The organism is uncultured Microbacterium sp. (genome assembly GCF_900078385.1).
GTDB lineage: Bacteria > Actinomycetota > Actinomycetes > Actinomycetales > Microbacteriaceae > Microbacterium.
This window is the reverse complement of record NZ_FLQR01000009.1, coordinates 54,888-111,889: the sequence shown is the minus strand read 5'-3', so window position 1 is coordinate 111,889 and position 57,002 is coordinate 54,888. Positions and strand designations below refer to the sequence as shown.

57 protein-coding genes (2 of these 57 cut by a window edge) are annotated in these 57,002 nt (G+C 70.6%); 36 read left to right on the top strand and 21 right to left on the bottom strand.

What is annotated here, in order from left to right; all coding sequences use genetic code 11:
* On the bottom strand, positions 1-169 hold the start of the coding sequence (locus QZL85_RS11935; protein WP_295576966.1) for a hypothetical protein. It extends 365 nt beyond the left edge of the window; the window shows 169 of its 534 coding nt (coding positions 1-169); its start codon is at positions 167-169; its stop codon lies off the left edge, out of view.
* A 77-nt stretch (positions 170-246) separates the two neighbouring features.
* Here QZL85_RS11935 and QZL85_RS15195 point away from each other — a divergent pair, with 77 nt between their 5' ends.
* Complete coding sequence (locus QZL85_RS15195) at positions 247-972, top strand: YchJ family metal-binding protein (protein WP_366208653.1); 726 nt, start codon at positions 247-249, stop codon at positions 970-972.
* Here QZL85_RS15195 and QZL85_RS11925 read toward each other — a convergent pair.
* Positions 969-1,190 carry a DUF1653 domain-containing protein gene (locus QZL85_RS11925; protein ID WP_295576961.1) on the bottom strand — a complete coding sequence of 74 codons (222 nt, stop codon included), beginning with the start codon at positions 1,188-1,190 and terminating at the stop codon, positions 969-971. The two genes, QZL85_RS15195 and QZL85_RS11925, sit on opposite strands and share 4 nt — an antisense overlap.
* 223 nt (positions 1,191-1,413) lie before the next feature.
* Here QZL85_RS11925 and rpsA point away from each other — a divergent pair, with 223 nt between their 5' ends.
* The 3 genes from rpsA (at position 1,414) to QZL85_RS11910 (ending at position 5,798) form a co-directional block, all read left to right on the top strand.
* Entirely contained in the window at positions 1,414-2,874 is a 1,461-nt protein-coding gene (gene rpsA / locus QZL85_RS11920; protein ID WP_295576959.1) for a 30S ribosomal protein S1, read from the top strand.
* A 111-nt stretch (positions 2,875-2,985) separates the two neighbouring features.
* Positions 2,986-4,629: an ATP-binding protein gene (locus QZL85_RS11915; protein WP_295576957.1), complete on the top strand. Its 1,644-nt coding sequence runs from the start codon at positions 2,986-2,988 to the stop codon at positions 4,627-4,629.
* A complete protein-coding gene (locus QZL85_RS11910; RefSeq protein WP_295576956.1) occupies positions 4,629-5,798 on the top strand; it encodes a hypothetical protein in 1,170 nt (389 codons plus the stop codon). Before QZL85_RS11915 ends, QZL85_RS11910 begins: the two co-directional genes overlap by 1 nt.
* Here the strand turns inward: QZL85_RS11910 and QZL85_RS11905 are convergent.
* Positions 5,776-6,177 carry a response regulator transcription factor gene (locus QZL85_RS11905; RefSeq protein ID WP_295576954.1) on the bottom strand — a complete coding sequence of 134 codons (402 nt, stop codon included), beginning with the start codon at positions 6,175-6,177 and terminating at the stop codon, positions 5,776-5,778. The two genes, QZL85_RS11910 and QZL85_RS11905, sit on opposite strands and share 23 nt — an antisense overlap.
* Positions 6,178-6,326: 149 nt before the next feature.
* On the opposite strand from QZL85_RS11905, the gene coaE reads away from it, so the two are divergent.
* Entirely contained in the window at positions 6,327-6,956 is a 630-nt protein-coding gene (gene coaE / locus QZL85_RS11900; protein ID WP_295576951.1) for a dephospho-CoA kinase, read from the top strand.
* Here coaE and QZL85_RS11895 read toward each other — a convergent pair.
* The gene (locus tag QZL85_RS11895) at positions 6,923-7,522 is read right to left on the bottom strand and encodes a DUF4126 domain-containing protein (RefSeq protein WP_295576948.1); all 600 of its coding nucleotides are present in this window, start codon (positions 7,520-7,522) and stop codon (positions 6,923-6,925) included. The genes coaE and QZL85_RS11895 overlap by 34 nt on opposite strands.
* Positions 7,523-7,612: 90 nt before the next feature.
* Between QZL85_RS11895 and uvrB the strand changes: the two genes are divergently transcribed.
* Positions 7,613-9,682 carry an excinuclease ABC subunit UvrB gene (uvrB, locus tag QZL85_RS11890; RefSeq protein WP_295576945.1) on the top strand — a complete coding sequence of 690 codons (2,070 nt, stop codon included), beginning with the start codon at positions 7,613-7,615 and terminating at the stop codon, positions 9,680-9,682.
* Between the two features lie 15 nt (positions 9,683-9,697).
* Here uvrB and QZL85_RS11885 read toward each other — a convergent pair whose 3' ends face one another.
* Positions 9,698-9,934 (bottom strand): hypothetical protein, encoded by a 237-nt coding sequence (locus tag QZL85_RS11885; protein WP_295576942.1) that lies wholly within the window; start codon positions 9,932-9,934, stop codon positions 9,698-9,700.
* A gap of 38 nt (positions 9,935-9,972) precedes the next feature.
* Between QZL85_RS11885 and QZL85_RS11880 the strand changes: the two genes are divergently transcribed.
* The 11 genes from QZL85_RS11880 (at position 9,973) to QZL85_RS11830 (ending at position 21,761) form a co-directional block, all read left to right on the top strand.
* Entirely contained in the window at positions 9,973-10,410 is a 438-nt protein-coding gene (locus QZL85_RS11880; protein ID WP_295576939.1) for a MarR family winged helix-turn-helix transcriptional regulator, read from the top strand.
* A gap of 70 nt (positions 10,411-10,480) precedes the next feature.
* On the top strand, positions 10,481-13,366 hold the full coding sequence (gene uvrA / locus QZL85_RS11875; protein WP_295576937.1) for an excinuclease ABC subunit UvrA: 2,886 nt from the start codon (positions 10,481-10,483) through the stop codon (positions 13,364-13,366).
* Between the two features lies 1 nt (position 13,367).
* Positions 13,368-15,269 (top strand): excinuclease ABC subunit UvrC, encoded by a 1,902-nt coding sequence (uvrC, locus tag QZL85_RS11870; RefSeq protein WP_295576936.1) that lies wholly within the window; start codon positions 13,368-13,370, stop codon positions 15,267-15,269.
* Positions 15,270-15,293: 24 nt separating this feature from the next.
* The gene (rapZ, locus tag QZL85_RS11865) at positions 15,294-16,175 is read left to right on the top strand and encodes an RNase adapter RapZ (protein ID WP_295576934.1); all 882 of its coding nucleotides are present in this window, start codon (positions 15,294-15,296) and stop codon (positions 16,173-16,175) included.
* Positions 16,176-16,216: 41 nt separating this feature from the next.
* The gene (gene whiA / locus QZL85_RS11860; RefSeq protein WP_295576932.1) at positions 16,217-17,194 is read left to right on the top strand and encodes a DNA-binding protein WhiA; all 978 of its coding nucleotides are present in this window, start codon (positions 16,217-16,219) and stop codon (positions 17,192-17,194) included.
* Positions 17,195-17,322: 128 nt separating this feature from the next.
* Entirely contained in the window at positions 17,323-17,949 is a 627-nt protein-coding gene (locus QZL85_RS11855) for a superoxide dismutase (protein WP_295576931.1), read from the top strand.
* Between the two features lie 103 nt (positions 17,950-18,052).
* The gene (gene gap, locus QZL85_RS11850) at positions 18,053-19,057 is read left to right on the top strand and encodes a type I glyceraldehyde-3-phosphate dehydrogenase (RefSeq protein ID WP_295576929.1); all 1,005 of its coding nucleotides are present in this window, start codon (positions 18,053-18,055) and stop codon (positions 19,055-19,057) included.
* A 5-nt stretch (positions 19,058-19,062) separates the two neighbouring features.
* On the top strand, positions 19,063-20,277 hold the full coding sequence (locus QZL85_RS11845) for a phosphoglycerate kinase (protein WP_295576926.1): 1,215 nt from the start codon (positions 19,063-19,065) through the stop codon (positions 20,275-20,277).
* Positions 20,268-21,056, top strand: a complete 789-nt coding sequence (gene tpiA / locus QZL85_RS11840) for a triose-phosphate isomerase (RefSeq protein ID WP_295576923.1) — start codon at positions 20,268-20,270, stop codon at positions 21,054-21,056. The genes QZL85_RS11845 and tpiA overlap by 10 nt, the downstream gene beginning before the upstream one ends.
* A 100-nt stretch (positions 21,057-21,156) precedes the next feature.
* Positions 21,157-21,405 (top strand): preprotein translocase subunit SecG, encoded by a 249-nt coding sequence (gene secG / locus QZL85_RS11835; RefSeq protein ID WP_295576920.1) that lies wholly within the window; start codon positions 21,157-21,159, stop codon positions 21,403-21,405.
* Positions 21,405-21,761 carry an RNA polymerase-binding protein RbpA gene (locus QZL85_RS11830; RefSeq protein WP_295576918.1) on the top strand — a complete coding sequence of 119 codons (357 nt, stop codon included), beginning with the start codon at positions 21,405-21,407 and terminating at the stop codon, positions 21,759-21,761. Before secG ends, QZL85_RS11830 begins: the two co-directional genes overlap by 1 nt.
* A 32-nt stretch (positions 21,762-21,793) precedes the next feature.
* Here the strand turns inward: QZL85_RS11830 and pgl are convergent, their stop codons facing one another.
* From pgl to tkt, 6 genes are read right to left on the bottom strand one after another with little or no spacing between them, the layout of a single operon-like run.
* On the bottom strand, positions 21,794-22,570 hold the full coding sequence (pgl, locus tag QZL85_RS11825) for a 6-phosphogluconolactonase (RefSeq protein WP_295576916.1): 777 nt from the start codon (positions 22,568-22,570) through the stop codon (positions 21,794-21,796).
* A gap of 7 nt (positions 22,571-22,577) precedes the next feature.
* The gene (locus QZL85_RS11820) at positions 22,578-23,510 is read right to left on the bottom strand and encodes a glucose-6-phosphate dehydrogenase assembly protein OpcA (protein ID WP_295576914.1); all 933 of its coding nucleotides are present in this window, start codon (positions 23,508-23,510) and stop codon (positions 22,578-22,580) included.
* Entirely contained in the window at positions 23,507-25,057 is a 1,551-nt protein-coding gene (gene zwf / locus QZL85_RS11815) for a glucose-6-phosphate dehydrogenase (protein WP_295576912.1), read from the bottom strand. The genes QZL85_RS11820 and zwf overlap by 4 nt, the downstream gene beginning before the upstream one ends.
* An 11-nt stretch (positions 25,058-25,068) precedes the next feature.
* The gene (locus tag QZL85_RS11810) at positions 25,069-26,688 is read right to left on the bottom strand and encodes a glucose-6-phosphate isomerase (protein ID WP_295576910.1); all 1,620 of its coding nucleotides are present in this window, start codon (positions 26,686-26,688) and stop codon (positions 25,069-25,071) included.
* Positions 26,685-27,809 carry a transaldolase gene (tal, locus tag QZL85_RS11805; protein ID WP_295576908.1) on the bottom strand — a complete coding sequence of 375 codons (1,125 nt, stop codon included), beginning with the start codon at positions 27,807-27,809 and terminating at the stop codon, positions 26,685-26,687. The genes QZL85_RS11810 and tal overlap by 4 nt, the downstream gene beginning before the upstream one ends.
* Positions 27,806-29,902, bottom strand: a complete 2,097-nt coding sequence (gene tkt / locus QZL85_RS11800) for a transketolase (RefSeq protein ID WP_295576906.1) — start codon at positions 29,900-29,902, stop codon at positions 27,806-27,808. Before tkt ends, tal begins: the two co-directional genes overlap by 4 nt.
* A gap of 200 nt (positions 29,903-30,102) precedes the next feature.
* On the opposite strand from tkt, the gene QZL85_RS11795 reads away from it, so the two are divergent.
* Positions 30,103-31,029: a heme o synthase gene (locus tag QZL85_RS11795; protein WP_295576904.1), complete on the top strand. Its 927-nt coding sequence runs from the start codon at positions 30,103-30,105 to the stop codon at positions 31,027-31,029.
* A 365-nt stretch (positions 31,030-31,394) separates the two neighbouring features.
* Here the strand turns inward: QZL85_RS11795 and QZL85_RS11790 are convergent, their stop codons facing one another.
* Both QZL85_RS11790 and QZL85_RS11785 read right to left on the bottom strand, forming a co-directional pair.
* Complete coding sequence (locus tag QZL85_RS11790; protein WP_295576902.1) at positions 31,395-31,811, bottom strand: dinucleotide-utilizing enzyme; 417 nt, start codon at positions 31,809-31,811, stop codon at positions 31,395-31,397.
* Positions 31,812-31,924: 113 nt separating this feature from the next.
* Entirely contained in the window at positions 31,925-33,046 is a 1,122-nt protein-coding gene (locus QZL85_RS11785; protein WP_295576900.1) for a heme A synthase, read from the bottom strand.
* Between the two features lie 240 nt (positions 33,047-33,286).
* Between QZL85_RS11785 and sufB the strand changes: the two genes are divergently transcribed.
* The 16 genes from sufB (at position 33,287) to QZL85_RS11705 (ending at position 49,998) form a co-directional block, all read left to right on the top strand.
* A complete protein-coding gene (gene sufB / locus QZL85_RS11780) occupies positions 33,287-34,705 on the top strand; it encodes a Fe-S cluster assembly protein SufB (RefSeq protein WP_295576898.1) in 1,419 nt (472 codons plus the stop codon).
* The gene (gene sufD / locus QZL85_RS11775; protein WP_295576896.1) at positions 34,705-35,892 is read left to right on the top strand and encodes a Fe-S cluster assembly protein SufD; all 1,188 of its coding nucleotides are present in this window, start codon (positions 34,705-34,707) and stop codon (positions 35,890-35,892) included. Before sufB ends, sufD begins: the two co-directional genes overlap by 1 nt.
* Positions 35,889-36,218, top strand: a complete 330-nt coding sequence (locus QZL85_RS11770) for a non-heme iron oxygenase ferredoxin subunit (protein ID WP_295576894.1) — start codon at positions 35,889-35,891, stop codon at positions 36,216-36,218. Before sufD ends, QZL85_RS11770 begins: the two co-directional genes overlap by 4 nt.
* A 15-nt stretch (positions 36,219-36,233) precedes the next feature.
* Positions 36,234-37,013: a Fe-S cluster assembly ATPase SufC gene (gene sufC / locus QZL85_RS11765; RefSeq protein WP_295576891.1), complete on the top strand. Its 780-nt coding sequence runs from the start codon at positions 36,234-36,236 to the stop codon at positions 37,011-37,013.
* 9 nt (positions 37,014-37,022) lie between these two features.
* Entirely contained in the window at positions 37,023-37,352 is a 330-nt protein-coding gene (locus tag QZL85_RS11760) for a metal-sulfur cluster assembly factor (protein ID WP_295576890.1), read from the top strand.
* 89 nt (positions 37,353-37,441) lie between these two features.
* Entirely contained in the window at positions 37,442-38,035 is a 594-nt protein-coding gene (locus tag QZL85_RS11755; protein WP_295576888.1) for a hypothetical protein, read from the top strand.
* Between the two features lie 513 nt (positions 38,036-38,548).
* Positions 38,549-39,754 carry a hypothetical protein gene (locus tag QZL85_RS11750; RefSeq protein ID WP_295576886.1) on the top strand — a complete coding sequence of 402 codons (1,206 nt, stop codon included), beginning with the start codon at positions 38,549-38,551 and terminating at the stop codon, positions 39,752-39,754.
* On the top strand, positions 39,751-40,953 hold the full coding sequence (locus tag QZL85_RS11745) for a hypothetical protein (RefSeq protein WP_295576884.1): 1,203 nt from the start codon (positions 39,751-39,753) through the stop codon (positions 40,951-40,953). Before QZL85_RS11750 ends, QZL85_RS11745 begins: the two co-directional genes overlap by 4 nt.
* Positions 40,950-42,554: a hypothetical protein gene (locus QZL85_RS11740; protein ID WP_295576882.1), complete on the top strand. Its 1,605-nt coding sequence runs from the start codon at positions 40,950-40,952 to the stop codon at positions 42,552-42,554. The genes QZL85_RS11745 and QZL85_RS11740 overlap by 4 nt, the downstream gene beginning before the upstream one ends.
* Positions 42,551-43,711, top strand: coding sequence for a MalY/PatB family protein (locus QZL85_RS11735; protein WP_295576880.1), 1,161 nt, complete (start codon positions 42,551-42,553; stop codon positions 43,709-43,711). The genes QZL85_RS11740 and QZL85_RS11735 overlap by 4 nt, the downstream gene beginning before the upstream one ends.
* On the top strand, positions 43,708-45,093 hold the full coding sequence (locus QZL85_RS11730; RefSeq protein ID WP_295576877.1) for an MFS transporter: 1,386 nt from the start codon (positions 43,708-43,710) through the stop codon (positions 45,091-45,093). The genes QZL85_RS11735 and QZL85_RS11730 overlap by 4 nt, the downstream gene beginning before the upstream one ends.
* Before the next feature lie 58 nt (positions 45,094-45,151).
* Positions 45,152-46,096 carry a siderophore-interacting protein gene (locus QZL85_RS11725; RefSeq protein ID WP_295576875.1) on the top strand — a complete coding sequence of 315 codons (945 nt, stop codon included), beginning with the start codon at positions 45,152-45,154 and terminating at the stop codon, positions 46,094-46,096.
* Positions 46,093-47,103, top strand: a complete 1,011-nt coding sequence (locus tag QZL85_RS11720; RefSeq protein ID WP_295576874.1) for an iron ABC transporter permease — start codon at positions 46,093-46,095, stop codon at positions 47,101-47,103. The genes QZL85_RS11725 and QZL85_RS11720 overlap by 4 nt, the downstream gene beginning before the upstream one ends.
* Positions 47,100-48,119: an iron chelate uptake ABC transporter family permease subunit gene (locus QZL85_RS11715; protein ID WP_295576873.1), complete on the top strand. Its 1,020-nt coding sequence runs from the start codon at positions 47,100-47,102 to the stop codon at positions 48,117-48,119. Before QZL85_RS11720 ends, QZL85_RS11715 begins: the two co-directional genes overlap by 4 nt.
* Positions 48,116-48,940 (top strand): ABC transporter ATP-binding protein, encoded by an 825-nt coding sequence (locus QZL85_RS11710; protein WP_295576872.1) that lies wholly within the window; start codon positions 48,116-48,118, stop codon positions 48,938-48,940. Before QZL85_RS11715 ends, QZL85_RS11710 begins: the two co-directional genes overlap by 4 nt.
* Positions 48,941-48,963: 23 nt before the next feature.
* Entirely contained in the window at positions 48,964-49,998 is a 1,035-nt protein-coding gene (locus QZL85_RS11705) for an ABC transporter substrate-binding protein (RefSeq protein WP_295576870.1), read from the top strand.
* A gap of 99 nt (positions 49,999-50,097) precedes the next feature.
* On the opposite strand, the gene QZL85_RS11700 is transcribed toward QZL85_RS11705, so the two are convergent.
* Positions 50,098-50,733 (bottom strand): biotin transporter BioY, encoded by a 636-nt coding sequence (locus QZL85_RS11700; RefSeq protein ID WP_295576869.1) that lies wholly within the window; start codon positions 50,731-50,733, stop codon positions 50,098-50,100.
* Between the two features lie 122 nt (positions 50,734-50,855).
* On the opposite strand from QZL85_RS11700, the gene QZL85_RS11695 reads away from it, so the two are divergent.
* The gene (locus QZL85_RS11695; RefSeq protein WP_295576867.1) at positions 50,856-52,454 is read left to right on the top strand and encodes an ABC-F family ATP-binding cassette domain-containing protein; all 1,599 of its coding nucleotides are present in this window, start codon (positions 50,856-50,858) and stop codon (positions 52,452-52,454) included.
* A 35-nt stretch (positions 52,455-52,489) separates the two neighbouring features.
* Here QZL85_RS11695 and QZL85_RS11690 read toward each other — a convergent pair whose 3' ends face one another.
* Genes QZL85_RS11690 through QZL85_RS11675 form a run of 4 tightly spaced genes read right to left on the bottom strand, consistent with a single transcriptional unit; the run spans position 52,490 to position 54,350 of the window.
* Positions 52,490-53,308 (bottom strand): SURF1 family protein, encoded by an 819-nt coding sequence (locus tag QZL85_RS11690; protein ID WP_295576865.1) that lies wholly within the window; start codon positions 53,306-53,308, stop codon positions 52,490-52,492.
* Positions 53,305-53,508 carry a hypothetical protein gene (locus tag QZL85_RS11685; RefSeq protein WP_295576863.1) on the bottom strand — a complete coding sequence of 68 codons (204 nt, stop codon included), beginning with the start codon at positions 53,506-53,508 and terminating at the stop codon, positions 53,305-53,307. The genes QZL85_RS11690 and QZL85_RS11685 overlap by 4 nt, the downstream gene beginning before the upstream one ends.
* On the bottom strand, positions 53,505-53,852 hold the full coding sequence (locus tag QZL85_RS11680) for a DUF3099 domain-containing protein (RefSeq protein ID WP_295576860.1): 348 nt from the start codon (positions 53,850-53,852) through the stop codon (positions 53,505-53,507). Before QZL85_RS11680 ends, QZL85_RS11685 begins: the two co-directional genes overlap by 4 nt.
* A 60-nt stretch (positions 53,853-53,912) precedes the next feature.
* Entirely contained in the window at positions 53,913-54,350 is a 438-nt protein-coding gene (locus QZL85_RS11675; protein WP_295576858.1) for a DUF4190 domain-containing protein, read from the bottom strand.
* A gap of 108 nt (positions 54,351-54,458) precedes the next feature.
* On the opposite strand from QZL85_RS11675, the gene fabG reads away from it, so the two are divergent.
* Entirely contained in the window at positions 54,459-55,169 is a 711-nt protein-coding gene (gene fabG, locus QZL85_RS11670) for a 3-oxoacyl-ACP reductase FabG (RefSeq protein WP_295576856.1), read from the top strand.
* Positions 55,170-55,184: 15 nt separating this feature from the next.
* On the opposite strand, the gene QZL85_RS11665 is transcribed toward fabG, so the two are convergent.
* The 3 genes in view from QZL85_RS11665 to glgC are tightly spaced (at most 31 nt apart) and all read right to left on the bottom strand, a layout consistent with a single transcriptional unit that may run on beyond the window.
* Positions 55,185-55,892 (bottom strand): alpha/beta fold hydrolase, encoded by a 708-nt coding sequence (locus QZL85_RS11665; protein ID WP_295576855.1) that lies wholly within the window; start codon positions 55,890-55,892, stop codon positions 55,185-55,187.
* A 31-nt stretch (positions 55,893-55,923) separates the two neighbouring features.
* Positions 55,924-56,559, bottom strand: a complete 636-nt coding sequence (gene serB, locus QZL85_RS11660) for a phosphoserine phosphatase SerB (protein ID WP_295576853.1) — start codon at positions 56,557-56,559, stop codon at positions 55,924-55,926.
* A 25-nt stretch (positions 56,560-56,584) separates the two neighbouring features.
* On the bottom strand, positions 56,585-57,002 hold the 3' portion of the coding sequence (glgC, locus tag QZL85_RS11655; protein ID WP_295576851.1) for a glucose-1-phosphate adenylyltransferase. It continues 827 nt past the right edge of the window; only the last 418 of its 1,245 coding nucleotides appear in the window; the start codon falls outside the window, past its right edge — the gene reads right to left on this strand; its stop codon occupies positions 56,585-56,587.

Genomic DNA, 57,002 nt, shown 5'->3' with positions numbered 1-57,002 from the left:
CCACGTATGCGCGGTACGTCTCCTCGGCGGCGGCGAACGCCTCCTCCTCGGACGCGAAACCCGTCGGCGACGGAGTCGGCTCCGGCTCAGGCATGCACCCGGTCGTCAGCGCAAGCGCGAGGACCGCGATGGCCCACACGCCCGCCATTCGGCGACTTCGGACGAACATGTGCCCACGTTAGCCACCTCCGCTGACGCGTTCGAGGGTTCTCCACAGCCGCGGTTGCGCCATGCACGAACCGGCCGATGGGGAGGACACGCTGCGGATGTCGACGGGAAGTCGGCGCACGGCGCACTCGTCGCCCGGGCGGACACCGCCCCCTCAGCGTTCATCCGCGCCGAAATGCGGGTGCGGCGCCTCGGGACCCGCACCTTGGCACGGGTCAACGGCGGGCCGATGATTCATCCGCGCCGAAATGCGGGTGCGGCGCCTCGCCACCCGCACTTCGGCGCGGGTCAAGGGCGAACGACCAACGGCGCCGATGCATCACCCGTCGCCTCGACTACCGTCGGTGGGGGAGGTGCGCCATGTCGTTCGGAGCAGCTGCGTCACGCCGAGGCCGCCGGCCACGGGCGGCGTCGACATGCCCCTGCGGGCGCGCCGCCTTCGGCGACTGCTGCGGACCCGTCCTCGCCGGCACCCCCGCCGCGACGGCGGAGGCGCTCATGCGGTCGCGCTACACGGCGTTCGCGCTCGGCGACGTCGACCACCTCGCGGCGACGTGGCATCCGTCCACCCGGCCCACGGATCTCAGCCTCGACGACGCGACGCGCTGGGAGAGCCTCGAGATCCGTCGTACGGAGGCCGGGCAGGCGACGGACACGCGCGGCCTCGTCGAGTTCCGCGCCCACTGGGTCGGCCCCGACGGCGCCCGCGGCATCCTGCAGGAGACGAGCCGGTTCGTCTTCGAGCGCGAGCGCTGGTGGTATCTCGACGGCGAGGTCGACGAGTCCGAGGTCGTCGAGCGCTAGACCGACGCGTCCTCGCGCACGAAGCGCGGCCCCCGGTAGTCGTCGCGGCTCACATGCTCGTTCCACATGGCGAGCGGCCGCACCCACAGCGCCGGGTCTCCGACGAGCGGGCGGTAGAGGACCATGGTCTCCTCGGTCTCGCTGTGCCGCGCCAGGGCGATGACCTCGTAACGGGCGCCTTTGAAATGGCGGTACACGCCCGGCTGCAGTTCATCCACGGTGTCAGCGTAATGAGCGCGCCACGACCGTCGCCCCTCCCGATGGACGGGCCCGGATTCTGGTACCCTGGACTGTCACTCGTGTGGCTGTTTCGCCATGCTCTGTTGACATCGCAATCAAACTCCAACCGCTTCGGCTCGAGGCATCCGATCGCTCTTGCACGTCGGATGTCGCTGACAGCGTGAAGCCCGACACCCCAACCCAACAAGGACAACCCACTACATGACTACCGCAACGACCGCCCCGGCCATCAAGCAGGTCGCCATCAACGACATCGGATCTGCTGAGGACTTCCTGGCCGCGGTCGAAAAGACCCTGAAGTTCTTCAACGACGGAGACCTCATCGAAGGCACCGTCGTGAAGATCGACCGCGACGAGGTCCTCCTCGACGTCGGCTACAAGACCGAGGGTGTCATCCCCTCGCGTGAGCTTTCCATCAAGCACGACGTCGACCCCAACGAGGTCGTCAAGGTCGGCGACGAGGTCGAAGCCCTCGTTCTCCAGAAGGAGGACAAGGAAGGCCGCCTCATCCTCTCCAAGAAGCGCGCACAGTACGAGCGTGCCTGGGGAGACGTCGAGAAGATCAAGGAGAACGACGGCGTCGTCACCGGTTCGGTCATCGAGGTCGTCAAGGGCGGCCTCATCGTCGACATCGGCCTCCGTGGCTTCCTCCCGGCTTCGCTCATCGAGCTGCGCCGTGTCCGCGACCTCACGCCGTACCTCGGCCAGGAGATCGAGGCCAAGATCCTCGAGCTGGACAAGAACCGCAACAACGTCGTGCTCTCGCGCCGCGCCCTGCTCGAGCAGACGCAGTCCGAGTCGCGCACCACGTTCCTGAACAACCTGCACAAGGGTCAGGTCCGCAAGGGTGTCGTGTCGTCGATCGTCAACTTCGGCGCCTTCGTCGACCTGGGCGGCGTGGACGGCCTCGTGCACGTCTCCGAGCTGTCCTGGAAGCACATCGAGCACGCCTCCGAGGTCGTCGAGGTGGGCCAGGAAGTCACCGTCGAGATCCTCGAGGTCGACCTGGACCGCGAGCGCGTCTCCCTGTCGCTCAAGGCGACGCAGGAGGACCCGTGGCAGGTCTTCGCCCGCACCCACGCGATCGGTCAGGTCGCACCGGGCAAGGTCACCAAGCTCGTTCCGTTCGGTGCGTTCGTGCGCGTCGCGGACGGCATCGAGGGCCTCGTGCACATCTCGGAGCTCTCCGGCAAGCACGTCGAGCTCGCCGAGCAGGTCGTGTCGGTCGGCGAAGAGGTCTTCGTCAAGATCATCGACATCGACCTCGAGCGTCGCCGCATCTCGCTGTCGCTCAAGCAGGCCAACGAGTCCGTCGACCCGTTCGGCACCGAGTTCGACCCGGCCCTGTACGGCATGGTCACGGAGTACGACGAGAACGGCGAGTACAAGTACCCCGAGGGCTTCGACCCCGAGACCAACGCGTGGCTCGAGGGCTTCGACGCCCAGCGCGAGAAGTGGGAGCAGGAGTACGCCGCTGCCCAGGGTCGCTGGGAGGCGCACAAGGCTGCCGTCGCCAAGGCCCTCGAGGCCGAGGCCGCCGCTCCGGCCGAGTCCGCGTCGAGCTCCAGCTCGAGCTCGTTCTCCTCGGACAGCAGCGCCGGTGGCACCCTCGCCGACGACGAGGCTCTCGCGGCTCTCCGCGAGAAGCTCTCGGGTCGTTGATCCACGCTCGTCCCTGAGCACAGAAAGGGCCGGAACCTTCGGGTTCCGGCCCTTTCGGCATCCTCGGCGACGCTGGCGCGGATGGGCGCCGGACCGCGATAGCGTCGATGCATGACCGCTCGCGCACCGTGGACCCCGGGTGCAGGCGCAGATGACCGCACGCGCGAGCGCGTGACCGGCATCAACCAGCTCCTGATGGGGCTCGTCGCTCTCGTCGCGACGGTCGTGATGGCGCTCAGCAATGCGATCGTCGACGTCAACCTGCTTATCGCGGGCGTCGTGGTGGTCTTCCTGGCCACGGGCGTCGCGGTCGCGGTGCCGTGGAACAGACTTCCCACGATCGCCATCACGATCCTGCCCGCGATCGACATCGCCGCGATCGCGCTGCTCGAGATGTCGAGCCCCAGCTCGGGGTTCGCGCTGCTCTGGGTGTTCCCGGCGCTGTGGCTCGCCTCCTCCTTCGGGCTGTTCGGCACGATCCTCGGCATCGCCTTCGTCAGCGCCGCGTTCTGGATCTCCGGGGTCGTGGTGCCGAGCCCGGACTTCCGGCCCTCCATGGTCCTTCTGCCGCTCGCCATCGCCGCCATCGCCTTCGCCGGCTACCTCACATCGCGCCGCTCGGGTGCGCAGCGCCTCCTCCTCAGCAAGCAGGGCGAGGCGCTCAAGCGCACGCTGGATCGCGTACGACGCCAGGAGGTCCTCGTCACGGAGGTGCTGGATGCCGTCGACTTCGGCGTCGTCCGCATCGACGCCGACGGCACGACACCCGTCGCCAACGACGCCCACGCCCGTCTGCAGGGCGTCGCGGGCGGCGATCCGGCATCCGCGCGCAAGCTCTACGGGGCCGACGGCTCCACTCCGCTCGAGGAGGACGATGAGCCCATCGCCCGGGCGCGGCAGGGCGAGACGTTCGAGTCCGAACTGATCTGGTACGGCGCCCCCGGCACGCGGCGCCGCGCCCTGAGCGTGACGGCGCGACGCCTGCGCGGGACGAGCGAGTCCAGCGAGGGCGCCCTCGTCGTGTCCCGCGACGTCACCGCCGAGGTGACGGCGCTGCGCGCCCGCGAAGACCTCATCGCATCGGTTTCGCACGAACTGCGGACCCCGCTGACGTCGATCCTCGGCTACCTCGACCTGGCGCTGGACACCGACGACCTGCCGGACTCCACACGGTCGAGCCTCGAGGTCGTCGAGCGCAACGCGAACCGGCTGCTCACGATCGTCGCCGACATCCTCGCCGCCTCGGCCGACGCCCGCGGCGGTGTCGCGCTGTCCTTCCACCGCGAGGAGACCGACCTGACCGCCATCCTCCACGCCGCCGTGGAGGGGATCCAGGCGCAGGCGCGCGCCCGCGGCCTCACGATCGACACCACCGCGGTCGAGCAGGTCTCCGCATGGGTCGATCCGGTCCGCATCCGTCAGGTCGTGGACAACCTGCTGAGCAACGCCGTCAAGTACCACCGCGACGGCGGCAGCATCCACGTGAGCCTCACGGCCGACATCGACGACGGCTGGATCGTCGTCGGCGACGACGGTCCCGGCATCCCGGCGGACGAGCTCCCGATGCTGTTCGACCGGTTCTACCGTGCCGATGCCGTCCGCAACACCTCGACGCACGGCAGCGGCCTGGGGCTCGCGATCAGCCAGGAAATCGTCCGCAAGCAGGGCGGCGACATCACCGTGCGCAGCGCGGAGGGCGAGGGCAGCACGTTCACCGTCCGCATCCCGCTGCGCAAGAGAAGAAGGAGCGCCTGATGGGACTCGACGTCTTCACGGTCTCGGTCATGACGGCGGTCGTGGTCCTCGTGGCCGGCACGCTGTTCCTGCTCGAGACCTTCCTCCGCAAGGACGAGACGGTCGGCCGCATCTGGGCGCTCAGCTTCCTCGCCGGGATGCTGACCTCGGTCGCCTACATGATCTGGGCGCTCGACCCGAGCTCCATCTGGCCGACGGCCCTCGGCAATGCCGCCTTCGTCAGCTCCGCGGGGTGCATGTGGGTGGGATGCCGTCGCTTCAACGAGCGCGGCATCCTGATCGCTGCCTGCGCCGTGGCCGCCGGTGCCGTGGCGACCTTCGCGGCCGCGCTCATCGATGTCGCCCGCGGCGACTGGGCGGGGGCGTTCGTGATGTTCATCCTCATCGCCGCGTTCGCCGGTCTCGGGGCGGGCGAGTCGTTCAGCGGCGAGATGCGGCGCAATCGCAACGCGATCGGCCTCGCGGTCGTCCTCGCGGCGGAGAGCCTCTACTACGTCGCCCGCACGATCGTGTTCGTGACGCAGGGCACCGAGAGCGCCCTGTTCCGCACCTGGTTCAGCACGGAGTCCACGAGTCTCGTCACGGTCGTGCTCACGATCGTCGCGCTCTTGACGACCTCGATCCTCCGCGCGGGACTGGCGGGTGTCCGCGGCGTGAGCGTCACCTCCGATCTCCAGCGCACCGACGACGGCGTCCTGCGCGCCGACTCCTTCGCCCGGCTGTTCGGCGAGCTCGTCGTGCGGGCGGGCGTGCGGGGCGAGACCGTCGGGGTCGTCTCCGTCCGGGTCGACGATCTGCCGCAGATCACGACGGCGTTCGGGCGCGGCGAGGCCGAATCGGTCGCGACGGCGTGGCGTCAGGCCACCCGCCGCGCGGCCCCCACCCAGTCGTTCGTCGGCGAGGACGGCAACGGCGGGCTCGCCGTCGCGCTCCTCCCGTCGTCGCCGTCCGAGGCCCGGCACGTCGCCACCTCGGTCCGCGACGCCGTCTTCGACGGCGTCCGCGAAGCGCGCCTCAGCGTCCTCCCGATCGTCACCGTGGGGACGGCCATCTCGTCACGGCGCGGCATCACGACCGAAGACCTCATCGCCGTGGCCCGCGCCACGGCGGGGGAGACCGGGACCGACGTCGTGGACGTCGACGACGTCACGCCGTCTGCTGCCCGCTAGCCTCGTCGGTCACGCGCGGACGCTCCAGCATCGCCTCGATCCGCGCCCGCAGCTCGCGGGGACGGAACGGCTTGGTCACGTAGTCGTCCGCGCCGGCGCGCATACCGCGGAGGGCGTCGATCTGCTCCGAACGCGCGCTGACCATGACGATGTAGGTCGAGCTGACGGCGCGGATGCGCTTCGCGGTCTCGAAGCCGTCCATGCCGGGCATGCTGACATCGAGCGTCGTGACGACGGGGTCGAACTCCTCGACGAGAGCCACGCCCTCCTCGCCGGTGCTCGCGGCGTGCACGGCGAATCCGCCGCTGCCGAGGACCTCTGCGAGCAGAGAGCGGATGTCCGCGTCGTCTTCGACGACGACTGCGACGCGCTTCTCCACGTTCTCATCCTCCAGGACTCCACAGGAACCGGGGGAAGTGGAGTCGTGGGCGATGTTATCCCACGTCGGCCGTCGGTGGCTCCAGGCATGCCACGTGTGGACATGGAGGCCTCGGATCGAGCGACGCGCGCGCATGGCACGATGAGGGCATGGCCCTCGTCGCGCTCACCGGCGGAATCGCATCCGGGAAGTCCACCATCGCCCGCCGTCTCGCCGAGCACGGTGCCGTGATCGTGGATGCCGACCAGATCGTCCGTGAGGTCCAGGCGCCCGGCTCGCCCGTCCTCGACGCGATCGCCGACGAGTTCGGCGCGGCCGTCATCCGTCCGGACGGCTCGCTCGACCGCGCCGCCCTCGGCGCGCGGGTGTTCGGCGACACCGCGGCACTCGCGCGGCTCAACGCGATCGTGCACCCTGCGGTGCGGCGCGATTCCGCGCGCCGGTTCGCCGACGCGCTCGCCTCCGATCCCGGCGCCGTGGTCGTGTACGACGTGCCGCTGCTCGTCGAGGCGCGCGTCGACGACCCGTGGGAGCTCATCGTCGTGGCCCACGCGCCGGCCGACCTCCGCCGCCGGCGGCTCGTCGAGCTCCGCGGCCTGACGGAGGCGGACGCCGCCGCACGGATCGCCGCGCAGGTCGACGACGATGCCCGGCTGGCGGTCGCGGACGTCGTCATCGACACGTCGGGGACGCTGGAGGACACCCTCGCGCAGACCGACGCGCTGTGGGAGCGCCTGCGCCCCGGTCAGGCGCCCGGAACGGACGCGCGCCCTCTCTGACGCCGTCGGCGCAGCAGGAGCACGGCCCCCACGACGAGCCCGATCAGCAGCACGCCGGCGATCACCGGCGCGAAGATCGCCGAGGCGGCGAGGGCGAGCGAGGAGACGTCCTCGGCGGTCGAGAGGGCGGGCGCAGCGAGACCCAGGGTCGCCGCGTTGGCGACGGGGCGCACGGTCGCCTTCACGAGGTGCACCGCGAGGGCGATCGCGACACCGACGACGATCGGGATCCAGCCGTTGTCGGCGAACAGCGTCGAGGGGTCCTCGACCCGGAGCGTCTCGGCGCTGGAACCCGCTCCGAAGACGATGCCGCCGGCGGCGGGGCGGATGGCCGTCTGCAGGACATCGTTGACCGAGTCGACCGCGGGGATCTTGTCGGCGACGATCTCCACGACCAGGAGCACACCGGTGATCCACAGGGCGACATCGCTGGAGAGCCACGACCACCCGGCCGGGAGGTCGACACCCGCGACGAACCGGTCCACGATCCCGAGCAGGAACAGCGGCATCCAGGCGTTGAGGCCGGCCGCGGCGGCGAGGCCCGACCCGACGAGGAACTCCAGCACGCCCCCAGCGTACGCGGCCGGTGCCGCGTGGACCGGTCGCTGACCGCGAACACCCGCCCCACTGTCGCAGGCCCCGCCTACGCTGGATGGATGCAGACCACGAGATCCGTGCGCCCTTTCGAGGTCGTGAGCGAATACGTGCCCAGCGGCGACCAGCCGCAGGCGATCGCGCAGCTCGCGGCGCGCATCAACGCGGGCGAGACCGACGTCGTGCTCCTCGGCGCCACCGGAACCGGCAAGTCGGCGACGACGGCCTGGCTCATCGAGCAGGTGCAGCGGCCCACGCTCGTCCTCGCGCACAACAAGACGCTCGCGGCCCAGCTCGCGAACGAGTTCCGCGACCTGATGCCGCACAACGCGGTCGAGTACTTCGTGAGCTATTACGACTACTACCAGCCCGAGGCGTACGTCCCGCAGACGGACACCTTCATCGAGAAGGACTCCTCGGTCAACGCCGAGGTCGAACGGCTGCGGCACTCGACGACGAACTCGCTGCTGAGCCGCCGCGACGTCGTCGTGGTGAGCACCGTCTCCTGCATCTACGGTCTCGGGGCGCCGGAGGAGTACCTGCGCGCCATGGTGGCCCTCCAGGTGGGGGAGCGGTACGACCGGGACGCCCTCATCCGCAAGTTCATCGCGATGCAGTACAACCGCAACGACGTCGACTTCTCGCGCGGCAACTTCCGCGTCCGCGGCGACACGATCGAGATCATCCCGGTGTACGAGGAGTACGCCGTGCGCATCGAGCTCTTCGGCGACGAGATCGAGGCGCTGTACATGCTGCATCCGCTCACCGGCGACATCGTGCAGAAGCTCGACAGCGTGCCCATCTTCCCGGCATCCCACTACGTCGCCGGCACCGAGACGGTGCAGCGCGCCATCGGGACGATCGAGCACGAGCTGGAGGAGCGCCTCAAGGAGCTCGACGGGCAGGGCAAGCTCCTCGAGGCGCAGCGCCTCCGCATGCGGACGACGTTCGACCTCGAGATGCTGCAGCAGCTGGGGTTCTGCTCGGGCATCGAGAACTACTCGCGACACCTGGACGGGCGGATGCCGGGGGAACCGCCGCACACGCTGCTCGACTTCTTCCCGGACGACTTCCTCATGGTCATCGACGAGTCGCACGTCACCGTCCCGCAGATCGGGGCGATGTACGAGGGGGATGCCTCGCGCAAGCGCACGCTCGTCGAGCACGGCTTCCGGCTGCCGAGCGCGCTGGACAACCGTCCGCTCCGCTTCGACGAGTTCAAGAACCGCATCGGTCAGACCGTGTATCTCTCTGCGACCCCCGGCCGCTACGAGATGGGCATCGCCGACGGCGTCGTCGAGCAGATCATCCGGCCGACAGGTCTCATCGACCCGGAGATCGTCGTGAAGCCCTCGAAGGGCCAGATCGACGACCTGCTCGAGGAGATCCGGATCCGCGTCGAGCGCGACGAGCGCGTGCTCGTGACGACCCTGACGAAGAAGATGGCGGAGGAGCTCACCGACTTCCTCGGCGAGCACGGCGTGCGCGTCCGGTATCTCCATTCCGACGTCGACACGCTCCGCCGCGTCGAGCTGCTCACCGAGCTGCGCTCCGGCGTCTACGACGTGCTCGTCGGCATCAACCTGCTGCGGGAGGGCCTCGACCTCCCGGAGGTGTCGCTCGTCGCCATCCTCGATGCGGACAAGGAGGGGTTCCTCCGCTCCGGGACCTCGCTGATCCAGACGATCGGGCGCGCGGCGCGCAACGTGTCCGGCGAGGTGCACATGTACGCCGACAACATGACGGACTCGATGCGCAAGGCGATCGATGAGACCGACCGTCGCCGGGAGAAGCAGGTCGCCTACAACCTCGCCAACGGGATCGACCCGCAGCCGCTGCGGAAGAAGATCGCCGACATCACCGACGTCCTGGCCCGCGAGGCATCGGACACGGCCGAGCTCCTCTCCCGGAAGAACAAGTCCGGCAAGGGCAAGTCGCCGACGCCGCAGCTGCGCCGCGAGGGGATCGCCGCCGAGGGCGCGAACCAGCTCGAGGCGACGATCGGCGATCTGTCCAATCAGATGCTGGCCGCCGCGGCGGAGCTGAAGTTCGAGCTCGCGGCGCGCCTGCGCGACGAGGTGCAGGACCTCAAGAAGGAGCTGCGCGCCATGGAGCGCGCCGGGCACGCCTGACCGCAGCCGAGTCCGTCAGGGGCAGGTCATGAGCGGCTTCGGCCCCGAGCGGTCGAACGCGTGCGCCGACATGGGATGTCCGCACAGCGGACAGGCGCGCCCGGTCCGCACCGGCTCCGGCTCGGTGTCATAAGGGCCGACGGAGGCCGGACCGGCGATCGAGATGAGGCGCATGTTGAGGTAGGCGTACCAGCCCCCCGCGTCGCGGACGCGCGTGCGCAGCGGACGGGGGTCGGATTCATTTCGCGCCATGATGATTAGTGTACTAAATGATTAGATACACTGGCTCCATGGACCCCCGGGATGACCTGCTCAAGCTGGAGAACCAGCTCTGCTTCGCCATCGTGACGGCGGCGCGCAACGTCGTGTCGATCTACCGACCGATCCTCGAGCCGCTGGGTCTGACCCATCCGCAGTACCTCGTCATGCTCGCCCTGTGGGAGAGCGCCCCGCGCTCGCTCGGCGAACTGGCCGACGAGCTCGCGATGGAGCCGGCGACGCTATCGCCGCTCGTCAAGCGCCTCGAGGCGCAGGGGCGGGTCACCCGAGCCCGGCGTGCCGCCGATGAGCGCGTGCTCGAGATCGCGCTCACCGCGGAAGGCCGCGCTCTCCGGCAACGGGCGCTGGATGTCCCGGCGCAGGTCATGGCGCGGACCGGGCTGGATGCGATCGAGCTCGCGCGGCTGCGCGACGGCCTCGCCCCGTTCGCCGGGGCCATCCGCGCCTGACGCGCCCGCACGAGTCTCGCGGAGAGCGAAGTCCGAACCCGGTGTCCGGGGCCCGACCTAGACTTGTCCGGTGCCCATCGTCCCCGTCGCCAGCTCCTCGAAACTCACCGTCCGCGGTGCCCGCGTCCACAATCTCCGCGACGTCGACCTCGACATCCCCCGCGACGCGCTGGTCGTCTTCACAGGGCTGTCCGGCTCCGGCAAGTCCAGCCTCGCGTTCGACACGATCTTCGCGGAAGGCCAGCGCCGCTACGTCGAGTCGCTGAGCTCGTACGCGCGCCAGTTCCTGGGTCAGGTCGAGCGTCCCGACGTGGACTTCATCGAGGGCCTGAGCCCCGCCGTGTCCATCGACCAGAAGTCGACGAACCGGAACCCCCGCTCGACCGTCGGCACGATCACCGAGATCCACGACTACATGCGTCTCCTCTGGGCGCGGATCGGCATCCCGCACTGCCCCGAGTGCGGCGAGCAGATCCAGCGGCAGACGGTGCAGCAGATCGCGGACCAGCTCATGGAGCTTCCGGAGCGCACCCGCTACCAGATCGTCGCGCCCGTCGTCTCGCAGAAGAAGGGCGAATTCGTCGACCTCTTCAAGGAGCTCTCCGCGAAGGGCTACGCCCGCGCCGTCGTGGACGGCGACCTCATCCAGCTCGCCGAGCCGCCGACTCTCAAGAAGAGCTACAAGCACGACATCGCGGTCGTCGTGGACCGTCTCGTCGCGAGCCCCGACATCCTCAGCCGCGTCACCGACTCCGTCGAGACCGCACTCGGCCTCGCGGGTGGTGTCATGCAGGTGAACTTCGTGGACGAGGAGGGCGACGATGCGTGGCAGAGCTTCAGCGAGAAGCTCGCCTGCCCCAACGGACACGCGCTGCAGCTGACCGAGATCGAGCCGCGCACCTTCTCCTTCAACGCGCCCTTCGGCGCGTGCCCCGCGTGCTCCGGCCTCGGCACCCGCATGTCGGTCGACACCGACCTCATGCTCGGCGACGAGGAGCTCTCGATCAACGAGGGTGTCATCATCCCCTGGACGACGCAGGGCAAGGGTCTGTACCAGTACTACGAGCGCCTCCTCGCGGGCCTCGCGGACGACCTGGGGTTCTCCCTCGACACGCCGTGGCGCGAGCTCAGCCTCGACGCCAAGAACGCGGTCCTGCGCGGCGAGAACTTCAAGGTCACGGTCAAGTGGCGCAACCGCTACGGCCGCGAGATGCGCTACACCTCCGGCTTCGAGGGCGTCGTGCCGTACATCGAGCGGCAGTACACGCAGGCCGATTCCGACACGCAGCGCCAGCGCTGGGCGGAGTACCTCCGCGAGGTGCCCTGCCCCGTGTGCGACGGCGACCGTCTCAAGCCCGAGGTGCTCGCCGTGCTCGTGCACGGCCACTCGATCGCCGATGCGTCCCGGCTCAGCCTCGGCGAAGCGCAGGAGTACTTCGCCAAGCTCGAGCTGACCGATCGGGAGGCGCAGATCGCCGCGGCGGTGCTGCGCGAGATCCGCGCCCGCCTCGACTTCCTCATCCAGGTGGGGCTCAACTACCTGAGTCTCAGCCGTTCCGCCGGATCGCTGTCCGGCGGTGAGGCGCAGCGCATCCGCCTGGCGACGCAGATCGGCTCCGGCCTGACCGGCGTCCTGTACGTCCTCGACGAGCCGTCGATCGGCCTCCACCAGCGCGACAACCGGCGCCTGATCGAAACGCTCCTCAAGCTCAAGGGTCTCGGCAACACGCTCATCGTCGTGGAGCACGACGAGGAGACCATCCACGCCGCGGACTGGGTCGTCGACATCGGACCCCGCGCCGGTGTGGACGGCGGGCGCGTCGTGCACTCCGGCCCGCTCTCCTCGCTTCTCGAGGACCGCAACTCCCTCACGGGCGAGTACCTCAGCGGGCGGCGCGCCATCCCGACGCCCAAGCGACGGCGCAAGATCGACAAGAGCCGTCAGGTCACCGTCGTCGGCGCACGGGAGAACAACCTCCAGAACGTGACGGTCGACTTCCCGCTCGGGGTCCTGACCGCCGTCACCGGTGTGAGCGGCTCGGGCAAGTCCTCCCTCGTCAACGGCATCCTGTACGAAGTGCTCGCCACGCGCCTGAACGGCGCGCGCCGCGTCGCCGGCAAGCACACCCGCGTCACGGGCCTCGACAACCTCGACAAGGTCGTCCACGTCGACCAGGCGCCGATCGGCCGCACGCCGCGCTCGAACCCGGCGACCTACACGGGTGTGTTCGACCGCGTCCGTACCCTCTTCAGCGAGACCCCCGAGGCCAAGGCGCGCGGGTATCAGCCCGGCCGGTTCAGCTTCAACGTCAAGGGCGGGCGCTGCGAGGCCTGCTCGGGCGACGGCACCATCAAGATCGAGATGAACTTCCTCCCCGACGTCTACGTCGACTGCGAGGTGTGCCACGGGCAGCGGTACAACCGCGACACCCTGGCCGTGCACTACAAGGGCAAGAACATCGCCGAAGTGCTCGACATGCCGATCGCCGAGGCCGCGGAGTTCTTCGAGCCCATCCAGGCGATCCACCGCTACCTGAAGACCCTCGTCGACGTCGGCCTCGGCTACGTGCGGCTCGGGCAGTCGGCCACGACGCTCTCCGGCGGCGAGGCGCAGCGCGTCAAGCTCGCCACCGAGCTGCAGCGCCGCTCCAACGGGCGCAGCATCTACGTGCTCGACGAGCCGACCACGGGCCTGCACTTCGAGGACGTCAGTCTCCTGCTCAGCGTGCTTAACGGCCTCGTCGAGAAGGGCAACACCGTCATCGTCATCGAGCACAACCTCGACGTGATCAAGTCCGCGGACTGGGTCATCGACATGGGACCGGAGGGCGGTGCCGGCGGCGGGCAGGTCGTCGCGACGGGCACGCCCGAGCGGGTCGCGTCGGTCCCCGGCAGCCACACCGGCATGTTCCTCGCCGAGCTCCTGGGAGTCGAAGCGGCGCGCAAGGCCGGCTGACGTGGCATCCCCACTGTCGTACAAGCCCCGTCCAGGCGAGATCCCGACCAACCCCGGCGTCTACCGGTTCCGCGACGCCGACGGCCGGGTGCTCTACGTCGGCAAGGCGAAGAACCTGCGTGCGCGGCTGTCGAACTACTTCGCCCCGCTGCACACGCTGCACGAGCGCACCCGCCGGATGGTCACGACGGCGAGCTCCGTGGAGTGGACCGTCGTCGACAGCGACGTGGATTCGCTCCAGCTGGAGTACATGTGGATCAAGGAGTTCGATCCGCCGTTCAACGTCCGCTACAAGGACGACAAGTCCTACCCGTACATGGCGATCACGCTCGCCGACGAGGCGCCGCGCGTCATCGTCACGCGCAACCGGAAGATCCGCGGGGCGAAGTACTTCGGGCCCTATCCGAAGGTCTGGGCCGTGCACGACACGATCGACCTGATGATCAAGGTCTTCCCCATCCGCACGTGCAGCGATGCGTCGTACAAGAAGGCCATGGCCACGGGGCGGCCGTGCTTCCCCGGCCAGATCGGCCGGTGCGGGGGACCGTGCTCGATGAAGGTGACCGTCGAGGAGCATCGGGCGATCGTCGACGACTTCATCGCGTTCATGTCCGGCGGGGACCAGCGCTTCACGAAGGCCCTCACCAAGCGGATGCACGAGGCCTCCGCGGCGATGGACTACGAGTCCGCCGCGCTGTACCGCGACCGGCTGCAGGCGATCGATGCCGTCCTCAACCGCAGCGCGCTGGTCCTCGCCAGCGACACGGATGCCGACCTGTTCGGGATCGCCGAAGACGAGCTGTCCGCGGCCGTGCAGCTCTTCGTGATCCGCGGCGGGCGCGTGCGCGGTGTGCGCGCCACGACGATCGACAAGGAGCTCGACATCTCCCGCGCGGACCTCGTGGATCAGGTGCTGCAGCGCACCTACGGCGAGGCATCGCCCGCCGACATCCCGCGCCAGGTGCTCGTCCCGGTCCTGCCCGAGGATGAGGCGGAGCTCGAGCAGTGGCTCCGCGAGCGTCGCGGCAAGCAGGTCTCGATCCAGGTCGCGCAGCGCGGTCGCAAGGCCGACATCATGCGGACCGCGACCCTCAACGCGCAGCAGGCGCTGATGCTGCACAAGACGCGTCGGACGAGCGACTACACGGCGCGCACGCAGGCCCTGACCGACCTGCAGGAGGCGCTGGGGCTCGAGGAGGCGCCGCTGCGCATCGAGTGCTTCGACGTGTCGCACCTGAGCGGCACGAACGTCGTGGCATCCATGGTCGTCTTCGAGGACGGGTTGCCGCGAAAGGATCAGTACCGCTCGTTCGGCGTCGCCGAGACCACGGACGACACCGACTCGATGTACCAGGTGCTGCGGCGCCGGCTCGCCTACCTCGACCGTCCGGAGGAGGACGACGAGGAGCAGCCCTTCGATCCCATGGCCGACGGCGAGGTCGTCACGACCCGTCGGAAGCCCCGCTTCGCCTACCGTCCGCAGCTGCTCGTCGTCGACGGCGGCCAGCCGCAGGTCGAAGCCGCGGCCCGGGCGCTGGCGGATGCCGGCCACTCCGAGGTCGCCCTGTGCGGCATCGCCAAGCGCCTCGAGGAGGTGTGGCTGCCGGGGGAGGAGTACCCCGTCATCCTGCCGCGGACCTCCGAGGCCCTGTACCTGCTGCAGCGCCTCCGCGACGAGGCGCACCGCTTCGCGATCACCCATCAGCGCAAGCGCCGGCGCCGCGACATCACTTCGGTGCTGAGCGAGGTGCCGGGCCTGGGCGACACGCGCATCAAGGCGCTGCTGCGGCATTTCGGCTCCGTCGCGGCGCTGAAGAACGCCACGACGGAGGAGATCGAGGCGCTGCCGGGCGTCGGCCCGAAGCTCGCCGCGACGATCCACCAGCATCTTTCCGCCGGGTAGGCTGGACCCGGAGGAACCACAGCGATGAGCACGGGCGATGAGCGTACTGCCGGCGAGGTTCTGATCGTCACAGGCATGTCGGGGGCCGGCCGTTCCACGGCGGCCAACGCGCTGGAGGACCTCGGCTGGTACGTCGTGGACAACCTGCCGCCGCAGATGCTGCGACCGCTGCTGGAGCTCACGGGCCTCGCGGTCGGCACGCTGCCGAAGATCGCGGCCGTCGTCGACGTGCGTGGTCGCGGCCTCTTCGGCCAGCTGCCGGAGATCACGCGGGCGCTGCGCGACGGACGACACCTGCGGGTGCTGTTCCTGGACGCCGCCGACGACGTGCTCGTCCGCCGGTTCGAGTCGGTGCGCCGCCCGCATCCGCTGCAGGGCGACGGGACGATCCTCGAGGGGATCCGACGTGAGCGCGCTCGGCTCGCCCCCATCCGGGAGAGCGCCGACGTCATCGTCGACACGTCCCGCGACAACGTGCACCAGCTCGCGACGCGCATCATCGAGGCGTTCAGCGAGGAGGGTGCCGCGAAGCACACCGTCACCGTCATGAGCTTCGGCTTCAAGTACGGACTGCCGACGGACGTCGATCTCGTGGCCGACATGCGCTTCCTGCCGAACCCGTTCTGGATCCCGGAGCTCAAGGCCCTCACCGGCGAGGACGCGACCGTCCGCGACTACGTGCTCGCGCAGGAGGGCGCACAGGAGTTCATCGACGCATATGCCCTGGCCCTGCGCCCGGTGCTGGAGGGCTACCAGCGCGAGAACAAGCGCCAGTCCGTCGTGGCGATCGGCTGCACCGGCGGCAAGCACCGCTCCGTCGTGACGGTGGGGGAGCTCGCCGAGCGCCTCGGGCAGGTGCCCGGTGTGGCCGTGCGGGTGAAACACCGCGACCTGGGTCGCGAGTAGGCTGGACCTTCGTCCCCAGACCCCCGAAGCGAAGGATCGCCGTGCCGTTGACCGCTGACGTGAAGAGCGAGCTCGCAGCCGTTCGCGATGCTCGACCCACGGCCCGGGTCGCCGAACTGACGGCGCTCCTGCGCTTTTCCGGCGGATTGCATTCCATCGCCGGACGCGTCGCCGTCGAGGCCGAGGTCGAATCCGAGCCGCTCGCCCGCCGGGTGGCACGCGACCTCATGGAGATCTACGGGGTCCGCCCCGAGCTGCACCGCGTGCAGGCCTCCGGCGGCCGCGCCGGCGGGCACTTCGCCGTCCGGGTCATCGAAGGCGGCGAGACCCTCGCGCGCCAGACCGGTCTCCTCGACCAGCGCCGCCGCCCCGTCCGCGGGCTCCCCAACAAGCTCACGACCGGTGCCCGTCCCGATCTCGCCGCCGTCTGGCGCGGGGCCTTCCTCGCGGCCGGGTCGCTGTCCGAGCCGGGCCGCAGCGCCGCGCTCGAGATCGCCTGCCCGTCCGGCGAGGCCGCCATGGCCCTCGTGGGCGCCGCGCACCGGCTCGGCATCGCCGCGAAGGCCCGCGAGGTGCGCGGCGTGCCGCGCGTCGTCGTCCGCGACGGCGAGGCCATCCGCCTCGCCCTGTCCGCGATGGGCGCCGCCCGCACGGCCGCGTCGTGGGAGGAGCTGCGCCAGCGCCGCGAGGTGCGCGCGGGGGTCAACCGTCTGGTCAACTTCGACGACGCCAACCTGCGCCGCTCGGCGCAGGCCGCCGTCGCCGCCTGCGCGCGCGTCGAGCGGGCTCTAGAGATCCTCGCGGACGATGTCCCGGACCACCTGAAGCAGGCGGGGGAGCTGCGCCTCGCGCACCGCGACGCGAGTCTGGACGAGCTCGGCCACCACGCCGACCCGCCGCTCACGAAGGACGCGGTCGCCGGCCGCATCCGCCGGCTCCTCGCCATGGCCGACAAGAAGGCCGCCGTCGACGGCATCCCGGACACCGAGTCCGCCGTCCCCGTCGGCTTCGAAGACTGACGCGCACCGGGTCGCCGTTACACCCGGTCACAGGGGGAAGCAACCCGATGCCGGCGGCGTTGCCAGTCAATAGGATGACAACGTCCCCTCGTCGCGACCCGTCGCGGCGCCGACAGGAAGAAGAGATCATGGCGAAGTACACCCTCCCCGAGCTCACCTACGACTACGCGGCGCTCGAGCCCAGCATCAGCGGCACGATCATGGAGCTGCACCACTCCAAGCACCACCAGGCGTACGTCACCGGCGCGAACACGGCGCTGGACCAGCTCGCCGAAGCGCGCGAGAAGGGCGACTTCGCGTACGTGAACAAGCTCGAGAAGGACCTCGCGTTCAACCTCGGCGGCCACACCAACCACTCGATCTTCTGGACGAACCTCTCGCCCAACGGCGGAGACAAGCCCACCGGCGAGCTCGAGGCGGCCCTCGCCGATCACTTCGGCTCGTTCGACAAGTTCCAGGCGCACTTCACCGCCGCCGCCCTCGGCGTGCAGGGATCCGGCTGGGCGGGGCTCTTCTGGGACTCCATCGGCCAGAACCTCATCATCCAGCAGTTCTTCGACCAGCAGTCGCAGTTCGCCGCCGGCAGCATTCCGCTGCTCCTCCTGGACGTCTGGGAGCACGCGTACTACCTCGACTACAAGAACGTCCGCGCGGACTACGTGAAGGCGTTCTGGAACATCGCCGACTGGGCCAACGTCCAGAAGCGCTTTGACACGGCCCGCCAGAAGACCGAGGGCCTGCTGGTACTGTCATGATCATGGAGGCCGCCCCTGCGGGGGGCCTGCCTGGACGCCGTTGTCCATTGATTGAAGCCGCAACAACCGCGCACTCGCGCACGACAAAATCAGGAGAACTTCCGTGACTGTCAAGATCGGAATCAACGGCTTCGGCCGAATCGGACGCAACTTCCTTCGGGCGGCCCTCGCGCAGGGCGCGGACCTCGAAATCGTGGCGGTGAACGACCTCACCGACAACAAGACGCTCGCGCACCTGCTCAAGTACGACTCGATCCTCGGTCGCCTCGACCAGGACGTCACGTACACGGGTGACTCGATCACCGTGGGCGACAAGACGATCAAGGTCTTCGAAGAGCGCGACCCCGCGAACCTGCCCTGGGGCGAGCTGGGCGTCGACATCGTCATCGAGTCGACCGGCCGGTTCACCGACGCCGCGGACGCCAAGAAGCACATCGAAGGCGGCGCGAAGAAGGTCCTCATCTCGGCTCCGGCCAAGGGCGAGGACGCGACGTTCGTCATCGGTGCCAACGAGGACCTGTACGACCCCGAGACGCACAACATCATCTCGAACGCGTCGTGCACCACGAACTGCCTCGCGCCGCTCGCCAAGGTCCTCAACGACAACTTCGGCATCGAGCGTGGCCTCATGACGACGGTCCACGCCTACACGGCCGACCAGAACCTGCAGGACGGCCCGCACAGCGACCTGCGTCGCGCCCGCGCCGCCGCCCTCAACATCGTCCCCACCTCGACCGGTGCGGCCAAGGCCATCGGCCTCGTCCTGCCCGAGCTCAAGGGCAAGCTGGACGGCTTCGCGCTGCGTGTGCCGGTGCCCACCGGCTCCGCCACCGACCTCACGGTCGAGCTGTCGCGCGAGGTCACGGTCGACGAGATCAAGGCCGCGTACAAGGCTGCCGCCGAGGGTCCCCTCAAGGGCATCCTGAAGTACACCGAGGACGAGATCGTCTCCAGCGACATCGTCACCGACGACCACTCCTGCATCTTCGACGCCGGCCTGACCCGCGTCATCGGCAACCAGGTCAAGGTCGTCGGCTGGTACGACAACGAGTGGGGCTACTCCAACCGCCTCGTCGACCTCACCGAGCTCGTCGCCAGCAAGCTCTGACGATCATGGCTCTGCGCACCCTCGATTCACTGGGTTCGCTCGCCGGCAAGCGCGTCATCGTCCGTGTCGACTTCAACGTCCCCCTGAAGGACGGCGTCATCACGGACGATGGCCGCGTGCGGGCGGCTCTGCCCACGCTGAACCATCTCATCAACCAGGGTGCGCGGGTCATCGCCTGCTCGCACCTGGGTCGGCCTGACGGCGCGCCGGACGCGAAGTACAGCCTCGAGCCGGTCGCCCAGCGACTGTCCGAGCTGCTCGGCAAGCCGGTCGCATTCGCGCGCGACACCGTGGGCCCCTCGGCGAAGGACGCCGTCGCCGCGCTCGAGGACGGCGAGATCGCCGTCATCGAGAACCTGCGCTTCAACGCGGGGGAGACCGCCAAGGACGACGCCGAGCGCGGCGCCTTCGCACGGCAGCTCGCCGAACTCGGCGACGCGCTGGTCTCCGACGGGTTCGGTGTCGTGCACCGCAAGCAGGCGTCGGTCTACGACCTCGCCGAGCTGCTGCCGTCCGCTGCCGGGTTCCTCATCGAGAAGGAGGTCGACGTGCTCGACCGCCTCACCGAGAAGCCGGAGCGGCCCTACGCGGTCGTGCTGGGCGGGTCGAAGGTCAGCGACAAGCTGGGCGTCATCGAGCACCTCCTGCCGCGGGTGGACAAGGTCCTCGTCGGCGGCGGGATGCTGTTCACGTTCCTCGCCGCACAGGGGCACAAGGTCGGCAAGAGCCTGCTCGAGCAGGACCAGCTCGACACCGTGCGGGGCTACATCGCCACCGCGCAGGAACGCGGCGTCGAGATCGTGCTCCCCGTGGATGCCGTGATGGCGTCCGGGTTCGCTGCGGACGCCGACCACGTGGTCGCCGCGGCGGATGCCCTGGAGGACACGCCGTTCGGCGCCGACGGCATGGGCCTGGACATCGGCCCGAAGACCGCCGAGATCTTCGCGGACGCCATCCGGGGGGCCAAGACTGTCTTCTGGAACGGCCCCATGGGCGTCTTCGAGATGCCGGCGTTCGCCGCCGGCACGAAGGTCGTCGCACAGGCGCTCACCGAGGTCGACGGACTCTCCGTCGTCGGCGGCGGCGACTCGGCGGCGGCGGTCCGTCAGCTCGGGTTCCCCGACGACCGGTTCGGGCACATCTCGACCGGCGGCGGTGCGAGCCTTGAATTCCTCGAGGGCAAGAAGCTGCCCGGATTGGAGATCCTCGGATGGCAGTGAGCAGAGTCCCGCTCATCGCGGGCAACTGGAAGATGAACCTCGACCACCTCCAGGCGGTCGCGTTCGTCCAGAAGCTGCACTGGACCCTCAAGGAGGCCAAGCACGAGAACGGCTCCGTGGAGGTGGCGGTCTTCCCGCCCTTCACCGACATCCGCACCGTGCAGACGCTTCTGGACGCCGACAAGATCCCGTTCGCCCTCGGCGGCCAGGACCTGTCGACGAAGGACTCCGGCGCCTACACGGGCGAGATCTCGGGCGCGTTCCTGAAGAAGCTCGACTGCACGTACGTGATCATCGGGCACTCCGAGCGTCGCGAGTACCACGATGAGACCGACGAGGTCGTCGCGGCGAAGGTGAAGGCCGCGCTCACGCACGGGCTCGTCCCCGTCATCTGCGTCGGCGAAACGGCGGCCGACCTCGAGGAGTTCGGTGCGTCGGCGGTTCCCGTGGGTCAGCTCGAGAAGGCGCTCGACGGCGTCTCGGCGGATGCCGACATCGTCGTGGCCTACGAGCCGGTGTGGGCCATCGGGTCGGGTCAGGCGGCCACTCCCGAGCAGGCACAGGACGTCTGCGCCAAGCTGCGCCAGGTCATCGGCGCGAAGCTCGGTGCCGGCGCCGCCGAGCGCACGCGCGTGCTGTACGGCGGCTCGGTGAAATCCGGCAACATCGCGAGCTTCATGCGGGAGCCGGACGTGGACGGCGCACTCGTCGGGGGAGCCAGCCTCCTCGCCGACGAGTTCGCCGCGATCATCCGCTTCCAGAAGCACGTCGGCGTCTGATGTGAGCGGCACGGCCCGGGACATCGGGCCGTGCCGCCCCAGACGGTATACTCGACCCTTGTGCGATCCGACGTGATCGCCGCGAAAGGCTTCAACGACTGTGCAGACTCTCGAGTTCGTGCTGCAGGTGCTGCTGGGCATCACCAGCCTCCTGCTGACCTTCCTGATCCTCCTTCACAAGGGGCGTGGCGGCGGCCTGTCCGACATGTTCGGCGGCGGCATGAGCTCCGCGATGGGTTCGTCGGGTCTCGCTGAACGCAACCTCAACCGCTTCACCGTCGTGCTCGCGCTCGTCTGGTTCGTCTCGATCGTCGCGCTCGGCCTCATCACCAAGTTCCAGGGGATCTGATGGCTACCGGAGGAAATGCAATCCGCGGCACCCGTGTCGGCGCCGGCCCGATGGGCGAGCAGGATCACGGCCACCACGCCGACCGCGTCGCCGTGTCCTACTGGGATGCGCTCGGCAACGAGACCGTCCGCCACTTCGCCGCCGGCATCGCCGCGGAGGAGATCCCCGAGACGATCGACTCCCCGCACTCCGGGCTCCCGGCCGGTCGCGACAAGGAGAACCCGCCGGCCCTCGCGAAGCCCGAGCCGTACAAGACGCACCTCGCCTACGTGAAGGAGCGCCGGACCGACGAAGAGGCCGAGGCCCTTCTCGAGGACGCGCTGCAGCAGCTCCGCGACCGTCGTGGCCTGAGCTGAGCCGCTGAGCCGCTGAGCCGCTGAGCCGAGTCTCAGTACTCCTGGTCGATGAGCTCGGCCGGAACCTGCGCGGCGGCGGCCTCGTCGACGAACAGGATCGTGCGCTTGCGCCCCTTCGCGCCCGCGGCGGGAACGCTCGCGTAGCTCGCGCCCGCGAGCGCGAGGCCCAGCGCCGACGCCTTGTCCGGGCCGGACAGCACCATCCACACCCGCTTGGACCCGTTGATCACGGGACGCGTCAGCGTGATGCGCTCGGACGGCGGGGCGGGGGAGTCGCGCACCGCGACGACGGACCGGTCGGTCACCTGGATCTCGGCGCGATCCGGGAAGAGCGACGCGATGTGCGCGTCGGGTCCGACGCCCAGGAAGCAGATCTCGAACGACGGCCAGGCGCGCTCCGTCGTGCCGAACGCCGCGAGCTCGGCGGCGTAGGCGTTCGCCGCGTCCTCGAGGTCGAGGCCGTCGTCGGACGCCGCGATCGCGTGCACGTTCGCCGCGGGCACGTCGATGGCGTCCAGCAGCACCCGCGCGGTCGCCTCGTTGCGGTCGGGGCTGGCCCGGGGCACGAATCGCTCGTCGCCCCACCAGAAGTGCACGCGGGACCAGTCGATCGCCGTGCGGCCGGGGTGTGCTCCGATCGCCTCCAGCACGTGCGTGCCGATGGCTCCGCCGGTGAGCGCGACATGGACGCGCTTCCCCTCCGCGGTCCGCTTGGCGATGCGATCGAGGAAGCGCGACGCGACGGAGGATGCCAGGGAATCGGCATCCGGGCTGATCACGACCCGCTTCTCGGTCCAGAACTCGGCCATGTCGCTCCTACGTCGTCGGGGGTCCCAGGAGCTCCCAGCCCTCGGTGATGACCCGACCATACAGGACGTCGGGATCGAGGCGACGAAGCTCCTCGGCGAGGCATTCGCGCAGCGTCCGCCGCGGCAGCACGATGTCGTGCGAGGGCTGCCCCGGCTGCGTGAGCGTCGCGTCGATGTCGTTGCTGCGCTCCAGGACGATGTCGCCGGACGCGCGCACGAGCCGCACGCTCTTGATGCCGTGGTCCCAGACGTCGCTCGGCGCGTAGCGCCATGTGACGGGGACGTCGAGCTTGAGGCGCAGCCACGCGGCCAGCAGTCCCGTCGACGGGGAGCTGCCGGCGCCGACCACCACGACGTCGGTCACGGGGTCGTACGGCGGCTGGTCAAGCACGGCCGCCAGCTGCTCCCGCCAGTGCGTCAGGCGGGTCCAGGCGAGGTCGGTGTCGCCGGGGGCGTAGGACGGGCCGAGACGCGACAGCCGGTCCGCGGCGTACGGCTTCGTCGCGGCATCCGTGATGCGGCGCTGCGCCATCCGCCCGATGGGCGACTGTGCGGGCTCCGTGGGGGGCTCGTCGGGCCACCAGGCAACGACGGGGGCATCGGGCAGGAGCAGGCCCGTGACAAGGCTCTCCTGGTTGCTCGCGGCGTCGCCCTTCGCGCGCAGCACGATGACCTCGCTCGCGCCGGCGTCGCCGCCCACGCGGATCTGGGCGTCGAGCTTCGCGTCACCCTCCCGGTCGCACATCAGCACGATGACGCGCATGGGGTGCTCCCGCGACGCGTCGTTGGCCGCCTCGATGGCGTCCTCCTGCAGGCCGTGCGTGGTCACGATCACGAGCGTCAGCACACGGCCGAGCGCGACGGCGCCACCCTCCTCGCGCACACTCACGAGGGAGCGGGCGATCTTCGACACGGTGGTGTCGGGCAGATCGACGATCACGGGCGCCTCCAGACGCGGCCGTCGCGGGCCAGAAGTTCATCGGCGGACGAGGGACCCCACGATCCGGGGGAGTACTGCTCGAGCGGCCCGCCCTGCGCCGCCCAGTACTGCTCGACGGGGTCGAGGATGCGCCAGGAGAGCTCGACCTCCTCGTGCCGCGGGAACAGCGGCGGGTCGCCGAGCAGGACGTCGAGGATGAGACGCTCGTAGGCCTCCGGGCTCGACTCGGTGAACGCGTGGCCGTAGCCGAAGTCCATCGTGACGTCGCGCACCTCGGTGGCGGCGCCGGGGACCTTGGACCCGAACCGGATCGTGACACCCTCGTCGGGCTGGATGCGGATGACGAGCGCGTTCTGGCCGAGCTCGAGGGTCTGGCTGCGCAGGAACAGGTGCTGCGGCGTGCGCTTGAAGACCACGGCGATCTCCGTCACGCGACGGCCGAGCCGCTTGCCCGTGCGCAGGTAGAACGGCACTCCGGCCCAGCGGCGCGTCGCGATCTCGAGCTTGATGGCCGCGTACGTCTCGGTGTGCGAGTCGGAGTCCATGCCGTCCTCGGCGAGGAAGCCGGTGACCCGCTCGCCACCCTGCCAGCCGCCGGCGTACTGGCCGCGGGCGGTCGCCGTGGACAGGTCCTCGGGCAGACGCACCGCGGCGAGCACCTTCTCCTTCTCGGCGCGCAGATCCTTCGCGTCGAGGGAGATCGGCTCTTCCATGGCCGTGAGCGCGAGGAGCTGGAGCAGGTGGTTCTGGATGACGTCGCGTGCCGCGCCGATGCCGTCGTAGTAGCCCGCGCGCCCGCCGACGCCGATGTCCTCGGCCATCGTGATCTGCACGTGGTCGACGTAGTTGGCGTTCCAGATCGGCTCGTACAGCTCGTTCGCGAAGCGCAGGGCCAGGATGTTCTGGACCGTCTCCTTGCCGAGGTAGTGGTCGATGCGGAAGATCGAGTCGGCGGGGAACGCGACCTCGAGGGCCGCGTTCAGTTCCCGCGCGCTCTGCAGGTCGCTGCCGAACGGCTTCTCGATGACGACGCGTCGCCAGCTGTCGCCGTCGTCGGAGGTGTCGTCGACGAGCCCCGAGTCGCGCAGCTGCTTCGCCACGATGGGGAAGTCCTTGGGCGGGATCGACAGGTAGTAGGCGTGGTTGCCCATCGTGCCGCGTTCCACGTCGAGACGCTCCACCGTCTCGCGGAGCCGGCGGAAGGCATCCGGGTCGCCGAACTCGCCGGAGACGAAGCGGATGCCCTGCAGGAGCTGCCCCCACGTCTCCTCACGGAACGGGGTGCGCGCGTTCTGGCGGACGGCCTCGTACACGACCTGCGCGAAGTCCTGGTCCTCCCAGTCGCGGCGCGCGAAGCCGACCAGCGCGAAGCCGGGCGGCAGCAGGCCGCGGTTCGCGAGGTCGTACACGGCGGGCATGAGCTTCTTGCGCGACAGGTCACCCGTCACGCCGAAGATGACCAGCGCGCTCGGACCGGCGATGCGGTTCAGGCGGCGGTCACCGGTGTCGCGCAGCGGATTGATCCCGCGCGAGATCTCGACAGTCATCGGGGGAACTCCTACTGTGCTGCTTCGAAGAGCGTCAGGACATCGACCTGCGGGTCGGTGAGGGTGAGGGTCACGACGGGTCGACCGTGTGCGGCGAGCACCTCGGCGTCGCCGGCCGCCTGCGCGCGGATGAGCTGGCCGAACGTGAACGGCCGTCCCGGGATCTCGAGATCGACGTCGGTCGACTCGAGGATCTGCAGGAACACGCCGTGCGCCGGCCCGCCCTTGTGGTACTGCCCGGTGGAGTGCAGGAACCGCGGACCCCACCCGAACGTCGTCGGACGGCCGGAGTCGGCGGCGGCGAGTTCGCGCAGACCCGAGAGCTGCGGCACGGCGACGCGGTCGACGTAGGCCTGGATCGCGACATACCCGTCGGCCGGGACGGCGCCCCAGAGGGCGCCGAGGACGCCGGCGAGCGTGCCGGAGGCGGCGAGGGCCGGGTCGGTGACCCGCACCTCGACGCCGTTCTCGGTGAACGACGGCGCGCCGGCAGCGGGCGCGGCATCCAACAGCCCGCGGGTCGCGGTCTTCGCGGATTCCACGTCGGGCTGATCGAAGGGGTTGATCCCGAGCATCCGTCCCGCGATCGCCGTCGCGTACTCCCAGACGACGAACTGGGCGCCGAGCGAACCGCTGACGAGCACCTCGTCGGGATACTGCTCGAGGATCTGGAAGTGCTGCGCGTCGTCGACGATGCGGACGATCTGCAGATCGGCGGGCGTCTCGTCGACCTCGGGGGAGACGGGGAGCAGGACGACCGGGAGGATGCCGGTGCGCGTCTTGCCGGTCGACTCCGCGACGAGCTGCTCGATCCAGTCCGGGAGCCCGACGATGTGGGTGCCGTCGCTGACGAGCCCCATCTTGTCGCGGCGCGGCGTGCCTCCGGCGATCGCGGCCGCGAGGACCAGCGCGGGGTTCTTCGGGTCGTCGATCGCGACCTCGAGGAGCGTCGCCTCGGCCTCGTCGAGCAGCTCGGCGATGTCGACACCGGCGAGGCCGGTCGGCACGAGGCCGAACGCGGTGAGCGCGGAGTAGCGGCCACCCACGGACGGGTCGGCGTGGAAGACGCGGTAGCCGGCGGCCTGCGACGCCTCATCCAGCGGCGAACCGGGGTCGGTCACGACGATGATCCGACCGGCGGGATCGACGCCGAGGTCGCTCCACGCGGCCTCGAACGCCCGCTTGGCGGAGTCCGTCTCCACGGTCGATCCGGACTTCGATGCGACCACGAGGACGGTCTTGTCGAGACCGCCGGTCTCGGCGTCGCCATCGAGGGCGGCCAGGACCTGACCGGGCGCCGTGGAGTCGAGGATCACGATCGGGACCCCGGCCGTGGCGGCGATCACCTCGGGAGCGAGCGACGAGCCGCCCATCCCCGCGAGGACGACGCGGGTGAGCCCCTGCGCGACGAGCTCCGCGCGCAGCGCGGTGATCTCGGCCACGAGCGGGCGCGACACCGAGACGGCCTCGACCCACCCGAGGCGGCGGGAGGCCTCATCGGCGGCGGCGGGACCCCAGAGGTCCGCGTCGCCGGCAGTGATGCCGCTCGCCACGAGGCTCGCGACGAGCCCCGGCAGCGTCTGCTCGACCACGTCCTTGACGTGGCCGGAGACGTGGATCTCGAAGCTCAACGCGCGCCCTCGGGCGCCGACTGCAGCGCCGCGCTGACGGTGCCCTGCAGGTCGTGCCACGAGGCGATGAACTTCTCGACGCCCTCGTCCTCGAGCAGCTGCGTGGCATCGACGAGATCGACGCCGACGGCGGCGAGGCCGTCGAAGACCGCGTGCGCGTCGGCGTAGTTGACGGTGACCGCGTCGCCGGCGATGACGCCGTGGTCGAAGGTCGCCTCGAGCGTCTTCTCCGGCATCGTGTTGACCGTGCCGGGCGCGACGAGCTCCGTCACATAGAGCGTGTCGGGCAGGTTCGGGTCCTTGACGCCCGTCGAGGCCCACAGCGGCCGCTGCACGTTCGCGCCGGCGTCCGTCAGTGCCGTCGCGCGCGGGTCGGCGAACTTCTGCTCGAACAGCTCGTACGCGAGCCGCGCGTTCGCGACGCCCGCCTTGCTCTTGAGTGCCAGGGCCTCGTCGGTGCCGATCGCCGTCAGTCGCTTGTCGATCTCGGTGTCGACACGCGAGACGAAGAAGGACGCGACCGAGTGGATGCCGGACACGTCGTGCCCGGCGGCCTGAGCCTGCTCGACGCCGGCCAGGTAGGCGTCGATGACGGCCGCGTACCGCTCGAGGCTGAAGATCAGCGTGACGTTGACGGAGATGCCCTCGGCGATGACCGCGGTGATGGCGGGCAGGCCCGCCTTCGTCGCGGGGATCTTGATGAGGGTGTTCGGCCGGTCGACCTTCGCCCACAGCTTCTTCGCCTCGGCGACGGTCGCGTCGGTGTCGTGCGCGAGGTCGGGGGAGACCTCGATCGACACGCGGCCGTCGACGCCGGCGGTGGCGTCGTAGACGGGACGGAAGAGGTCGGCGGCGTCGCGCACGTCCTCGGTCGTCAGCTCGAAGATCGCCTCGTCGACGTCCGCGCCGCGCGCCGACAGGGCAGCGATCCGCTCGTCGTACGAGTGGTCGGCGGTGTTGCCGATCGCGCTCTGGAAGATCGTCGGGTTCGTCGTCACGCCGACGACGTCGCGCGTCGCGATGAGCTCGGCGAGGTTGCCCGACTCGATGCGGGCGCGGGACAGGTCGTCCAGCCAGATGCTGACGCCGGCGTCGGACAGGGCCTTGGTGGGGGTGCTCATGCGTTCTCCTTGACAGTGGCGCGTGCGGCCTCGACGACCGCGTCGGCGGTGACGCCGAACTTCTCGAACAGGGTCTTGTAGTCGGCGGAAGCGCCGAAGTGGTCGATGCCGACGCTCGCGCCGCGGTCGCCCACGACGCCGCGCCACAGGCCGGTCGCACCGGCCTCGACCGAGACGCGCGCGGTGACGGCGGCGGGGAGGACCTTCTCGCGGTAGGCGGCGTCCTGCTCGGCGAACCATTCCAGCGACGGAGCCGACACGACGCGGGCGTTGACGCCCTCGCCGCGCAGGGTCTCCCGCGCCTCGACGGCCAGCTGCACTTCGGAGCCGGTCGCGATGAGGATGACGTCCGGCGTGCCGCCGGGCGCCTCGGCGAGGATGTACGCACCGCGCGCGACGCCCGCGGTGGAGGCGAACGTCTCGCCCTCCGCGTCCCCCTCGCCGCGGGGGAACACGGCGATGTTCTGCCGCGTGAGCGCGATGCCGGTCGGGCCGCCGTGGCGGCGGAGGATCTCCAGCCACGCGGCGGCGGTCTCGTTCGCGTCGGCCGGCCGCACCACCGTGAAGTTGGGGATGAGGCGCAGGGTCGCCAGCTGCTCGATGGGCTGGTGGGTGGGGCCATCCTCGCCGAGCGCCACGGAGTCGTGCGTCCAGACGAAGATCGAGGGCACGTCCATGAGGGCGGCCAGGCGCACCGCGGGGCGCATGTAGTCGCTGAAGATGAGGAACGTGCCGCCGAACGCGCGCGTCGGCCCGTGCAGCACGATGCCGTTGACGATCGCGCCCATCGCGTGCTCGCGGATGCCGAAGTGCAGGACGCGGCCGTACGGGTCGCCGGACCACTCGTGCGTCGACCACTCGGCCGGGATGAAGCTCTTGCCGGACTTGATCGTGGTCAGGTTCGACTCGGCGAGGTCGGCGGAGCCGCCCCACAGCTCGGGGAGCTGCTCGGCGAGGGCGTTGATGACGAGGCCGCTCGCGGCGCGGGTCGAGACGTCCTTCCCTGCTTCGAACGACGGCAGGGCGTCGGCGATGTCCGCGGGGAGCTCCTTCGCCTCGACGCGGTCCAGGAGCGCCTTGCGCTCCGGGTTCGCCGCAGCCCAGGCCTCGAACGACTGCTGCCACGCGGCGCGGGCCTCGGCGCCGCGCTCGGCGAGGCCGCGGGTGCGCTCGAGGACGTCGGCTGCGACGACGAAGGACTGCTCGGGATCGAACCCGAGGACCTTCTTCGTCGCGGCGAGCTCGTCGCCGCCGAGGGCGGAGCCGTGGATCTTGCCGGTGTTCTGCTTGCCGGGGGAGGGCCAGCCGATGATCGTCTTCAGGATGATGAGCGACGGCTTGGCGGTCTCGCCCTGCGCCGCCTGGATCGCCGCGTGGAGCTCGGCGACATCCTCGACGTACTCGCCGGTGCTCTTCCAGTCCACCGTCTGCACGTGCCAGCCGTATGCCTCGTAGCGCGCGGCGACGTCCTCGGTGAATGCGACGTTGGTGTCGTCCTCGATCGAGATCTGGTTGGAGTCGTACAGCGCGATGAGGTTGCCGAGCTGCTGGTGGCCGGCAAGGCTCGACGCCTCGCTGGTGATGCCCTCCTGCAGGTCGCCGTCACCGGCGATGACGTAGACGAAGTGGTCGAACGGGCTCTCGCCGGCCGGTGCCTCCGGGTCGAACAGGCCGCGCTCGTAGCGTGCCGCGTACGCGAAGCCCACCGCGGAGGCGAGACCCTGGCCGAGCGGGCCGGTCGTGATCTCGACGCCGGCCGTGTGGCCGTACTCGGGGTGGCCGGGCGTCTTCGAGCCCCATGTGCGCAGCGACTTGAGGTCATCGAGCTCGAGGCCGAACCCGCCCAGGTAGAGCTGCACGTACTGCGTGAGCGAGGAGTGTCCCGCGGAGAGGACGAAGCGGTCGCGACCGAGCCAGTCGGTCTCGGTCGGATCGTGGCGCAGCACCCGCTGATACAGCAGGTAGGCCGCGGGGGCGAGGCTCATCGCGGTCCCGGGGTGGCCATTGCCGACCTTCTCCACGGCATCCGCCGCGAGAATCCGCGCGGTGTCCACCGCGCGCCGATCGATCTCGTCCCACTGCAGCTCTGACACTCGGTCGCCTTTCGTCTGGGGTTTGCGCCCGACGCGAGACGTATCGCGGCCTCGGAAGGAGGGGGTCGGCGCGGGGCGCGCAGAGGCTCTCAGCATATCGAGTCGGTATGCGCGACGGGTGATGGACGGCGCTGTGTGACGCCGTGGGGCGAGAAGCGATGCCATAGACTGGGCCGGACCGATCAACAGCGGCGGGGGCGATGGACATCACGACGACGCGCGAGGTAGAGCACGCCTCGACACGCCCCTCCGTCGGCCGCACCGTCCGGGCGTACGTCGCGCTGACGAAGCCGCGCGTCCTGGAGCTGCTGCTCGTCACGACGGTCCCGGTCATGATCCTCGCCGCCGGCGGCCTGCCCGATCTGTGGCTGGTCCTCGCGACCGTCATCGGCGGGGCCATGAGTGCCGGCTCTGCGGCGTCGTTCAACATGTACCTCGATCGCGACATCGACGCGCACATGCACCGCACCGAGAACCGGCCGCTCGTCACGGGTGAGGTCTCGCCGCGGGGCGCGCTGATCTTCTCGTGGGCGCTGGCGGTGGCATCCACCGTCTGGCTGTTCCTGACGACGAACTGGCTGGCCGCGGCGCTCAGCGTCTTCGCGATCTTTTTCTACGTCGTCGTCTACACGATCCTGCTGAAGCGCCGCACCGAGCAGAACATCGTGTGGGGCGGCATCGCCGGCTGCTTCCCGGTCGTCATCGGCTGGTCGGCCGTGACCGGCTCGCTGAGCTGGACCCCGCTCATCCTCTTCCTCCTGGTCTTCCTCTGGACGCCGCCGCACTACTGGCCGCTGTCGGTGAAGTACAAGGGCGACTACGCCGGGGTCGATGTACCGATGCTCGGCGCGACGCGCAACGGCTCGCAGGTCGGCCTGCAGGTCATCCTCTACGCGTGGGCGACCGTGGCGTCGTCGCTGCTGCTGATCCCGGTGGCGCCCATGGGCCTCGTGTACACCGTGTCGGCGCTGGTGTTCGGCGGCTGGTTCATCTTCGAAGCGCACGTCCTGTACAACCGGGCGGTCCGCGGTGAGAAGAGCAGCGCGATGCGCGTCTTCCACGCCTCGATCACGTACCTCACGCTGCTGTTCGTGGCGATCGCGATCGACCCGCTGCTGCCCTTCTAGGCGCCCAGCCGCACGGCTCTCCGTGCCCGGCGATGGACCCGCGCGGCGATGGACCCGCGCCGACGATTCACCCGCGCCGATGTGCGGGTATGGGCCGCGTCCACCCGCCATTCGGCGCGGGTGAGCCGAGCAATCCCCAGCGATCCCCACTGCAGCGAACCCCATTGCTCCGCGGCAAAGCGCGGGTGCATGCCCGCGAGACCCGCACTGTGCCGCGGACGTGCTGAGGCCTTCTCGTCATCCGCGCTGAGGTTCTCGGGATCCACGGCGCCTGCCCCGCACAGACGGCACCGCGCCGCATCCTGAACCCGAGGCAGATGGCCTGGGATCCGTGGATGCGGCGCGGTGCGGCGCTGCGCGAGAGCTCAGCGGGTGACGGCGGGCTCGTCGACCTCGGAGTCGGCGGCCGTCTCGACGACGGTCGTCTGGGCGGTCGGGGCCTCGGCGACGGGAGCGACCGGGGCCTCAGCCTCGACAGGCTCGTCCCACGCGGCGGCCTCGACGACCTCGACGGCCGGGGCGGGCGCGAACGCGCGCAGCGCGCCGAGCGTGAGGGCCAGCGCGAGACCGATGAGGCCCGCGCCGATGAGGATGGCGCCGAGGACGCCCCACACCTGGCCGGCGTACACCTCGACACCGGTGGCGGTGCCGTCGGTGAGGGTCGTGACCATGGTGCCGATGTTGTTCGTGAGGACGTACGAGCCGACGCCGACCGAGGCGAGCGATCCGGCCACGAGCAGCCAGAACGGGATGCTGCGGGTCAGACGGGGGCGGGGGTTCATGTGGTTCTCCTTGATGGTTGGGGTGGCCGTCCCGCGGCGCGGAGACATCCGCGTCCGCCGAAACGGCATCCGGCTACTCTTGCGGTTCAGTCCGAACGGGTCCGATGCGTCGCCTATGAAAAGACTGTGGACGCCGGGGCGTCCGGAGTCGCCGGGACGACGGCACGCGGCGCCTTCAGGTGCAGGATGACGACCGTCATCGCCGCGGCCGACAGGGACGCGAGCACCATGTGGATGCCGACGAGGACCTCGGGCAGCCCTTCGCGGGCCTGCCACACGCCGACGACGATCTGCACGACGACGGCGGCCACCAGGACGAGCAGCCAGCGGCGCACGGGCAGACGTTGGACCCACGCGACGACGGTGAGGACGGTGACGAGTCCTGCCAGGATGTAGCCCGGCCAGGCGTGCACGTGTGCGAGGAACGTCGCGTCGAATCCGTTGCGGATGATGTCCTCGTCGCCCGAGTGCGGCCCGTTGCTCGTGGTCAGCACGCCGAAGAAGATCGTCGCGGCGAGGGCGAGCGTCGTGACGTGGGCGAGGATCGCGAACCACGCCGGCACGGCGCGCTCACGGGGACCGGGCACAGCGGCGAGCCGGACCAGGTAGGCGGCGGTCACGCAGACCAGCAGCAGAGAGGCGGTGTAGTGGAAGCCGACGACGAATGCGTTGAGATCGGTGACGACCGCGAGGCCGCCCACGACGGCCTGGGCCATCACGCCGGCGAGCACGATCCACGCCAGCACGATGAGATCCCGGCGGCGCTCCGACCGCCGCACCGAGTCGATCATGGCCGCCAGGACCGCCAGCAGGAGGCCGCTGGAGAACCCGAAGGCCCCGAGGTCGAACGGGTTCGCCACGACGTAGGCACCGACACCCAGCGCGATCCCGCCGGCGGCGAACCACAGCGCACGGTTCACGAGGCGCCGACCCGCGAAGGTCGCGATCGTCAGCAGCAGCACGGCCAGGGCGATGATCCCCACGACGCCGGTCATCAGACGGTTGCCGAACTCGATGATCCCGTGGATGCCCTGTGCGGGGAGCGGGACGAGCGACTCCGGCGTGCAGAGCGGCCACTCGGTGCATCCGAGCCCCGATCCGGTCAGGCGGACGGCGCCGCCGGTCCCGATGATGACGACCTCGGCGATGAACGACGACCAGGCCAGCAGCCGCAGCGGGCGGCCGACGCGGTCCGGGATCTGCGCGGAGCGGGGTGCGGTCTGCGCGAGGGTCATGCGCGGGTCCTCCTGTGTGTCGCCCCTGCGTCCTCGGTACGCCACGCCGCGGGCAGGCGTTGCCTGTAGACTTGAGGGGTTGTGACGACGGCGCGCGCGGCGTGCCGGGTCCACCCAAGTCTAGGCGCGTCGTCAGCGCCACAAGAGCGGCCCTGCAAGCGGCATCCCACCCGCGGAACTCCACACGGGACAGGGAATGCCGGGACGGTTGACACCGTTGCGGCCTAGAGGAGGAAAACGATGTCGGATGTGCTCATCGACCGCCCGGAGCTCGCAGGTCTCGGGGTGTACGAATTCGGCTGGCACGATGCCGACGCCGCCGGATCCAGCGCCCGCCGCGGCCTCAGCGAGGGTGTCGTCCGCGACATCTCCGCCCTGAAGTCCGAGCCGGAATGGATGCTGAAGACCCGTCTGAAGGGTCTGCAGCTCTTCGGCCGCAAGCCGATGCCGACGTGGGGCGCCGACCTCTCCGAGATCGACTTCGACAACATCAAGTACTTCGTGCGCTCCACCGAGAAGCAGGCGCAGTCCTGGGAGGACCTCCCGGACGACATCAAGAACACGTACGAGAAGCTCGGCATCCCCGAGGCGGAGCGCTCGCGCCTCGTCTCCGGCGTCGCCGCCCAGTACGAGTCCGAGGTCGTCTACCACCAGATCCAGAAGGAGCTGGAGGACCAGGGCGTCATCTTCATGGACACCGACACGGCCCTGCGCGAGCACCCGGAGTTCTTCGAGGAGTACTTCGGCAGCGTCATCCCCGCCGGCGACAACAAGTTCGCAGCGCTGAACACGGCCGTGTGGTCGGGCGGTTCGTTCGTCTACGTGCCGCCGGGCGTCCACGTCGAGATCCCGCTGCAGGCCTACTTCCGCATCAACACCGAGAACATGGGCCAGTTCGAGCGGACGCTCATCATCGCCGACGAGGGCTCGTACGTGCACTACATCGAAGGGTGCACGGCCCCGATCTACAAGTCCGACTCGCTGCACTCCGCCGTCGTCGAGATCATCGTGAAGAAGCACGCACGCGTTCGCTACACGACGATCCAGAACTGGTCGAACAACGTCTACAACCTCGTCACCAAGCGTGCCGTCGCCCACGAGGGCGCCACGATGGAATGGGTCGACGGCAACATCGGCTCGAAGGTCACGATGAAGTACCCGTCGATCTTCCTCATGGGAGAGCACGCGAAGGGCGAGACCCTCTCGGTCGCGTTCGCCGGTCCCGGTCAGCACCAGGACGCCGGCGCGAAGATGATCCACATGGCGCCGTACACGCAGTCCTCGATCGTCTCCAAGTCGATCGCGCGCGGCGGCGGGCGTGCCGGCTACCGCGGCGAGGTCCGCGTCGACGCCAACGCGCACCACTCCGCCAACACGGTGCGCTGCGATGCGCTGCTGGTGGACTCGATCTCCCGCTCCGACACGTACCCGTCGATCGACATCCGCGTGGACGACGTGCAGCTCGGCCACGAGGCCACGGTCTCGAAGGTCAGCGAGGAGCAGCTGTTCTACCTCATGAGTCGAGGGATGCCGGAGGCCGAGGCCATGGCGATGATCGTGCGCGGCTTCATCGAGCCCATCGCGCGGGAACTGCCGATGGAGTACGCCCTCGAACTCAACAAGCTCATCGAGATGGGCATGGAAGGATCCGTCGGCTGATGACGACAGCGACCCCGGCCCCCGCGCTCGTCGCGGAGGGCCACATCGACCCTGCGGCGGCGTTCGTTCCCGTGCAGACCCGCTCGGAGCGCCCCTCGTCGTTCGAGCCCGCCGATTTCGGCGTGCCGACCGGCCGCGAGGTGAACTGGAAGCACACCCCGGTGGCGCGTCTGCAGGCGCTCTTCGTCGACGAGGCAGGGCCCCACGACGTCATCGGCGTCGAGGTGACCGCCCCGGCTGCCGTCCTGCAGCGACGGCTCCGCGTCGGCGAGGCCCCCCGCGGCGAGGTCTTCCGGCCCGAGGACCTGCCGAGCGCGATCGCCTGGTCGCAGGAAGAGCTCGCGCCCCTCATCAGCATCCCCGCGGGCGTGGAGCTCGAGGAGCCCGTCGTCATCCGCCTCACCGGCAACGGCGGCCTCGCGCACGCACACGTCGTCATCGAAGCGCAGGCGAACGCTCGGGGGACCGTCGTGATGCGTCACGAGGGCACGGCGCTGCACGCGCAGAACGTCGAGATCATCGCCCGCGAGGGCTCCGCGCTCACCGTCATCACGGTGCAGGGCTGGGACGACGACGCCGTGCACCTCGCGGCCCACCAGGCCCGCGTCGAGCGCGACGCGACCCTGACGCACGTGGTGGCGAGCCTCGGCGGCGGCGTCGTGCGGATCAACCCCTCCGTCGAGCTCGCCGGCGACGGCGCGCACGGGAAGCTGTTCGGGCTGTCGTTCGCCGACGCCGACCAGCACCTGGAGAGCCAGGTCTACCTCCACCACAAGGGCCGCCACACGACCGGCGACGTCCTCTACAAGGGCGCCCTGCAGGGCGCGGGCGCGCGCAGCGTGTGGATCGGCGACGTGCTGATCGGCCCCGACGCCACCGGCACCGACTCGTACGAGGCCAACCGCAACCTCGTGCTCACCGACGGCGCCCGTGCCGACTCCATCCCGAACCTCGAGATCCAGACCGGCGACATCGTCGGCGCGGGGCACGCGAGTGCGACCGGCCGGTTCGACGACGAGCAGCTCTTCTATCTGCAGGCGCGCGGCATCTCGGAGGACGAGGCCCGCCGTCTCGTCGTGCTCGGCTTCCTGACCGAGATCGTCCAGAAGCTCGGCATCCCCTCGTTGGAGGACGAGCTGACCGCGGCCATCGAGGCCGAGCTTTCCCAAGAGGAGGGTGCGGCATGACCGCGCAGAAGGTGCTGAACGTCAGCGAGCTCCAGCAGGACACGCCCGTGCGCGTCGAGGTCGGGGGAGTCCCCATCGCGGTCGTGCTCGATTCGAACGGCGACGTCCACGCGATCGGCGACACGTGCACCCACGGCGACATCTCGCTCGCGGACGGCTTCGTCGAGGGCGACACGCTCGAGTGCTGGGCGCACGGGTCCGCGTTCTCGCTGCGCACCGGTCGCCCCCTGAACCTCCCGGCCTATGAGCCGGTCCCTGTCTACGAAGTCACGATCGAGGGCGATGACGTGCTCATCGACCCCGCCGTGACCAAAGTTGTGAACTGAAGAAGGAAGTCAGCAATGTCTGTTCTCGAGATCCGCGACCTGCATGTGACGGTCGAGACGGATGCCGGTGAGACGCCGATCCTCAACGGCGTGACCCTCACGGTGCGCACCGGCGAGACGCACGCCATCATGGGCCCCAACGGCTCCGGCAAGTCGACGCTCGCGTACACGATCGCCGGTCACCCGAAGTACACCGTGACCTCCGGCACCATCACCCTCGACGGTGAGGACGTGCTGGCCATGACGGTCGACGAGCGCGCCCGCGCCGGCCTCTTCCTCGCGATGCAGTACCCGGTCGAGATCCCGGGCGTCACCGTCACGAACTTCCTCCGCACCGCGAAGACCGCCATCGACGGCGAGGCCCCGGCCATCCGCACGTGGACGAAGGACGTCAAGGGCGCCATGAAGAACCTGCGCATGGACCCCAAGTTCGCGCAGCGCAACGTCAACGAGGGCTTCTCCGGCGGCGAGAAGAAGCGCCACGAGATCCTCCAGCTCGAGCTGCTGAAGCCGGCCCTCGCGATCCTCGACGAGACCGACTCCGGCCTCGACGTGGACGCGCTGAAGATCGTCTCCGAGGGCGTGAACCGCGCCAAGGAGAGCACCAACCTCGGCGTCCTGCTCATCACCCACTACACCCGCATCCTGCGCTACATCACGCCCGACTACGTGCACGTCATGGTGCAGGGCCGGATCGCCGAGGAGGGCGGCCCGGAACTGGCCGACCGCCTCGAGGACGAGGGCTACGACCGGTACACCGAGGTCGCCGAGTCCGCCGTCGACGTCGAGAGCTAGGATCCCTTCATGACCGCGACCCTCACACCCGAGAAGTACGACGAGGTCACCGAAGCGCTCAAGGACGTCATGGATCCCGAGCTCGGGATCAATGTCGTCGACCTGGGCCTCATCTACGACCTGTCCTGGGATGAGGAGAACGACGCCCTCGTCATCCACATGACGCTCACCTCCGCCGGCTGCCCGCTGACCGACGTGCTCGAGGAGCAGACGGCGCAGGCGCTGGACGAGGTCGTGCAACAGTTCCGCATCAACTGGGTGTGGATGCCGCCGTGGGGCCCGGAGCGGATCACGGACGACGGCCGCGACATGATGCGCGCGCTCGGGTTCGCGATCTGATATATCGTTCCTTGCCTTTCCGAGGCGCGCGGGTCTAACCTTCGGGAACACCCGTATTCGGGCATCGTGCACACCTGGGGAGGTGGGCGATGAATGGACAGCTGGGGAGTGTCCGCTCGTGGCTCCGTGTTTCTGTCGGACTCGCGGCGCTGAGCGTCGCGCTCGTGCTGGGGGGATGTGCGTCGAGCGGGAACGCTTCCTCGCCGCCGCCGGCGGCGAGTGCGAGCGGTGCGCCTGCGGCATCCGAGACCGCGTCCGCCGAGCCGACGACGGCGGCGTCGCCGGAGCAGCAGTACTGCGAGCGAGCCGCCCTCGCGTTCCTGGACGAATCGGCGCCCGCCGTCGCGACGAGCGACGAAGTGGATTCCGCCGCATCCGCGCTGGGTGTGGAGCTGCCGGGAACGCCGGAGTGCAGTGTGACGCATGACGTCTCGACCGGCGGCCGCGGAGTGCTGGTCGTCTGGGTGGGCGACGAGTCCATCGCGCCGACACTCGTCGCCGATCTGACGGCGAAGGGCTTCACGGTCTCGCAGGAACCGACGGCGAGCTACACCATCACCGTCTTCACTTCGGACGAGGTGGAGGCGGGGGTGTCGCCGGTCGGCAAGGGGAACGGCATGAGCGTCTGGGGCCAGCCGTGGCCGGACGACTTCGTCACCCTGCTCCACGTCTTCACGCCCTGACGGCCATCGGCCGTCACCCGATCGCGGACTTCGAGGGGGAAGCCGATGATCACAGTTCTCGCACTGGGCCTCACTGCTCTAGCTGTGCTGGGAGCGCCCGCCGCTGCAGGTGAGGACGCGGATGCCGACACGGTGTGGCAAGTGACGTTCCGTGGCGTGCATGAGGCGACCTATGACGCCTCTAACGGAGTCTCTACGCACGCCGACGAAAGGTACACACACCTCATTTGCACCATCGCTTCTTGCGTGTACAAGGAGTTCGGCTACGACTCCGCGGTGGAGCTGCTCGTGGGGCAGTCGGTCGGCTCCGTCTCGTGGCCCGAGTCAGGGGACCTCTGCGCCGACGACGCTCCGTGGGTCGGTGCGGGGTCAATGACGGTCTCCTTTGACACGGACACTCTGTCGGTAGAGGGCTCGAGCGCTGCCTCAGGGTGGGTGGAGTGCGATGACGGCGTCCGTTATTTCTCGCCCGGAGTGACATGGACCTTCACCGGGAGTTGGGTGTCCGGCGGGTTGTGCACGCTCGAAGGTGACCCGTGCCCGTTCCTGGAGGCCGCCGCGCCCGAGGCGGGCCCCGCCGACGAACCACCCGGAGCCGCCGGGCCGGGGGGCGAGGCGGCTCCGGGCTCTCAGCTGCGCTCCGGCGACCCCGGCGCGCCGAGCATGCTGTCCGGCCTCGCGACGCCCGCGACCGCGGGCACGGCGCCGGTGCAGCTCGCGCTCGCGGTGCTCCTCACCGTCGTGCTCGTGCTGCTCGTCGCCTTCCCGACCGCGCTGCTCAACAGTGCCGTCGAGTCCGGGTCGGAGCGCCTGTCGGGATGGTGGGCGAGGCGCCGCGCGCCGCACCCCGACACGACCGCATCCGAGCCGCGCGCCGCCGCCTGGGCGCGGTCCTGGTGGTGGGCGGCGTCCGGTGTCGTGATCGCCTCGGTGATCACGGCGTTCGCGGATCCGCAGTTCGGACTGAACCCCGGATCCGGCCGGGTCGTGCTGTCGATCCTCGTCTCGTTCGCCGTCGACGTCGTCCTCGGGTGGGCGCTCGTCGTGTGGATCATGTCTCGTGTGAACCCGGGCTCGACGCACGTGTACTCGTTCCGGCCCCTGACCCTCCTCGTCGTCGTCGCAGCCGTCCTGTTCACCCGGCTGACCGGATTCGAACCGGGGATCGTCTTCGGACTCGTGGCAGGTGTCGCGTTCGGCGCGATCGCGGGCCGTTCCGCGGAAGCGAAGTCCGCCCTCGTGACGCTCGGCTACGCATTCGTCCTCGCGCTCGTCGCCTGGGTCGTGTACGGCGTCGTCGCGGGCACGTCCGGCGAGTCGTTCCTCGCGACGCTGCTCGTCGAGACCCTCGCCGCGGTCGCCGTCGGCGGCATGGCCGCGCTGCCCATCGCCCTCATCCCGCTGCGCGGCATGCCGGGGCATGCGATCTGGCTCTGGAACCGCTGGGTGTGGGCCGGCTGCTACGCCGTCGGCCTCATAGCGTTCTTCATCGTGCTGATGCCGATGCCCTTCTCCTGGGACGAGGTCGGGTGGGAGCTCGGCGCGTGGATCGCCGTGTACCTCGTCTACGCCCTGACCGCCGTCACCGCCTGGCTGCTCGTGACACGGCCCTGGCGGCGGGATGCGGACGACGTCGGCACCGCTGGCGCGGGTACGGCGACGACGACGGAGGCCGCCCCGCCGGCGCCCGACCGTCAGGAAGAGGAGGTCGCGACATGATCGACGCGCACACGAGGCGGATGGCGGTACTCGCGGTCCTGCTGGCGACGGCGGGGTTGTCCGCCTGCGCGCCGGTCCCGGAGCCGGGTCCGACGCCCGAACCGCCGCTCACGGCGACCGTGCACATCCACGCCGGCGACGCCGACGTGACCGGCGCGGACGGTGACACCGTCGCAGAGCCCGACGGCGCCGAGGTCACCGCCGGCGCGATCGTCGAGGCGGTCGGGGCCGACGCGCTCGTGGAACTGGCCTGGTCGGACGGTGCCGTGACGCGCCTGGGGCCGGAGTCCCGCTTCCTCCTCGGAGGCGCCGACGGCTCCGACACGACGAGGGGCGAGCAGATCGGCGGACTCAGCTGGAACCGTGAGGCGGCCGCAGCGGAGGAGGGCGAGTACGCCGTGCGCTCCGCCGGCACGGTCGTCGCCGACCGAGGCGCCTACTTCGTCATCGACTGCCGTTCCTCCACCTGCCGGGTCACCGGGGTCGGTGGGGGAGGCGGAGACGGCTCGAAGACGACGCTCCGGCGGGGGAGCCTCACGGCCGTGGGCACGACGAGGGCGGCGACATGGGGCGAACTGTTCGGCGACCCGTGGGCGCAGCGCAACGCCGAACTCGACGCCGAGGCGGGACTGCCGCCGGTCACCGACGTGTTCGAAGATGCAGAACCGGGCCGCGCGTCGCTGTCGGGGACGTTCGACGTCGTCGTGACGACGGTCACCTCGGAATGCGACGGCGGCGACCTCGTCTGCGACACGATCAGCCAGACCGGCCGGGTCCGGAATCTGAGCTACAGCTTCGGAACCGACTGCAGCGACGGCATCCCGTGCGCGCCGACGGTGACGACCCAGTTCACGGACCTCGCAACCGGCAAGACCCAATCCCGCGAGGTGCCGCTCCGGTTCGATGGGACCCGGTACCTGTGGGGGTGGGTGGATCGACTCGAGGTGTGCATCTGGGACTACGGCGACGGCCGCACCGAGTCGACCGGCAGCGCCGACAACGGCCTGTCCTGGTCCGCGGAGCCGACCGATGCCGACGTCGTCGACGGCGCCTTCGTCGTCACCGCGATGGGCGGAGACGCCGCAGCCTATGTGACGGTGCTGAGCCCCGTCGACAGCGGCCGGTTCCCCGGCTGCGAGCGCTGGCAGGCGGATTGGGACACCACGAGCACGATCGAGTTGGCGAGGGCGGGACGATGAACACGCGTGCGGTCTTCCTGCTGACGGTCGCGGCCCTGCCGCTTCTCCTGGGCGCCGCCGCCCCGCCGGTCGACGAGCCGGCACCCACGCTCGTGGCGACGTATCAGGTCACGGCGGAGGAGGTCAGCACCGGCCCGGACGGCGCCACCGAGACCGACGGGGCGTCGGGCATCGTGGAGCTGACGTGCGCCGGCAGCACCTGCCGGGTGACCGGTGAGCCCTACCGTTCCCTGCTGCGCGGCCTGCCGCTCGAACTCGGCACATCCGCGGTCGGGGAATCCACGTCGCCGGGCGCCGCGACGGCCTGCGGGGACGGGATCGGGGAGCGGCGCATCGAGGTGACGGCCGACGCGACCGGTTTCCGCGCCTCTCTCACGCAGGACTCGCTGGGCTGGAACGACTGCGGGGACGGCTCGGAGGCGTACTCCCACGCGAGGGAGATCACCTGGACGGGAGCCCTGGTGACCGGGCCGGTGTGCATGTTCAGCGAGGCCGGGTGCCGTGCGACGGAGAGCGCTTCCGCACTCGCGACCGGCGACCCGGCCGCCCCGAGCGTGCTGTCCGCCCTGGCGACGCCGGCGACGGCGGGCACCGCGCCGATCCAGCTCGGCCTCGCCGCCCTGATGACCCTCGTGCTGGTCCTGCTCGTCGCCTTCCCGACGGCGCTCCTGAACAGCGCCGTCGAGTCCGGTTCCGAACGCGCCGCGGGCTGGTGGTCGGCGCGGCAGACACGACGCCACCCCGCCGCCGACGGCGAGGACGTGATCACGCCGCGCCGGCAATGGACCGCCTCCTGGTGGTGGGCGGGGGCGGGCGTGGTCGCGGCGTCGGTCATCTCGGCGTTCGTGGACCCGCAGTTCGGTCTGAACCCGGGATCGGGGCGCATGGTCCTCTCGATCCTCATCTCGTTCGCGGTGGACGTCGTCCTCGGGTGGGCCGCGGTCGTGTGGATCATGTCGCGGATGAATCCCGGGGTCACGCACTCCTACTCGTTCCGTCCGCTTACCCTGCTGGTCGTGGTCGCCGCGGTCGTCTTCACCCGCGTGACGGGGTTCGAGCCGGGCATCGTCTTCGGGCTCGTCGCCGGTGTCGCGTTCGGGGCGCTGGCCGGCCGGTCGGCGGAGGCGAAGTCCGCCCTCGTCACGCTCGGCTACGCGTTCGCGTGGGCGGCCGTCGCCTGGGTCGTCTACGGAGCCGTCGCCGACTCCGCGGGGGACTCGTTCCTGGCCACGCTCCTCGTCGAAGCGCTCGCCGCGGTCGCCGTCGGCGGCATGGCAGCTCTGCCGGTCGCACTCATTCCGCTCCGCGGGATGCCGGGATACCCGATCTGGCGATGGAGCCGGTGGCTGTGGGCGGGATGCTACGCCGTCGGCCTCCTGGCGTTCTTCATCGTCCTCATGCCGATGCCGTTCGCGTGGGACGAGGTCGGCTGGGAGCTCGGCGCCTGGGTCGGGGTCTACCTCGTGTACGCCGCCGCGGCGGTCGTCGCGTGGCTGGTGCTCGCCCGCCCCTGGCAGAAGGACGAGTCCGCGTCACCGGAGGTCACAGCCGAACCAGATGCCGAGGCGGTGGACAGCGGCGCCGATAGGCTCGGGGCGTGAGTGTCAGCCCTCTCCGAACCCTGCCCCTGGACGAGCTGCGCCGACGGTCGAGCACGAAGTGGCGCTCGTACCCGGAGGACGTCATCCCCATGTTCGTCGCCGAGACCGACTTCGCACTCGCCCCGGCCATCGCGCGCACCCTCGCGGAGGCCGTGACCCGCGGCGACACCGGCTACACGCCGCCGGACCCGGGACTGCGGAGCGCCTTCACCGCGTTCGCGCTGCGACAGTACGGGTGGGCGGTCGAGCCGACCCGCATCCGCTCGACCGGCGACGTCATGATGGGGGTCGTCGAGCTGCTCCGCGCCACGATCAGACCCGGTGACCGCGTCGTCATCGCACCGCCCGTCTACCCGCCGTTCTCGATGTGCATTCCCGAGGCCGGCGGCGTCGTCGAGGAGGTGCCGCTCCTGGACACCGGGGACGCCTGGGAGCTGGACCTGCGGGGGATCGAGGCGGCCCTGGCGGGCGGCGCGCGCGCCGTCCTGCTGTGCAACCCGCACAACCCCACCGGCACCGTGCACTCCCGTGCTGCGCTCGCCGACCTCGCCGACCTCGCCGAGCGGTTCGGCGCGGTCGTCATCAGCGATGAGATCCACGCGCCGCTCGTGCACCCCGGCGGCGTCTTCACGCCGTTCCTCGCGGCCTCGTCGACCGCCGCCGAGGTCGGCTTCGCTGTGACGAGCGCTTCGAAGGCGTACAACCTGGCGGGCCTGAAGTGCGCGCTCATGATCAGCGCGTCCGAGAAGACCGGCGCCGTCGTGAGCGGGCTGTGGCCGGAGGTCGAGTGGCGCACCGGCCTCTTCGGTGCGCTCGCCGGGGTCGCGGCGTTCTCGCCCGAGTCGGACGCGTGGCTGGACGCGCAGATGGCGGCCCTCGACGTCAACCGTCGCCTCCTGTCCGACCTCTTGGCGGAGGAGCTCCCGCTCGCCCGCTACCGCGTGCCGGATGCCGGCTACCTGGCGTGGATCGACGTCTCCGCCTACGGCTGGGGCGACGACCCGGCGCGGCGCATCCTGCGGGACGCGAAGGTCGCTCTGCATCACGGGCCGCTCTTCGGCGTGCAGGGGATCGGCCACGTCCGGCTGAACTTCGGGTGCGCGCCCGACGTGCTCACGGAGGCGGTGCGTCGGATCGGGGCGCTTGCCCGCTCGTGAGCGCCGCGCGGCGCGGAACGGCGGGGTCCGTCCCCGGCGGCGGGATCTGGCATCCGCGCTACATCTGGGTGACGATCGGCGCGGTGGCGATGATCTTCCTCGCCGCGACGCAGTCGCTCGCCGTCACGACCGTCATGCCGCTCGTGAGCGCCGACCTGGACGGCGCGGCGCTCTACGCCGTCGCGTTCTCCGGGACACTGGCGACCAGCGTCATCGGGATGGTCGCCGTCGGGGCCTGGTGCGACCGCGCCGGCCCGGTCCTTCCCCTCACGACGTCGGTGGTCCTCTTCGTGGCGGGACTGGTCGTCGCGGGCGCCGCGCCCACCATGGAGGTCCTGGTCGCGGGGCGCCTGCTGCAGGGACTCGGCACCGGGGGGCAGACCGTCGCCCTGTACGTCGTCGTCGCACGCGTGTACCCGGCGACGCTGCACGGGCGGGTCTTCGCCGCCTTCTCGGCCGCGTGGGTCGTGCCCTCGATCGTCGGGCCGTTCCTCGCCGGCGCCGTCGCGGAGTACCTGCACTGGCGGTGGGTGTTCCTCGGCGTCGCGGCGCTGACCCTCGCGGCGTTCGCGCTCGTCCTCGCCCGTCTGCACGACCGCCCGCTCGGCACCGAGCATCCCGCGACCGACCCCGTGGCGGCTCGCCTCGGCTGGGCGAGTGTCGTCGCCGGCGGGGCGCTCGCGCTGAGTCTCGCGGGGGAGGCCGGCGCGCTCGCCCCGGCAGTGGTCACGGCATCCGTCGTCGTCATCGCGGTCGCCATCCGCCCGCTTCTGCCGCCGGGAACCCTGCGGCTCCGCCGCGGGCTCCCGAGTGTCGTGGCGATGCGGGCGCTCATCGCGGGGGCGCTGTTCGGCGCGGAGATCTACGTGCCCTACCTGCTCATGGACCGGTACGCCTTCTCCGCGACGTGGGCCGGTCTCGCCCTCACCGTGGCCGCGCTGCTGTGGGCGGCGGGATCCGACGTGCAGGGCCGGTACGGCGACCGCATCGGGAACACGCGGATCACGCTCATCGGCACGGCGCAGCTCGCCACCGCGACGGCCATCGCCACGCTGACGGCCTGGCTGCACCTGCCGCCCTGGATCCTCATCACCGGGTGGGCGCTGGCCGGCGGCGGGATGGGGCTCATGTACCCGCGGCTCACCGTCTTGACGCTCGGCTACTCGACGGCGCAGAACCAGGGCTTCAACTCCTCCGCCCTGTCGATCTCCGATTCGGTGGGTGCCTCCGCATCCATCGCGGCGATGGGCCTCACCTTCACGGCGCTCGCCGGGACGGGAGCCGGGTTCCCGGCCGTGTTCCTCGTCGCGACCGCGCTCGCGCTGCTGGCGCTCGTCCCGGGTCTGCGGCTGGAACGTCGCGACGGCGCCACCGCGGGCTGATCCCTCCGCGTGACGATCCGATTTGGATGCCGGGGAGAGGCAAGGCTACCCTAACTATGTGAGCATCTCCGAGGACGTCCGCACGCGCCCCGCCTATCGGCCCTACGCCGCGACGGTCGCCGACGTGCAGCGGCTCTCGCCGCACTTCACCCGCGTCGTCTTCGCCGGTGAGGACTTCGACGTCTTCGGAACCGCGGGCCTGGACCAGCGCATCAAGCTGATCCTCCCGCTGCCGGACGGCACCCTCAGCGACATCGGGCAGCACGACAGCGACGTCATCGACGCGGGGGAGTGGTACTCCAGGTGGCGGGCACTGCCGCCGGCGACCCGGAGCCCGCTCCGCACGTACACGGTCCGGCGCATCGACCCCGTCGCGCGCCGGCTCACCGTCGACTTCGTCGTCCATCACGACGCCGGGCCGGCCGGAAGCTGGGCCGAGAAGGCCGTGACCGGGCAGGAGATCGTCATCATCGGTCCCGACCAGCGCAGCGACGCGTACCGGCAGGGACTGGACTGGCATCCGGGGACCGCGCGCCGCGTCGTGCTGGCCGGCGACGAGACCGCGACACCCGCGATCTGCGCGATCCTCGAGACCCTCGACGCCTCCTACGACGTCGACGCGTTCATCGAGGTGCCCTCGGGCGCCGACCGGATCGCCCTCGACGTGCCCGACTCGTTCCGCGTGTCGTGGCTGCCGCGCGAGGACCGCCCCCACGGCGAGGCGCTGACCGAAGCGCTCACGGCCTGGAGCGCCGTGTCCGGCGACGTCCTCGCGCACGCCGCCGCGCCCCGTCGCCAGGTGCTCGCCGACATCGATGTCGACCACGACCTGCTGTGGGACAGTCCCGACGACTCCGAGGGGGAGTTCTACGCGTGGATCGCCGGCGAGGCGGCCACCGTCAAGGGGCTTCGCCGGCACCTCGTGCAGGGCTGCGGCGTCGACCGCAAACGCGTCGCGTTCATGGGGTACTGGAGACTCGGCCAGTCCGAGCGTCAGGAATGACCACGGCGCGCGACCGGCGCGGACGGCTGCTGCTCACCGGCGCGATCGCACTGCTGGCCGTCATGGCCGTCGTGAGCCTCATGATCGGCGCGCGTTCGGTCGCTCCGAGCGTCGTGATCGACGCGCTGCTGCGGCCCGACCTGTCTCTGGCCGATCACTCCGTCATCCTCACCCAGCGGGTGCCGCGCACCGTGATCGGCATCCTCGCGGGAGCCGCCCTCGCCCTCGCCGGAACCCTCATGCAGGGCCTCACGCGCAATCCGCTCGCCGACCCGGGCCTTCTGGGCGTCAACGCCGGGGCTTCCGTCGCCGTGCTCGCCGCCATCACGGTCTTCGGCATCACGGCGCCCGCAGGCTTCGTGTGGTTCGCGTTCGGCGGCGCCGCGCTCGCCTCCATCGCGGTCGCGCTCATCGGCACGCGCGGACCGGACGGCACGAGCCCCGCCAAGCTGGCCCTGACCGGGGCCGCCGTCACGGCCGGGCTGACCGCCGTGACGACACTGATCCTCACGACCTCGATCACGGCCTTCGACGTCTTCCGCTACTGGCAGGTCGGCGGCCTCACCGCCCGGGGCATGGACACGGTGGCGGTCGTCGTCATCCCGATCCTCGTCGGCGCCGTCATCGCGGTGACCTCCGCGCGCGGTCTCGACCTCCTCGCTCTCGGCGAGGACACCGCGACGGGCCTCGGCCACAGCGTCGCACGCACGCGCGTCCTCGGGATCGTCGCCACCGTGCTGCTCTGCGGCGCCGCGACCTCGATCGCCGGCCCCATCGTCTTCCTCGGGCTCCTCGTGCCGCACGCGCTCCGCGCCCTCGTCGGCGGGGAGTACCGCTGGCTCCTCGCCATCGGCGCGCCGGTCGGCGCCATCGTGCTCCTCGCCGCCGACGTGCTGGGGCGCGTCATCGCCCCGCCCGGAGAGATCCAGGCGGGCCTCGTCGTCGCTTTCGTCGGCGCCCCCGTGCTCATCTCGCTCGTGCTCCGCCGAGGGCGGGTGAGCCTGTGACCGCGTCCGTGCAGCAGATCCGCGCCCGCGTCGCGCGGCGGCGCGGCGTCGTCGTGGCCGGCGTTCTCGCGGCGGTGCTCGTCGCCACGATCGTCTCGCTCTCCGTGGGCGACTACGCGATCGCTCCCGCCGACCTCTGGCGGACGCTCATCGGCGGCGGCGACCGCGTCCAGTCCTATGTCGTCTTCCAGGTCCGCGCGCCCCGCCTCGCGATGGCGCTCCTCGTCGGCGCCGCCCTCGGCGCCGCGGGCGCGCTGCTGCAGTCGCTGCTGCGGAACCCGCTCGCGAGCCCCGACCTGCTGGGCATCAGCGCCGGATCCGGCGCGGCCGCCGTCTTCGCGATCCTCATCCTCGGCCTGACCGGACCGCTCCTCGCCCTCGCCGCCTTCGCCGGCGGGCTCGTCGTCGCGGCGTTCCTGCTCCTGGCCGGCAGTCGTCGCGCGGACGGCGGGTTCCGGCTCATCCTCGCCGGCGTCGGCGTGGCGTTCCTCTGCGTCGCCATCACGAACTACCTCATGGTGCGCGCGCAGGTGGAACTCGCCCAGGCGGCGCTGATCTGGCTGACGGGCAGCCTCGCCTCGACGCCCTGGTGGAACGTCGCGATCGTCGCGGTGGCCGTCCTCGTCGCTGTGCCCGCGGTCGTGGCATGCGCCCGCTGGCTCCCGCTCACGCAGATGGGAGCGCCCACGGCGGCCTCGCTCGGTGTGCAGCCGTCAGCGGTGCGGATCGTCGCGGTCCTCACGGCCGTGCTGCTCACGTCCGTCACGTGCGCCTTCGTCGGCCCGATCGCCTTCATCGCCCTGTGCGCGCCCGCCATCGCGCGGCCTCTCCTCGGCCACGGCGCCGTCGGCCTCGGCACGAGCGCCGCCGTGGGCGCCTTCCTCCTGACCGCCGCCGACCTCATCGCGCAGTTCGCCCTGCCGGGGTTCTCGCTGCCCGTGGGCGTCGTCACCGGCGCCATCGGAGCGGTCTTCCTCCTCTGGCTCCTCGCGACGTCGAAAGGACGATACCTGTGACCCCCGACTCCGCACCGCCGCGCCTGAGCGCACGAGGGCTCGCCGCGGGCTACCCGGGCCGCCGCGTCATCGACGACCTCGACCTCGACATCGCGCCCGGTCGCATCACGATGATCATCGGCGCCAACGCGTGCGGGAAGTCGACGCTGCTGAACGTCCTCGCGCGGGTCAACGCGCCGCTCGCAGGTGCCGTCGAGCTCGACGGCACCGACGTCTCGACGCTGTCGCGACGGCGCTTCGCCCAGACCGTCGGGCTGCTGCCGCAGCATCCGACCGCCCCCGACGCTCTGACGGTCGCGGAGCTCGTGTCCCGGGGACGGCATCCGCACCGCGGCGTCTTCCAGCGCTGGAGCGCCGCCGACACCGCCCGGGTCGACGACGCCATGGCCAAGACCGGCGTCGCCCCCCTCGCCGACCGCCCCGTCGGCGACCTCTCCGGCGGCCAGCGCCAGCGCGTCTGGATCGCGATGGCCCTCGCTCAGGAGCCGCGCATCCTGCTGCTCGACGAGCCCACGACGTTCCTCGACCTCAGCCACCAGATCGAGGTCCTCGATCTGCTGCGCACCCTGAACCGGACCGACGGCACCACGATCGTCGTCGTACTGCACGAGCTGAACCTCGCGGCCCGCTACGCCGACGACCTCGTCGTCATGCAGGCGGGACGGGTCGTGGCCCACGGCACCCCCGCCGACGTCCTGACCTCGGAGGTCGTCGCCCGCGCGTTCGACCTCGACGCCCTCGTCATCCCCGACCCGCTCACCTCCACCCCCCTCGTCATCCCCGTCCCCGGCGGCGCCCATGCCGCCGCGGACGAGGCGTGACGCGATTCGAAAGGAACGCACCCATGTCCGTACGCACCTCACGCCTCGGGGCGCTCGTCGCGCTCACCGTGGCCGGCGGCCTCGTCCTGTCCGGCTGCGCCGGAACGACCGAGCCGGCAGCCACCCCGGACGCCGCTCCCGGCTCGACCGACAGCTTCCCGGTCACGTTCGAGCACATCTACGGCACGACGACGATCGATGCGCCGCCGGAGCGCATCGCCACCTGGGGCTGGGGCGTCACCGACGCCGTGCTGGCACTCGGCATCGTCCCCGTGGCCATCTCCTCGATGGACTACGGCGGGGGCGAGGACCGCATCACGCCGTGGGTCGAGGACGCGATCGCGGACCTCGGCGGGGAGGAGCCCGTCATCCTGGACAGCGCGACCTACGAGCTCTCCGTCGAGGAGCTGCTCGCGACCGATCCCGATGTCCTGATCGCGTCCTACTCCGGGCTGACGCAGGAGGAGTACGACGCCGTCACGAACGCCGGCATCCCGGTCGTCGCCCCCGAGGAGGCGCTCTGGTCCACGCCGTGGCGCGACGTCATCACCGACACCGGCAAGGCCCTCGGCATGGATGCCGCTGCCGAGGACCTGCTCGCCGACCTCGACCGGCAGGTCGCCGACGCGGCCGCGGAGCACCCCGAGTTCGACGGCACGACGATCGCGTACGCGGCGGATGACGTCGACACGTTCTACCTCTACCTCCCGGCCGACCCGCGGGTGGAGATCCTCGAGGATCTCGGCTTCGTGACCGCCGAGTCCGTCACCGCGCTCGACGACGGGGCCGCCACCTTCTACACCACCGTCAGCGCCGAGAACCTCGACCAGGTCGATGCGGACGTCGTCTTCACGCAGGTGGAGAGCGAGGACCAGCTGGACACGTTCCTCACGTCCGCGCGCACGAAGCTGATCCCGGCCGTCGCGACGGGCGCCGTCGGCGCGATCGTGGGCGAGGAGAACGTCGCCGCGATCTCGCCGACCGCGCTGACGCTGCCCTGGATCCTGCCCGACATGGTCGAGCAGCTCGCCGCCGCGACGGCGGTCGCGAAGGGCTGACGTCCCGCGGTCCGCGTCACACGCACAGATACAGGGAAAGCCCCGGCCGTCTCGGCCGGGGCTTTCCGCTGTTCCGGATGCCCCCGCGGGAGGCATCGCTCACTTCTTGGTGGCGTCGACCTTCCGCACGAGCGCCCATGCGGCGGGGATGACGAGCGCGGCGAGGCCGGCCTTGACGACGCCGCCGAGGATGAACGGCAGCAGGCCCACCTCGAGCAGCCCGCCGAACGAGTAGTCCAGGCCCATCACGACGTTGAGGATCAGCGCCATGTACGGGATGCCGAAGAGGAAGGGCACGACGCTCGCGGCGGCGAACCCGAGGAAGGCGAGCGCGGGGCGACGGTCCCACGCGCGCTCCGCGAACCAGCCCGCGACGAAGGCGGACACGATGAAACCGAGCACGAACCCGAAGCTCGGCTTCGCGACGGCGGCGATCGATCCGGTGAAGTCGGCGAAGACGGGGAGACCGGCGAGCCCGACGAGGAGGTAGGTGATCAACGCCGCCGCACCGCGGCGCGATCCGAGGGCCGCGCCGACGACGATGACGCCGAGCGTCTGCCCCGTGATCGGGACGGGCCACAGGGGAATGGAGACCTGGGCGAGCAGCGCCACGACGGCGGCGCCGGTGGCCACGAGGGCGGCGTCGAGCGCGAACGCGCGAGCCCGCGACGTGGGGCGGGTGATGACGTCGGCGAGGACGCGGCGGGACGGGGGAGCGGCGGCGATGGCTGACATGGCTCTCAGCGTAGAGGCAGGGCGCCCGTGCCGTCGCGCTCAGGCGACGTGCGGCATCCCGACCTATACTGGGAGGCTGGCCGGTCGGCCGCCCCTCCACCCGCAATGAATGGACGTCCGCTGTGCTCGCCGTACACGATCTCGAGATCCGCGTAGGCGCTCGCACGCTCATGGCGGACGTGTCGTTCCGTGTCTCCGACGGCGACAAGATCGGGCTCGTCGGGCGCAACGGCGCCGGCAAGACGACGCTCACGAAGGTCCTCGCGGGTGATCTCATCCCCGCCGACGGCAAGGTCGATCGGTCCGGCGAGCTGGGCTACCTTCCGCAGGACCCGCGCTCGGGCGACCCGGAGATGCTCGCCCGCACCCGCATCCTCGACGCTCGCGGCCTCGGCACGCTCGCGCTCGGCATGAGCGAGGCGTCCCTCGAGATGGGGTCGGACGACCCGGCCGTCGCCGCCCGCGCGATGCGCCGCTACGGCAACCTCACCGAGCGGTTCGAAGCGCTCGGCGGCTACGCGGCGGAGGCCGAGGCGGCATCCATCGCGCACAACCTGTCACTGCCCGACCGCATCCTCGACCAGCCCCTCAAGACGCTCTCCGGTGGTCAGCGCCGCCGCATCGAGCTCGCGCGCATCCTGTTCTCCGACGCGCAGACGATGATCCTCGACGAGCCCACGAACCACCTCGACGCGGACAGCGTCGTGTGGCTGCGCGAGTTCCTCAAGAACTACAAGGGCGGGCTCATCGTCATCAGCCACGACGTCGAGCTCGTGGGGGAGACGGTGAACCGCGTCTTCTACCTGGATGCCATGCGCCAGGTCATCGACGTCTACAACATGAACTGGAAGAACTACCTGCGCCAGCGGGTGGCCGACGAAGAGCGCCGCAAGAAGGAGCGCGTCAACGTCGAGAAGAAGGCCACGGCGCTGCAGCTGCAGGCTGCGCGCTTCGGCGCGAAGGCATCGAAGGCCGCCGCCGCGCACCAGATGGTCGCGCGCGCGGAGAAGATGCTGTCCGGGCTCGACGAGGTGCGCCAGGAGGACCGGGTCGCGAAGCTGCGGTTCCCCAAGCCCGCGCCGTGCGGGAAGACGCCGCTCATGGCGTCCGGACTGTCGAAGTCGTACGGATCGCTGGAGATCTTCACCGACGTCGACCTCGCGATCGACCGCGGCTCGAAGGTCGTCATCCTCGGCCTCAACGGTGCCGGCAAGACGACGCTGCTGCGGATCCTGGCCGGCGTCGACACGCCCGACACGGGACAGCTCGAGCCCGGTCACGGCCTCAAGATCGGCTACTACGCGCAGGAGCACGAGAACCTCGACGTCGACCGGTCGGTGCTGGAGAACATGATGTCGGCAGCGCCGGACATCACCGCGACCGAGGCCCGCAAGGTGCTCGGCTCCTTCCTCTTCACCGGCGACGACGTGCTCAAGCCGGCCGGCGTGCTCTCCGGCGGCGAGAAGACGCGCCTGTCGCTCGCGACGCTCGTCGTCTCCAGCGCCAACATGCTGCTGCTCGACGAGCCCACCAACAACCTCGATCCCGCCTCCCGCGAGGAGATCCTGGGTGCGCTCGCGCACTACGAGGGCGCGGTCGTCCTCGTCTCGCACGACGAGGGCGCCGTCCAGGCGCTGAACCCCGAGCGCGTGCTGATCCTGCCGGACGGCGTCGAGGATATCTGGGGTCGCGACTACATCGACCTCATTACCCTGGCGTGACGCGGGACGGCACCCTGGCGTGACGCTCCGCCGCGTCAGCGCGCGGAGTCGAGGAGCGCGTCCTCTTCCTGCATGTCGCGATCGCGCCGGCGCACGGATCGTGCGGCACGCTCCTCGGCATCCTCGCGACGGTGCCGGCGCTCGGTGCGGATCATGTACCAGATGAAGACGAAGCCCATGATGGCGAAGAGGATCCACTGGATCGCATACGACAGGTGCGGGCCGGGGTCCTCGGAGGGGGCCTCGAGCGGCGCCGGCGCGGTCGCCGGCGGCGGGTCCTCGGAGACGAGGAGACCGTAGGCGCTCGTGATGACGTCCTCGCCCGCCAGCGCGTCGGCGATGAGCGGCAGGTGGATGGTGGGCACCTGGCCCTCGGGCGCGGATCGACCCGAGTTCGGCAGCGGTTCCCCCGGCTTCAGCCGGACGACGACCTCCGACGCCCCGGCGGGTGCCGCCGGGACCTCGTCCGGCTCGGGCTGATCGGCGCCGGGCGCCACCCACCCGCGATCGACGATGAGCACGCGCCCGTCCGTCGTGCGGAAGGGCACGAGCACCTCGAACGCGCTCGTGCCGCCGTGCGCGCGGTTGCGGGCGAGCAGCTGACCGTCCGGGAGGTACTCGCCCTCCAGCACCACCGGGTGCCATTGGTCGTCCGGATCGAGGTCGGCGCCCACCGGGAGGAGATCGGCCAGCGGCACCGGCTCGGCGTCGTAGTTGTCCGCGATCAGGCGGAGCTGCGTCGAGCGGTCGGCGTCGCGGGTGAACTGCCAGTTCGACAGGAAGCCGCAGGCGATCGCGAACGCGACGGCCACGGCGACGTACCCGGTCCAGCGCAGCACGGTCTGCCGGTTCACGGGGTGACCGCCTCATCGAGCGGCTGCACCTCGACGGGGAAGTCCCGCGCTGCCAGGAACGTGCGCAGGTAGTCCACGTGTTCGTCGCACGCGGTCCACACCTTCCGGCGCTCCGGGCCGTGGATGCGCGGATTCCGCCAGAGCACCTGCCAGGCAGCGCCCGCGCGGCATCCGGCGCGGGAGCAGATCGCCTCCGTCACGACTCGTCCGTGCGATCGGCTTCGCGGATGCGGATGACCGGGGGGACCGTCGGCTCCGGTGCGGCGGCCGGGGCGGGCGACTCGAGCTGGCGCTCCGGCGGCACGAGGCGCGCCTGGTCCTGGCCCGAGCTCACGTTGGCGATCACGACCGCGAAGTAGGGCAGGACGATGGCGCCGGCGGCGAAGATCCACGTGTACCAGGAGTAGGGCGTCACGACGACCATCAGGATGAGGCACGTGAGGCGCACCGCCATCATGGCGAAGTACTTCGTCATGCGGGTGTGGGCCTCGTCCCGTGGGTCGCGGGGGAGCGAGGTCGCCGACTGCGGCGTGTGCGGTTTCACGGTGTGTCCCGACGTTCCTGGTCCTTCCAGGGTACGCCCGTGCACGGTCGACGGCGCCGGTCAGGAGTTGTAGCCCGTGCCGACCGTCCCGGCCCATGAGGCGAAGGCGAGGAACGCGATGACGCCGAGCACGACCAGTGCCAGTCCGGCCCACCCGACGATGACCCCTGCGAGCGCCATGCCGCGGCCCTTCTCGCCGGTCTGCTTGATCTGGTTCAGCGAGATGTGGCCCATGATGGCGCCCGCGAGCGACCCGACGAACGGGAGGATCCAGATGAAGCCGGCGATCGAGGCGATCATCGACACGATCGAGAGCGTGTTGGTCTTCTGTACGGCCGCGTACCCGCCGTAGGCGTACGGGTTGACGGGCGGCTGGTAGGCACCGGGCGCGGCGTACGGCGGGGTCTGCGCAGCGGGCGGGTACGCCGGCGGGACGTACGCGGGAGGTGCGACGGGCGGCTGCGCGTACGGGGGCTGCGGCGGGGTGGGCTCGCTCACGGAAATGCTCCTTCTGACCGGGATCTCCAGCGTAGCGGTGGGGGCTCGGAAGCGCGGTGCGGCACCGCGGATAGGCTGGTGCGGATTCACCACGAGCAGGGAGCAGCCATGTCCACGGATCGCGTCGTCCTCGTCACCGGAGGAAACCGCGGCATCGGCCGCGCCATCGCGGAGCGCTTCGTCGCCGCCGGATACCGCGTGGCGGTCACCGCCCGTTCGGGGGAGGGCCCCGAGGGGACGCTCACGGTGCGTGCCGACGTGACCGACGCCGCCGCCGTCGACGCGGCGTTCACCGAGGTCGAGCAGCAGCTCGGCCCCATCGGCATCGTCGTCGCGAACGCGGGCGTCACGAAGGACACCCTCCTGCTGCGCATGTCCGAGGACGATTTCGACTCGGTCGTGGCCACGAACCTCGGCGGCGCGTTCCGCGTCGTCAAGCGCGCGGCGAAGGGGATGCTGCGCGCCAAGTGGGGCCGCGTCATCCTCATCTCCAGCGTCGTCGGCCTCTACGGCTCGGCCGGGCAGATCAACTACTCCTCCTCCAAGAGCGGGCTCGTGGGATTCGCGCGCTCGCTCACGCGCGAGCTCGGCGGACGCGGCATCACCGCGAACGTCGTCGCTCCGGGCTTCATCGAGACCGACATGACGGCGGAGCTGCCCGAGGCGACTCAGGTCGAGTACAAGAAGAACATCCCGGCGGGGCGCTTCGCGACCGCCGACGAGGTGGCCGGGGTCGTCGCATGGCTCGCCTCCGACGATGCCGCGTACATCTCCGGCGCGGTCATCCCGGTCGACGGCGGCCTGGGCATGGGGCACTGAACCTGCACGGTCGCCTCACGGTGTCTCGTCGCGGCCGATCGCGGCGATGATCGCCTGCGCGAGTCGCTCGGGCTGCGTGAACTGCGGCCAGTGCGCCGTGTCGAGTTTCACGACCCGCGCCTCCGCGATGGCACCGAACTCCTCGCCGTACGGCCCCCAGTTCGCGACCGCCTGACGGAACGCCTCCTCGTCCATCCCGCCCATGAGCAGCGTCGCCGGCACGCCGAAGCGTCGCTCGTCGGTCAGGGCGAGCGGGTCGGTCGGCACACGCGCGGGCACCGACCGGGTGCGCGGCGCGGTCGCCGCGCGCGTGGCCTCGTCGATGTCCCACACGTCCTCGTCCTCGAAGAAGTCCCACCCCGGGAACGGGACGACGCCGTCGACCACGGGGAACTCGGAGATCCCGGAGTCCGGCGGCGGGGGAACCGTGTCCACGAAGACGACATGGGCGACACGGTCGGGTCGCGCCGCGGCCGCACCCCACGCGACGTTGCCGCCGCCGCTGTGCCCGACGAGGACCACGGGTCCCGGCAGGGCGTCGATCTCGGCGACGACCGCCGCGACCCAGTCCGCGATGCCGATGCCGCTGCTCTCCGCGGCGGGTGCGCCGACACCCGGCAACGTGAGGGCGTGCGGCGTATGGCCGGCCGCGCGCAGCCGTGGGGAGATGTCGTCCCAGGACGACGCGTCGAGCCAGAGACCGGGGATCAGCAGGATGTCCATAGACGGACGCTACTCCCGCCCCCCGACATCGTCAGGGCAGGAGCGGGATGACCTCGGCCAGGTCTACGCGTTCGATCACGAGGTCGGCCTGCGCGCGGACGGCGGGCTTGGCGTTGAACGCCAGTCCGAGGCCGGCGGCGGCCATCATCCTCAGGTCGTTCGCGCCGTCCCCGATCGCGATCGTCCGGGCCAGCGGCACGCCGTACGCCGCGGCCCACTCCCGCAGCGCGTCGGCCTTGCCCTCGGCATCCACGATCCCGCCGTCCACCACCCCGGTGAGGGCGCCGTCGGCGGCCATCAGGCGGTTCGCGCGCCACACGTCGACGCCGAGCGACGGGGCGACGGTGTCCAGCACCTCGTGGAACCCGCCGGACACGACGGATGCGACGCCGCCGCGCGCGTGGATCGCCTCGATCAGCGCGGTGACGCCCGGCGTGGGCTCGACGCGCGCGAGGACGCGCGCGAACGCGGCGACCGGGACGCCGGCCAGCGCCTCGACGCGGGAGCGCAGACTCGTCGCGAAGTCGACCTCCCCGCGCATGGCGGCCTCCGTCGCGAGTGCCACCTCGGCACCGCGGCCGGCCTCGTCGGCGATCAGCTCGATGACCTCGTTGCGGATGAGCGTGGAGTCGGCGTCGAACACGACGAGGAAGCGGGCGTCAGGCACCCCACCACGCTAGCGCTGCGCTCGCTCAGCCCGTGACGTGGACGTTCTTGCCGACGACCGTGATGCCGCTGTCGGTCACGGTGAACCCGCGGGCCAGGTCCCGCGCACGGTCGACGCCGACCGTCGCACCGGGATCGAGGACGACGTTCTTGTCCAGGATCGCGCGGTGCACGCGGGCTCCCGCTCCCACGTTGACCTGCTCGAAGAGCACCGAGTCGGTGATCGTCGAGCCGCCTCCGGCGAGCGTCCACGGGCCGACGACGCTGCGCTCGAGATGCGTCCCGGACAGGACGGAGCCGAGCGAGACGATCGAGTCGATCGCATTGCCGATCCGGCCGACCCCGTCGCGCACGAACTTCGCGGGCGGCGAGTTGACCGACTGCGAATGGATCGGCCAGTCCGTGTTGTACAGGTTGAAGATCGGCAGCGTCGAGATCAGGTCC

Bases quoted from the DNA above. Each gene is read 5' to 3' on its own strand.
- QZL85_RS15195 (WP_366208653.1), top strand. From the start codon at position 247: ATGGGGAGGACACGCTGCGGATGTCGACGGGAAGTCGGCGCACGGCGC.
- rpsA (WP_295576959.1), top strand. From the start codon at position 1,414: ATGACTACCGCAACGACCGCCCCGGCCATCAAGCAGGTCGCCATCAAC.
- QZL85_RS11915 (WP_295576957.1), top strand. From the start codon at position 2,986: ATGACCGCTCGCGCACCGTGGACCCCGGGTGCAGGCGCAGATGACCGC.
- QZL85_RS11910 (WP_295576956.1), top strand. From the start codon at position 4,629: ATGGGACTCGACGTCTTCACGGTCTCGGTCATGACGGCGGTCGTGGTC.
- coaE (WP_295576951.1), top strand. From the start codon at position 6,327: ATGGCCCTCGTCGCGCTCACCGGCGGAATCGCATCCGGGAAGTCCACC.
- uvrB (WP_295576945.1), top strand. From the start codon at position 7,613: ATGCAGACCACGAGATCCGTGCGCCCTTTCGAGGTCGTGAGCGAATAC.
- QZL85_RS11885 (WP_295576942.1), bottom strand. From the start codon at position 9,934: ATGGCGCGAAATGAATCCGACCCCCGTCCGCTGCGCACGCGCGTCCGC.
- QZL85_RS11880 (WP_295576939.1), top strand. From the start codon at position 9,973: ATGGACCCCCGGGATGACCTGCTCAAGCTGGAGAACCAGCTCTGCTTC.
- rapZ (WP_295576934.1), top strand. From the start codon at position 15,294: ATGAGCACGGGCGATGAGCGTACTGCCGGCGAGGTTCTGATCGTCACA.
- QZL85_RS11855 (WP_295576931.1), top strand. From the start codon at position 17,323: ATGGCGAAGTACACCCTCCCCGAGCTCACCTACGACTACGCGGCGCTC.
- QZL85_RS11845 (WP_295576926.1), top strand. From the start codon at position 19,063: ATGGCTCTGCGCACCCTCGATTCACTGGGTTCGCTCGCCGGCAAGCGC.
- tpiA (WP_295576923.1), top strand. From the start codon at position 20,268: ATGGCAGTGAGCAGAGTCCCGCTCATCGCGGGCAACTGGAAGATGAAC.
- QZL85_RS11830 (WP_295576918.1), top strand. From the start codon at position 21,405: ATGGCTACCGGAGGAAATGCAATCCGCGGCACCCGTGTCGGCGCCGGC.
- pgl (WP_295576916.1), bottom strand. From the start codon at position 22,570: ATGGCCGAGTTCTGGACCGAGAAGCGGGTCGTGATCAGCCCGGATGCC.
- zwf (WP_295576912.1), bottom strand. From the start codon at position 25,057: ATGACTGTCGAGATCTCGCGCGGGATCAATCCGCTGCGCGACACCGGT.
- tal (WP_295576908.1), bottom strand. From the start codon at position 27,809: ATGAGCACCCCCACCAAGGCCCTGTCCGACGCCGGCGTCAGCATCTGG.
- QZL85_RS11795 (WP_295576904.1), top strand. From the start codon at position 30,103: ATGGACATCACGACGACGCGCGAGGTAGAGCACGCCTCGACACGCCCC.
- QZL85_RS11790 (WP_295576902.1), bottom strand. From the start codon at position 31,811: ATGAACCCCCGCCCCCGTCTGACCCGCAGCATCCCGTTCTGGCTGCTC.
- QZL85_RS11785 (WP_295576900.1), bottom strand. From the start codon at position 33,046: ATGACCCTCGCGCAGACCGCACCCCGCTCCGCGCAGATCCCGGACCGC.
- sufB (WP_295576898.1), top strand. From the start codon at position 33,287: ATGTCGGATGTGCTCATCGACCGCCCGGAGCTCGCAGGTCTCGGGGTG.
- sufD (WP_295576896.1), top strand. From the start codon at position 34,705: ATGACGACAGCGACCCCGGCCCCCGCGCTCGTCGCGGAGGGCCACATC.
- QZL85_RS11770 (WP_295576894.1), top strand. From the start codon at position 35,889: ATGACCGCGCAGAAGGTGCTGAACGTCAGCGAGCTCCAGCAGGACACG.
- sufC (WP_295576891.1), top strand. From the start codon at position 36,234: ATGTCTGTTCTCGAGATCCGCGACCTGCATGTGACGGTCGAGACGGAT.
- QZL85_RS11760 (WP_295576890.1), top strand. From the start codon at position 37,023: ATGACCGCGACCCTCACACCCGAGAAGTACGACGAGGTCACCGAAGCG.
- QZL85_RS11755 (WP_295576888.1), top strand. From the start codon at position 37,442: ATGAATGGACAGCTGGGGAGTGTCCGCTCGTGGCTCCGTGTTTCTGTC.
- QZL85_RS11745 (WP_295576884.1), top strand. From the start codon at position 39,751: ATGATCGACGCGCACACGAGGCGGATGGCGGTACTCGCGGTCCTGCTG.
- QZL85_RS11740 (WP_295576882.1), top strand. From the start codon at position 40,950: ATGAACACGCGTGCGGTCTTCCTGCTGACGGTCGCGGCCCTGCCGCTT.
- QZL85_RS11720 (WP_295576874.1), top strand. From the start codon at position 46,093: ATGACCACGGCGCGCGACCGGCGCGGACGGCTGCTGCTCACCGGCGCG.
- QZL85_RS11705 (WP_295576870.1), top strand. From the start codon at position 48,964: ATGTCCGTACGCACCTCACGCCTCGGGGCGCTCGTCGCGCTCACCGTG.
- QZL85_RS11700 (WP_295576869.1), bottom strand. From the start codon at position 50,733: ATGTCAGCCATCGCCGCCGCTCCCCCGTCCCGCCGCGTCCTCGCCGAC.
- fabG (WP_295576856.1), top strand. From the start codon at position 54,459: ATGTCCACGGATCGCGTCGTCCTCGTCACCGGAGGAAACCGCGGCATC.
- QZL85_RS11665 (WP_295576855.1), bottom strand. From the start codon at position 55,892: ATGGACATCCTGCTGATCCCCGGTCTCTGGCTCGACGCGTCGTCCTGG.